The sequence below is a fragment of the Nocardiopsis suaedae genome (assembly GCF_027706745.1).
GTDB lineage: Bacteria > Actinomycetota > Actinomycetes > Streptosporangiales > Streptosporangiaceae > Nocardiopsis_A > Nocardiopsis_A suaedae.
The window spans coordinates 1-55,951 of record NZ_JAQFWP010000036.1 but is presented as its reverse complement, the minus strand read 5'-3'; the positions used below and the strand labels follow the sequence as shown (position 1 = coordinate 55,951).

The 55,951-nt window shown below is 74.3% G+C and carries 51 protein-coding genes, 1 tRNA gene and 2 pseudogenes (1 of these 54 cut by a window edge); 23 read left to right on the top strand and 31 right to left on the bottom strand.

The features are described from left to right. The 4 genes from O4U47_RS18665 to O4U47_RS18650 form a co-directional block, all read right to left on the bottom strand. Positions 1-727 carry the start of a serine hydrolase domain-containing protein gene (locus O4U47_RS18665; RefSeq protein WP_270679179.1) on the bottom strand. Its footprint begins 812 nt before the window's first position, so only the first 727 of its 1,539 coding nucleotides appear in the window; its start codon is at positions 725-727; its stop codon lies beyond the left edge, outside the window. Continuing rightward, on the bottom strand, positions 724-1,497 hold the full coding sequence (locus tag O4U47_RS18660) for an alpha/beta hydrolase (protein WP_270679178.1): 774 nt from the start codon (positions 1,495-1,497) through the stop codon (positions 724-726). The genes O4U47_RS18665 and O4U47_RS18660 overlap by 4 nt, the downstream gene beginning before the upstream one ends. 32 nt (positions 1,498-1,529) lie before the next feature. Next, positions 1,530-2,072, bottom strand: a complete 543-nt coding sequence (locus O4U47_RS18655; RefSeq protein WP_270679177.1) for a PadR family transcriptional regulator — start codon at positions 2,070-2,072, stop codon at positions 1,530-1,532. A gap of 189 nt (positions 2,073-2,261) precedes the next feature. Continuing rightward, on the bottom strand, positions 2,262-3,680 hold the full coding sequence (locus tag O4U47_RS18650) for an MFS transporter (protein WP_270679176.1): 1,419 nt from the start codon (positions 3,678-3,680) through the stop codon (positions 2,262-2,264). 118 nt (positions 3,681-3,798) lie between these two features. Between O4U47_RS18650 and O4U47_RS18645 the strand changes: the two genes are divergently transcribed. Further along, the gene (locus tag O4U47_RS18645) at positions 3,799-4,731 is read left to right on the top strand and encodes a helix-turn-helix transcriptional regulator (protein ID WP_270679175.1); all 933 of its coding nucleotides are present in this window, start codon (positions 3,799-3,801) and stop codon (positions 4,729-4,731) included. A 23-nt stretch (positions 4,732-4,754) separates the two neighbouring features. Here O4U47_RS18645 and O4U47_RS18640 read toward each other — a convergent pair whose 3' ends face one another. After that, positions 4,755-5,372: a class I SAM-dependent methyltransferase gene (locus tag O4U47_RS18640; RefSeq protein ID WP_270679174.1), complete on the bottom strand. Its 618-nt coding sequence runs from the start codon at positions 5,370-5,372 to the stop codon at positions 4,755-4,757. A gap of 45 nt (positions 5,373-5,417) precedes the next feature. On the opposite strand from O4U47_RS18640, the gene O4U47_RS18635 reads away from it, so the two are divergent. After that, entirely contained in the window at positions 5,418-5,846 is a 429-nt protein-coding gene (locus tag O4U47_RS18635) for a MerR family transcriptional regulator (RefSeq protein ID WP_270679173.1), read from the top strand. A gap of 74 nt (positions 5,847-5,920) precedes the next feature. Here O4U47_RS18635 and O4U47_RS18630 read toward each other — a convergent pair whose 3' ends face one another. After that, the gene (locus O4U47_RS18630; protein ID WP_270679189.1) at positions 5,921-6,880 is read right to left on the bottom strand and encodes a GlxA family transcriptional regulator; all 960 of its coding nucleotides are present in this window, start codon (positions 6,878-6,880) and stop codon (positions 5,921-5,923) included. Between the two features lie 200 nt (positions 6,881-7,080). Between O4U47_RS18630 and O4U47_RS18625 the strand changes: the two genes are divergently transcribed. Further along, entirely contained in the window at positions 7,081-7,671 is a 591-nt protein-coding gene (locus O4U47_RS18625) for a cysteine hydrolase family protein (protein WP_270679172.1), read from the top strand. 67 nt (positions 7,672-7,738) lie between these two features. Beyond that, positions 7,739-8,326 (top strand): histidine phosphatase family protein, encoded by a 588-nt coding sequence (locus tag O4U47_RS18620; RefSeq protein WP_270679171.1) that lies wholly within the window; start codon positions 7,739-7,741, stop codon positions 8,324-8,326. Positions 8,327-8,558: 232 nt separating this feature from the next. On the opposite strand, the pseudogene O4U47_RS31310 reads toward O4U47_RS18620, so the two are convergent. The 5 genes and pseudogenes from O4U47_RS31310 to O4U47_RS18600 all read right to left on the bottom strand — a co-directional run. Next, positions 8,559-8,909: pseudogene (locus O4U47_RS31310) on the bottom strand (GyrI-like domain-containing protein); the annotation flags it as partial. Between the two features lie 107 nt (positions 8,910-9,016). Further along, positions 9,017-10,669, bottom strand: a complete 1,653-nt coding sequence (locus O4U47_RS18615) for a PEP/pyruvate-binding domain-containing protein (protein WP_270679170.1) — start codon at positions 10,667-10,669, stop codon at positions 9,017-9,019. Beyond that, positions 10,666-11,319 (bottom strand): transcriptional regulator, encoded by a 654-nt coding sequence (locus O4U47_RS18610; protein ID WP_270679169.1) that lies wholly within the window; start codon positions 11,317-11,319, stop codon positions 10,666-10,668. Before O4U47_RS18610 ends, O4U47_RS18615 begins: the two co-directional genes overlap by 4 nt. Positions 11,320-11,618: 299 nt before the next feature. Then, positions 11,619-12,743, bottom strand: a complete 1,125-nt coding sequence (locus O4U47_RS18605) for a TetR/AcrR family transcriptional regulator (RefSeq protein ID WP_270679168.1) — start codon at positions 12,741-12,743, stop codon at positions 11,619-11,621. A gap of 189 nt (positions 12,744-12,932) precedes the next feature. Further along, positions 12,933-13,778 carry a helix-turn-helix domain-containing protein gene (locus O4U47_RS18600; RefSeq protein ID WP_270679167.1) on the bottom strand — a complete coding sequence of 282 codons (846 nt, stop codon included), beginning with the start codon at positions 13,776-13,778 and terminating at the stop codon, positions 12,933-12,935. A gap of 101 nt (positions 13,779-13,879) precedes the next feature. Here O4U47_RS18600 and O4U47_RS18595 point away from each other — a divergent pair, with 101 nt between their 5' ends. The 4 genes from O4U47_RS18595 to O4U47_RS18580 all read left to right on the top strand — a co-directional run bounded on the left by O4U47_RS18595 (position 13,880) and on the right by O4U47_RS18580 (position 18,878). Continuing rightward, positions 13,880-14,512, top strand: a complete 633-nt coding sequence (locus O4U47_RS18595; RefSeq protein WP_270679166.1) for an NADPH-dependent FMN reductase — start codon at positions 13,880-13,882, stop codon at positions 14,510-14,512. Between the two features lie 5 nt (positions 14,513-14,517). Further along, positions 14,518-15,513 (top strand): aldo/keto reductase, encoded by a 996-nt coding sequence (locus O4U47_RS18590; RefSeq protein WP_270679165.1) that lies wholly within the window; start codon positions 14,518-14,520, stop codon positions 15,511-15,513. A gap of 331 nt (positions 15,514-15,844) precedes the next feature. Next, positions 15,845-16,291: a helix-turn-helix domain-containing protein gene (locus O4U47_RS18585; protein ID WP_270679164.1), complete on the top strand. Its 447-nt coding sequence runs from the start codon at positions 15,845-15,847 to the stop codon at positions 16,289-16,291. A 196-nt stretch (positions 16,292-16,487) separates the two neighbouring features. Further along, entirely contained in the window at positions 16,488-18,878 is a 2,391-nt protein-coding gene (locus O4U47_RS18580) for an excinuclease ABC subunit UvrA (RefSeq protein WP_270679163.1), read from the top strand. Between the two features lie 87 nt (positions 18,879-18,965). Here O4U47_RS18580 and O4U47_RS18575 read toward each other — a convergent pair whose 3' ends face one another. The 4 genes from O4U47_RS18575 to O4U47_RS18560 form a co-directional block, all read right to left on the bottom strand. Further along, the gene (locus O4U47_RS18575; protein ID WP_270679162.1) at positions 18,966-19,757 is read right to left on the bottom strand and encodes an ABC transporter permease; all 792 of its coding nucleotides are present in this window, start codon (positions 19,755-19,757) and stop codon (positions 18,966-18,968) included. Continuing rightward, positions 19,754-20,755, bottom strand: a complete 1,002-nt coding sequence (locus O4U47_RS18570) for an ATP-binding cassette domain-containing protein (protein WP_270679161.1) — start codon at positions 20,753-20,755, stop codon at positions 19,754-19,756. Before O4U47_RS18570 ends, O4U47_RS18575 begins: the two co-directional genes overlap by 4 nt. Before the next feature lie 155 nt (positions 20,756-20,910). Next, a complete protein-coding gene (locus O4U47_RS18565) occupies positions 20,911-21,705 on the bottom strand; it encodes a DUF4097 family beta strand repeat-containing protein (protein ID WP_270679160.1) in 795 nt (264 codons plus the stop codon). Between the two features lie 100 nt (positions 21,706-21,805). Next, on the bottom strand, positions 21,806-22,357 hold the full coding sequence (locus O4U47_RS18560) for a histidine kinase (RefSeq protein WP_270679159.1): 552 nt from the start codon (positions 22,355-22,357) through the stop codon (positions 21,806-21,808). Positions 22,358-22,589: 232 nt separating this feature from the next. On the opposite strand from O4U47_RS18560, the gene O4U47_RS18555 reads away from it, so the two are divergent. Then, on the top strand, positions 22,590-23,384 hold the full coding sequence (locus tag O4U47_RS18555) for a VOC family protein (protein ID WP_270679158.1): 795 nt from the start codon (positions 22,590-22,592) through the stop codon (positions 23,382-23,384). Between the two features lie 189 nt (positions 23,385-23,573). Continuing rightward, the gene (locus tag O4U47_RS18550) at positions 23,574-24,170 is read left to right on the top strand and encodes a DUF1707 and DUF4870 domain-containing protein (RefSeq protein ID WP_270679157.1); all 597 of its coding nucleotides are present in this window, start codon (positions 23,574-23,576) and stop codon (positions 24,168-24,170) included. On the opposite strand, the gene O4U47_RS18545 is transcribed toward O4U47_RS18550, so the two are convergent. Further along, the gene (locus O4U47_RS18545; RefSeq protein ID WP_270679156.1) at positions 24,157-24,318 is read right to left on the bottom strand and encodes a hypothetical protein; all 162 of its coding nucleotides are present in this window, start codon (positions 24,316-24,318) and stop codon (positions 24,157-24,159) included. The genes O4U47_RS18550 and O4U47_RS18545 overlap by 14 nt on opposite strands. A gap of 145 nt (positions 24,319-24,463) precedes the next feature. On the opposite strand from O4U47_RS18545, the gene O4U47_RS18540 reads away from it, so the two are divergent. After that, a complete protein-coding gene (locus tag O4U47_RS18540; RefSeq protein ID WP_270679155.1) occupies positions 24,464-25,096 on the top strand; it encodes a TetR/AcrR family transcriptional regulator in 633 nt (210 codons plus the stop codon). On the opposite strand, the gene O4U47_RS18535 is transcribed toward O4U47_RS18540, so the two are convergent. Together O4U47_RS18535 and O4U47_RS18530 are read right to left on the bottom strand one after the other, a co-directional pair. Next, entirely contained in the window at positions 25,065-26,297 is a 1,233-nt protein-coding gene (locus O4U47_RS18535) for an MFS transporter (protein ID WP_270679154.1), read from the bottom strand. The genes O4U47_RS18540 and O4U47_RS18535 overlap by 32 nt on opposite strands. Positions 26,298-27,116: 819 nt before the next feature. Then, positions 27,117-27,677 (bottom strand): hypothetical protein, encoded by a 561-nt coding sequence (locus tag O4U47_RS18530; protein WP_270679153.1) that lies wholly within the window; start codon positions 27,675-27,677, stop codon positions 27,117-27,119. A 388-nt stretch (positions 27,678-28,065) separates the two neighbouring features. On the opposite strand from O4U47_RS18530, the gene O4U47_RS18525 reads away from it, so the two are divergent. Continuing rightward, on the top strand, positions 28,066-28,590 hold the full coding sequence (locus O4U47_RS18525) for a peptidylprolyl isomerase (protein WP_270679152.1): 525 nt from the start codon (positions 28,066-28,068) through the stop codon (positions 28,588-28,590). Positions 28,591-28,597: 7 nt separating this feature from the next. Then, the gene (locus tag O4U47_RS18520; RefSeq protein WP_270679151.1) at positions 28,598-29,512 is read left to right on the top strand and encodes a rhomboid family intramembrane serine protease; all 915 of its coding nucleotides are present in this window, start codon (positions 28,598-28,600) and stop codon (positions 29,510-29,512) included. Between the two features lie 178 nt (positions 29,513-29,690). Here O4U47_RS18520 and O4U47_RS18515 read toward each other — a convergent pair whose 3' ends face one another. The 8 genes from O4U47_RS18515 to O4U47_RS18480 all read right to left on the bottom strand — a co-directional run bounded on the left by O4U47_RS18515 (position 29,691) and on the right by O4U47_RS18480 (position 39,227). Next, positions 29,691-29,960 carry a cell division protein CrgA gene (locus O4U47_RS18515; protein ID WP_270679150.1) on the bottom strand — a complete coding sequence of 90 codons (270 nt, stop codon included), beginning with the start codon at positions 29,958-29,960 and terminating at the stop codon, positions 29,691-29,693. Between the two features lie 64 nt (positions 29,961-30,024). Next, positions 30,025-31,836 carry a Stk1 family PASTA domain-containing Ser/Thr kinase gene (gene pknB, locus O4U47_RS18510; protein WP_270679149.1) on the bottom strand — a complete coding sequence of 604 codons (1,812 nt, stop codon included), beginning with the start codon at positions 31,834-31,836 and terminating at the stop codon, positions 30,025-30,027. A gap of 71 nt (positions 31,837-31,907) precedes the next feature. Continuing rightward, the gene (locus tag O4U47_RS18505) at positions 31,908-33,398 is read right to left on the bottom strand and encodes a serine/threonine-protein kinase (protein WP_270679148.1); all 1,491 of its coding nucleotides are present in this window, start codon (positions 33,396-33,398) and stop codon (positions 31,908-31,910) included. After that, on the bottom strand, positions 33,395-34,834 hold the full coding sequence (locus O4U47_RS18500) for a peptidoglycan D,D-transpeptidase FtsI family protein (protein WP_270679147.1): 1,440 nt from the start codon (positions 34,832-34,834) through the stop codon (positions 33,395-33,397). The genes O4U47_RS18505 and O4U47_RS18500 overlap by 4 nt, the downstream gene beginning before the upstream one ends. Beyond that, complete coding sequence (locus tag O4U47_RS18495; protein ID WP_270679146.1) at positions 34,831-36,273, bottom strand: FtsW/RodA/SpoVE family cell cycle protein; 1,443 nt, start codon at positions 36,271-36,273, stop codon at positions 34,831-34,833. The genes O4U47_RS18500 and O4U47_RS18495 overlap by 4 nt, the downstream gene beginning before the upstream one ends. Then, complete coding sequence (locus tag O4U47_RS18490; protein WP_270679145.1) at positions 36,270-37,691, bottom strand: Stp1/IreP family PP2C-type Ser/Thr phosphatase; 1,422 nt, start codon at positions 37,689-37,691, stop codon at positions 36,270-36,272. The genes O4U47_RS18495 and O4U47_RS18490 overlap by 4 nt, the downstream gene beginning before the upstream one ends. Further along, the gene (locus O4U47_RS18485) at positions 37,688-38,185 is read right to left on the bottom strand and encodes an FHA domain-containing protein FhaB/FipA (protein ID WP_270679144.1); all 498 of its coding nucleotides are present in this window, start codon (positions 38,183-38,185) and stop codon (positions 37,688-37,690) included. The genes O4U47_RS18490 and O4U47_RS18485 overlap by 4 nt, the downstream gene beginning before the upstream one ends. A 280-nt stretch (positions 38,186-38,465) precedes the next feature. After that, a complete protein-coding gene (locus O4U47_RS18480) occupies positions 38,466-39,227 on the bottom strand; it encodes an FhaA domain-containing protein (protein ID WP_192826419.1) in 762 nt (253 codons plus the stop codon). Positions 39,228-39,486: 259 nt separating this feature from the next. On the opposite strand from O4U47_RS18480, the gene O4U47_RS18475 reads away from it, so the two are divergent. Continuing rightward, a tRNA-Leu gene (locus O4U47_RS18475) sits at positions 39,487-39,569 on the top strand. A 148-nt stretch (positions 39,570-39,717) separates the two neighbouring features. Here the strand turns inward: O4U47_RS18475 and O4U47_RS18470 are convergent. Beyond that, positions 39,718-40,191 carry an SSI family serine proteinase inhibitor gene (locus O4U47_RS18470; protein ID WP_270679143.1) on the bottom strand — a complete coding sequence of 158 codons (474 nt, stop codon included), beginning with the start codon at positions 40,189-40,191 and terminating at the stop codon, positions 39,718-39,720. A 96-nt stretch (positions 40,192-40,287) separates the two neighbouring features. On the opposite strand from O4U47_RS18470, the gene O4U47_RS18465 reads away from it, so the two are divergent. The 7 genes from O4U47_RS18465 (at position 40,288) to pheA (ending at position 46,086) form a co-directional block, all read left to right on the top strand. Continuing rightward, entirely contained in the window at positions 40,288-40,620 is a 333-nt protein-coding gene (locus O4U47_RS18465) for a rhodanese-like domain-containing protein (protein ID WP_270679142.1), read from the top strand. A gap of 40 nt (positions 40,621-40,660) precedes the next feature. Continuing rightward, positions 40,661-42,601, top strand: a complete 1,941-nt coding sequence (locus O4U47_RS18460; protein WP_270679141.1) for a PAS domain S-box protein — start codon at positions 40,661-40,663, stop codon at positions 42,599-42,601. A 113-nt stretch (positions 42,602-42,714) separates the two neighbouring features. Continuing rightward, positions 42,715-43,239: an ATP-binding protein gene (locus O4U47_RS18455; RefSeq protein ID WP_270679140.1), complete on the top strand. Its 525-nt coding sequence runs from the start codon at positions 42,715-42,717 to the stop codon at positions 43,237-43,239. 60 nt (positions 43,240-43,299) lie between these two features. Beyond that, a complete protein-coding gene (locus O4U47_RS18450; RefSeq protein ID WP_270679139.1) occupies positions 43,300-43,650 on the top strand; it encodes an STAS domain-containing protein in 351 nt (116 codons plus the stop codon). Between the two features lie 125 nt (positions 43,651-43,775). Next, positions 43,776-44,606, top strand: a complete 831-nt coding sequence (locus O4U47_RS18445; protein ID WP_270679138.1) for a glycosyltransferase family 2 protein — start codon at positions 43,776-43,778, stop codon at positions 44,604-44,606. 39 nt (positions 44,607-44,645) lie between these two features. Next, positions 44,646-45,134, top strand: coding sequence for a DUF4446 family protein (locus O4U47_RS18440; RefSeq protein ID WP_270679137.1), 489 nt, complete (start codon positions 44,646-44,648; stop codon positions 45,132-45,134). Positions 45,135-45,144: 10 nt separating this feature from the next. Continuing rightward, entirely contained in the window at positions 45,145-46,086 is a 942-nt protein-coding gene (gene pheA, locus O4U47_RS18435) for a prephenate dehydratase (RefSeq protein ID WP_270679136.1), read from the top strand. Between the two features lie 125 nt (positions 46,087-46,211). Here pheA and O4U47_RS18430 read toward each other — a convergent pair whose 3' ends face one another. After that, positions 46,212-46,394 (bottom strand): hypothetical protein, encoded by a 183-nt coding sequence (locus O4U47_RS18430; RefSeq protein ID WP_270679135.1) that lies wholly within the window; start codon positions 46,392-46,394, stop codon positions 46,212-46,214. A gap of 72 nt (positions 46,395-46,466) precedes the next feature. Further along, complete coding sequence (locus tag O4U47_RS18425; RefSeq protein ID WP_270679134.1) at positions 46,467-47,132, bottom strand: GNAT family N-acetyltransferase; 666 nt, start codon at positions 47,130-47,132, stop codon at positions 46,467-46,469. A gap of 58 nt (positions 47,133-47,190) precedes the next feature. Here O4U47_RS18425 and serS point away from each other — a divergent pair, with 58 nt between their 5' ends. Continuing rightward, entirely contained in the window at positions 47,191-48,456 is a 1,266-nt protein-coding gene (gene serS, locus O4U47_RS18420) for a serine--tRNA ligase (protein ID WP_270679133.1), read from the top strand. Between the two features lie 138 nt (positions 48,457-48,594). Here the strand turns inward: serS and O4U47_RS18415 are convergent, their stop codons facing one another. Together O4U47_RS18415 and O4U47_RS18410 are read right to left on the bottom strand one after the other, a co-directional pair. After that, positions 48,595-49,122 carry a bacterial proteasome activator family protein gene (locus tag O4U47_RS18415; protein WP_270679132.1) on the bottom strand — a complete coding sequence of 176 codons (528 nt, stop codon included), beginning with the start codon at positions 49,120-49,122 and terminating at the stop codon, positions 48,595-48,597. Between the two features lie 53 nt (positions 49,123-49,175). Then, positions 49,176-50,177, bottom strand: coding sequence for an NAD(P)H-quinone oxidoreductase (locus O4U47_RS18410; protein ID WP_270679131.1), 1,002 nt, complete (start codon positions 50,175-50,177; stop codon positions 49,176-49,178). 4,253 nt (positions 50,178-54,430) lie between these two features. Between O4U47_RS18410 and O4U47_RS18405 the strand changes: the two are divergent. Beyond that, positions 54,431-55,345, top strand: a pseudogene (locus tag O4U47_RS18405) (MinD/ParA family ATP-binding protein); the annotation flags it as partial. Positions 55,346-55,951 lie beyond the last annotated feature (606 nt).

Sequence of the window (55,951 nt, the reverse complement as noted above, 5' to 3'; positions counted from 1 at the left end):
CGTGTCCGCGCGTGAACGCCTCGGCGTCGTTGGTGGAGTGCACCGAGAACGTGTCGTCCATTCCGAGCGGAGCGAAGACCTCGTCCTCGAGGTACCGGTCGAACGGCGTGTCCGTCGCGGCCTCGACGACGCGCGCCAGGGTCCGGTAGTTGAGGTTGCTGTAGGCGTACGTCGTGCCCGGTGTGGAGGCCAGGTCCAGGTCGGCGATCTCGGCCACGCTCTCGGCATACGAGGACGCGGCGGGGATGATCATGGGATTCGGCAGGCCGGAGGTGTGCGACAGGAGCATCCGGACGGTGATCCCCCCGGCCCCCTCGCCGCCGATGGAGAACTCGGGCAGCACCGTCTGAACAGGGGTGTCGAGGCCGATGCGTCCCTCGTCGACGAGCTGGAGGACGGCGAAGGCCGTGAAGGCCTTCGAGACCGACGCGGCGGGCACCGGTGAATCGGGGCCGAGGCCGCCGACGCCCCCGCGGGCGGCGGCCTCGCCGTCTTGGAGCACCGCGTACGACAGGCCCGGCAGGCCCTGCCGATCCGCGTAGGCCGCGACGTACGCGTCCGCCGCGTCCTTCACCGAGCCCTCCGGCCCGCTCGGATCCGCCGCCGCCGGATGCGCCGGCGCCAGCAGGCCCAGCGACGCCGCGGCCGCCAGGAGCCCTCGCACGGCGGCGCCGGGTCCGCGCTGGAGCGCCCGTGTCCGGCCGGCCATGGGCCCGTTCACCGTCATCGGCCCTCCGGCGCGGAGGTCCGTCCTGGGGCGAGCTTCCCGATGACCCAGGCCATGGCCTCGGTGACCGCGCCGCGTGAAGCGTCGGAGTGGTCGAGCATGTCGAACCCGTGCCGCCCCTCGGGGACGTCGATGATGTCGAGAGCGACGTCGTGCTCCTCAGCGGCGGCGACGAAGGCTTCGACCCCGGTGGCGAACTCGGGCCGCTCACGCCCCACCCGGGTGAGCAGGACGGGAAGCCCGCTTGTAGCGGAGAGGGCCTCGATGGGGCGGAAGCGTGCCTCGAGTTCCCGGTCCGGTCCGGGCGCGAGGACCGGGTAGGTCGCGGCGATGCAGCGCAGCCACGGCGGAGGGGCGTCCAACCACTCCGCCGCCAGCAGCCCGGCGCCCGAGAAGAACCACAACGCGACGCGGTCAGGGTCCACTCCCGGGAGCCGACGCGCGGCGCCGACCGCTTCGGCGACGTCATCGGCCGCGTCGGCGCGCTGCTCGAGCGAGTGGAACCGGTGGTCGAACATCACCCCGACCGCGCCGCTCGCCGCCGCGAGCGAGCAGTAGCCGCCGAAGAGCGGTGAGTCCCGCGGGGTGGGGGAGGCGTTAGCCGGAAGGGGGCCGCCGTGGACGAACACGACGGCCGGCTTCGCGCTTCGGACTGCTGCTTCGGTCCCGGCCCCGGTCCCGGTCTCGGGAGCGGGCCGGTACACGTCCAGGACGCCGTGCCGCTCGCGGTCGGTGGGGACGACGGGGACGACGAATCGGTGAGTGGCCAATGGTCCTCCGTGAGCCTGGTCGGGGCGGCGGGTCAGGGCGTGGAGCGGTGGCGGCTCAGCTGGTCGATGGCCCAGAGCGCCCACTCCCGTACGGTCTGGTCGACGCGCACGCCGAACTCCGCCGCGATGTGGCCGAACCCCTCCGGGCCGGGCGGGACCGTGTCGCCGTACGGGGCCCGGGCACGGCGGAGCTCGGCCGCTTCGGTGTCGACGTGGTCGATGACGCGGCGCAGCACGGTGATCGCGTCGTCCGGGTCGAGCACGGACAGGAGGAACATCCTCAGCACCGGTTCGTTGCGCATCTTCGACGGGCCCACCGGATCGTCCATGAGCCACGACCGCAGTTCGCGGCGGCCCGCGTCGGTGATCGCGTAGGTGCGGCGCCCGCGTGGGCCTTCGCCGCGGTCCGCGATCAGCCCCTTCCCGAGGAGCCGGTTCAGCTCCGGATAGACGCTGGTGTGGCCGGCCTTCCAGGCGAACCGGCCGACTGGGCCCTCCGCGAGCTCCTTCGACAGCTCGTAGCCGCTGCGCGGTTCGGTGGCCAGGAGTCCCAGCAGGGCGTGCGGCAATGACATGCGGCCACTCTACGTGTCATTTTCGACATGTCAATCATGACAGCGGCGGACCGCCGGTCACCGGGGGCGGGAGGCCGGCCCCCTGAGGAGCGCGTGGTACCCGCCCCGGTCGGACGGCCGGGGCGGGTACCGGGCCGGGGCGTTGCGCCGGTCCGCGTATTCGCGCCGGGCGCACGCCCTGCCCGTCGGTCACTTCTCCCGGGGCGGGCGGAGGAAGGCGGCGACCAGGGCCGCCGTGGCCACCGCGACGGCGGCGTCGATCCCGATCGCGAGGCGCAGGCCCGGCAGTAGGGCGGCGCCCGCCCCGGTCGCGATCGCCGACATCACCGGGGTCCCCAGCGCGATGCCGACCTGCTGGCTCAACGTCACCAGGCCGGTCGCCAGGCCCTGCCGGTCGGCGGGGACCCCCGCGGTGGAGGCCACGGTGTAGCCGACGATCACGGCGAGGTTCGCGGCGCCGCCGATGAACGCGGCCACCAGCAGCGGGACCAGCCATGCGCGGTCGTCGGAGACGAACGCCAGCGGGAGGGTCGCGGCGGCCTGGACGACGAACCCGATCACGATCGTGGTCGCGGCGTTCGTCCGGCCGATGATCTTCGGGGCGGCGAGGCCGCCCAGGACCGTGCCGATGCCCAGCACCCCCAGGATCAGCCCGGCGGAGAAGGCGGTGAAGCCGAGGATCTCCTGCAGGTACAGGGTCAGCAGGAACACGAGCGACGTCTCGGTCGCGAAGGCGAGGAGCCCCGCCGTGTTGCCCCAGGCGATGGTGCGGCGCCTCAGCAGCGACGTCGCCACCAGCGGCTTGGCGACGCGGGACTCGATCGCGAGGAAGACCGCGAACAGCACGGCCGCCCCCGCGATCGGCCCCCAGGCGCCGGGGTGCGCCCAGCCGTCGTGGCCCGCCGTGTCGATGCCGAAGACGAGGGAGGTCAGGGCGAGCGTGATGGTCACCGCGCCGGGGACGTCGAGCCTGGGCCTGCGCCCGCGGGCCGGTTCGCGCAGGACGAGCGGGCCGACGATGATCACTGCGGCGGCGACGGCGACGTTGATGAAGAACGCCCACCGCCACGAGACGGCCCCGGTGAGCACCCCGCCGAGGACCGCGCCGGCCGTGAACCCGGCGGCCATGAGCGCGCCGTTGAGCCCGAGCGCCCGGGAGCGGGTCGGCCCCTCGGGGAACATCGTGGTCATCAGCGACAGCGCGGCCGGGGTGACCATGGCGGTCGCCACGCCCTGTCCCACGCGGGCGGCGATCAGCACGGCGGGCCCGGCGGCGAGCCCTCCGGCCAGGGAGGAGGCGCCCAGCAGGACGATGCCGGCGAGGAACAGCCGCTTGCGCCCGAACAGGTCGGCGACGCGGCCGAAGAAGAGCGTGAACCCGGCGGCGCACAGCGCGAACGAGGTGACGATCCACTGCAGCGCCGAGGTGGCGAGCCCGAGTTCGCCGCCGATGTGCGGCAGGGCGACGTTGAGGATCGAGAAGTCGACGGCCAGGGTGAAGTTCGCCGTCAGCAGGACCGCCATGGCGGTCTTCTGCGCCGCGGTGAACCGTTCGGAGGGCGGGTCGGCCCGTCGCGCCGACGGGGGCGGGTTTTCGGTCGTGGTCATGGCCCTCACCCTCAGCCGCCCGGAACCTGGCAGCCAGCCTCCCCGTTCGGGGAGTCTCGGGGTGCCTGGCACTGACAGGGGCAGGCTCGCCCGCGCCGGAGGGGGAACAATCGGCCGCATGGAACGACGGCCCCTCGACACGCACCCGTCCGCCCCGTCCTCCGCGGACGCCGACCGTCCCGTGACCGAGCTCGGCGAGTTCCTCCGTTCGCGCCGCGACCGCATCACCCCCGAGGACGTCGGCGTGCGCAGCTACGGCCGGCGCCGGGTGCCCGGCCTGCGGCGCGAGGAGCTGGCGCAGCTGGCGGGGGTGTCGATGACGTACCTGACCCGGCTGGAGCAGGGGCAGTCGCAGAACGCCTCCGACGCGGTCATCGACGCCCTGGCCCGTGCGCTGCGGCTCGACGCGGACGAGCGCGCCCACGTGTACGCGCTGGCGCGCCCGGCGCCGCCGAAGAGGCCCCGGGCGGCGAGGCCGGAGCGGGCGGATCCGGGCGCCGAGCGCCTGCTGCACGCGATGGGCGAGGTGCCCGCCGTGCTGATGGGGAGGTTCAACGACATCCTCGCCTGGAATCGCGCCGGGCACCGGCTCCTCGGCGGCCACCTCGATTTCGACGCGCCCGCGCACGCTGACGACCGGCCGAACCATATGAGGATGCTCTTCCTGGACGAGCACACCCGCGACCTGTACGTCGACCGGCACGACGAGGCCGCGCTCGCGGTCGCCTCGCTGCGGTACGTGGCGGCGCAGTTCGCCGACGACCGCCGCCTCGCGGAACTGGTCGGGGAGCTGAGCGTCAACAGCCCCGAGTTCGCCCGGCTGTGGGCCGGGCACGACGTGCGGCTGTGCACCGGCGGCACGAAGCGGTTCCGCCACCCCGAGGTCGGCGAACTCGAACTGGGCTACGAGGTGCTGCACCTGCCCGAGGGCAACGGTCAGCGCATCCTCACGCACACCGCCGACCCCGAGAGCGCGTCCGCCGCCGCATTGAGCCTGCTCGCGCCGCGGTACCCGTCCTCCTCGCGTGCGGCGCTCCGGTCGGAGGGCTGACCGCGGTGGCGGACGAAAGCGCGTCACTTCCTGGCGGCGAACACCGTGAACTCGGAGAGCTCACACCGCTCCACCGAGGTGAAGCGGTCGCGCATGGCGGCCCCGATCCGCCGCAGTACGTCCTCGGGCAGGACCAGGCCGCGCCCGATCAGGGAAGGGGCCGTTCCTCCGTGCCAGGAGACGAGGACCCGCCCGCCGTCCCCGGCCACCCGGTGCAGTTCCCGCATCCCGGCCTCCAGATCGGGCCACAGGGCCACGTTGTTCACCGATACGACGCAGTCGAACGCGGCATCGCGGAACCCGGTGTCCCCGGCCGTGCCCTGTCGGAGGTCGACGCGGCCCGCGCCGACGGAGGCCCGGTTGCGCTTCACCGCCTGCCGACGCATCTCGGGTGAGGGGTCGACTCCGCAGATCCGCTCCGCCCGAGTGCCGGTGAGGGCCCGGACCAGCGCACCGGGGCCGTAGCCGACCTCGAGCACCCGTTCGCCCGGCCGCACGTCCAACAGGTCGAGCAGATGCCGCTTCCCCGCGCGCTCGGTCCACAGCATGACGCGGCCGGCGATTCGGCCGGAGAGCCCGTACGGACGGGCGAACGGTGAGCGCACGGGCCGGTCGGCGGTCCATGGCGTGATCGGTTCCATGGAGGCAGACTCGCGCTTCAAGGCGGGTTGAAGTCAAATGGTGGAATGGACCTCGTACCGATCGGCGAAGCGGCGCGCCGGTTCGGCCTCCGTACCTCCGCGCTGCGCTACTACGAGCAGCGCGGACTGCTGGAACCCGCGACACGGCGGCAGGGCGTCCGGATGTACGGCCGACGGGAGCTGCGCCGCCTGGCGCTTCTCCAGATCGCCCAGAGGCTGGGCATCTCCCTGCAGGCCGTCGGCGCCGTCCTCGACGAGGACGGCGGGCGGTGGCGGGCTGCGGTGTCCGAGCAGATCACCGCCCTGGAGGAGTTGATCGCCCGGGCCGAGGCCGCCAAGTCCTTCCTCCTCCACGCCCGGATGTGCCCCGCGGAGCACCCGGTGGGCGAGTGCCCCCACATCATCCGGACGCTCGACCGCCTGGTGGACGGCGATTCCTTGGAAGAGATCGCACAGGAGCACACGGGCGGGTGAGCGGGTCGCGCGGAGCGCCGGGGGCCGGTCCGGCGTGCGGCCGACCCGCACACCGGTGAGGTGATCGCGCCGGTTCACGCGGGCCGGGTCCGGAAGCGCTGCCGGTAGGTGTGCGGGGTGGTGCCCAAGCGGCGGCGGAAGGACCGGACCAGGGTGTCGACGCTGCCGAAGCCGCAGCCGGAGGCGATGCGCTCCAGCGTGTCCTCGCTCGTCTCCAGCCGGATACGGGCCTGTTCGAGGCGGGCCGACTCGACGTAGGCGGCGGGGGTCGTCCCCAGCTCGGCCTTGAAGATGCGGGCCAGCTGGCGTTCCCCGACGTGCGCCACCTCGGCGAGGCGGGTGGCGCCCAGGTCCCCGTCCAGGTGGTGCTGGATGTAGAGGCGCAGCTCCTCGATCCGGCGCGTGGCGGAGACGGGTTCGAGCGGGACGCTGAACTGGCTCTGCCCGCCGGGCCGCTTGAGGTACATCACCAGCTGCCGGGCGACGCGCAGCGCCACCTGTTCCCCGAAGTCCTCGGTGACCAGCGCCAGCGCCAGGTCCAGGCCGGAACTGATCCCGGCCCCGGTCCACACGTCGCCGTCCCGGACGAAGATCGGGTCCGCGTCGACGTGGACCTCGGGGTGCTCCTCGGCGAGCTGGGGCGCGGTCGTCCAATGCGTGGTGGCGCGCCTGCCGTCGAGCAGACCGGCCGCCGCCAGCAGGTGCGCGCCGACGCAGACGGAGGCGGTCCGGCGGGCCCGCCCGGACAGCTCGCCCACCAGCTCCACGAGGTACGGGTCGGCCAGCGCGCGCAGCCGCCCCGTCGCGTCCGCCTCCACCGCTCCCGGAACCAGCAGGGTGTCGATGCGGCGCCCGGCGAGCGCGTCGAAGGAGATGTCGGGCAGCAGTCGTACCCCGGCCATGGTCACCACCGGGTCCAGGGACCGCGCCGCGAGCAGGACGTCGTACCCCAGCCTTTCGGAGGTCTCGCGCCGCACCAGGGCGAACACCTCGGACGGGCCGGTGACGTCGAGCAGGTCGACGCCCTCGAACATGACGATGACGACGAGGGGGCGGTCGGCGGGGGCGGTGTCCACAAGGCCTCCTGGGGCGACTGGCGGCGATGTCCGGATCTGCGTATCAGGCGTCATTGCTGACACTCGGCGCCCACACTAGCGTCGTCGTGTGCCCTGGAGGGGGCCCGATTCCGACTGGTCCCTCCCTTTTCCGGTCATCGACAACGAGGTGCCCTGCCATGCCTTCGACCACCCTGCGCGCCGTGAACGGACTGGACGCGACCCCCGCCGCCCTCGCCGACGCGGTCCTGGTCCTGATCGACTACCAGAACACCTACACGACCGGCGTCATGGAGCTGGAGGGCTGGCGCCCCGCGCTCGGCGCCGCCGCCGGGCTGCTCGCCCGCGCCCGGCAGGCCGGGACCCCGGTCGTCCACGTCCAGCACGACGGCGGCGAGGGGAGCGCCTACGACGTCCGGGCGGAGATCGGCGCCGTCCACCCGGGCGTCGCCCCGGCGGAGGGCGAGCCGGTCGTGGTGAAGAACGCCCCGAACTCCTTCGTCGGCACCGACCTGGAGGAGCGGGTGCGGGCCACCGGGCGGCGGAACCTCATCGTCATCGGGTTCATGTCGCACATGTGCGTGACCTACACGTCCGAGGGCGCCTTCCTGCGCGGCTTCACCCCCACCGTCGTCGCCGAGGCCTGTGCCACCCGTGCGCTGCCGTCCGTCGCGGGCGAGGTCGGCGCCGCTCAGCTGCACGCCTCCGCCATGGCCGGGATCGCCGACCTGTACGGGGTCGTCGTCGCGAGCGCCGACGACGTGGAGTGAGCGGCCGCCGCCCCCTTCACGGATGTCGCTATCATTGCGATGATGGCATCATCTGAAAGGAGCGGGGATGGCGGTGCGGCACGTGTACGCGGTGCGACACGGTGAGGCGGACCCGTTCGGGGAGGTGACCGATACGGGCCTGCGGCAGATGCGGCTCCTCGCCGAACGGCTCGCGGCGCTTCCCGTCGACGCGGTCTGGCACTCTCCCTTGCCCCGGGCGGTGCGTTCGGCTGCGGTCATCGGTGAGCGCCTGCCGGGCGTCCCGGTCCAGGAGGCGGAGGAGCTGATCGACCACGTTCCGCACGTGCCCGATGAGCCGCCGCCGGGGTGGGCAGGGTTCTTCGACGGATTCGACCCCGTGGAGGCGGCCGAAGGCGCGCGCCTGGCGGGCGCCCTCCTCGACCGGTTCGCCCGGCCCGCAGGGACGGAGACGCACGAGGTGCTGGTCACCCACGGCTACCAGGTGGCCTGGCTGGTGCGGCACGCGTTGGGCGCACCGCTGGACCGGTGGCTGGGGCTGTCGTGCGGCAACGCGTCCCTGACCGCGATCGGCCACTACGGCGCGGGGCCGCCGTCGCTGCTGCTGTACAACGACATGGGCCACCTTCCGCCCGACCTGCGCTGGACCGGATTCGGCCCGGGGACACGCCCGTGAGCCGCACTGCGGCAGCGGTGCGCCCGACGTGCGAGGGAAGGTCAGCGGCGGTCGTCCGCAGCGTGCGTGAGATGAACGCCCAAGGTCGCGCCGCGCGCGGCTGCGCACGGCGGGCGTGTCCTCGGGCGCCGCGGTCGGGCTCGGTCTGCGGGCCGGTGAGGAACTGCTCGGTGCGCGCCCGCCAGCGGATCCCGTCCGCCCGCTCCTCGATCGCCGGCTCCACCCCCTGCACGGCGGCCCACCGCCACATCTCGCCGTGCACCTCCCGCAGGGCGCCCGGACCGCCTTCCGGGCGCGCGATCAGGAAGCGGCCGGCGGGGACGGCGCCGGTCTCGAAGCCCTCGCCGATCTCGATGCGCGCGGCCACCGGAACCGACACGGTCACGTCCATCGGATCGGCCGCGGTCCGCATCCGGTGGTACGGGTAGACCGGGCCGCCCTCGGGAACCCCGCCCGCCGCCGCGAGCGCGTCATGGATCCGTGGAACGTGCGCGTTCACGCGATCCCAGTGGGCGGGTTCGCCGGTCGTGGACACGCCCGCCCAGGGGCGCTCGGCGCGCTCTTCGATGGTGGATTCGGTCATCGGCCGTCCCCTGGTCGCCACCCGACTCTCGGATGGGCCGGACCCGATCAGACGGTCTTCCCCGAGGGCAGAGTCAACCCTCTTCCACGTCGGCGGCGTCCGACCGCTCAGGCCCGGGTTCGGCGGACGGCCGTCTGCGCGGCCCGCAGGCGGGACTCCTCGTCGCCGTCGGGCCGCGCGCCCGTGACGCCGTCCGCCCAGGCGAGCAGCGTCCCCAGGTGGGCGTCGGCGGTGTCCGTCGCCGTCGGCGGGTCGCCGAGCACCAGCTCGCCCCCGCTGCCGTCGACCGCCACCAGGTCGCCCTGCGCCAAGGTCCTCCCGCCCGCGCGGACCGTGGCGGACGCGGCGTCGACCACCAGCCCGGCGATGCCGACGGCCGCGGGCTTGCCCATCGACCGGGCCACGACCGCCGCGTGGCCGGCGGGGCCGCCCCGCGCCGTGGCGATCCCCGCCGCCGCGGCCAGCCCCCGCACGTCGTCGGGCGAGGTCTCAGGGCGCACGAGGACGACGGGGCCCTCGGCCGCCATGCGCACCGCCGCCTCGCTCGTCGTGGCGAGTCGGCCGACGGCCACCCCCGGGCACGCGCCCACGCCCCGCGCGACCACGTCGGGCTGCGCCTGCGCGGTGATGCGCGGTGTCCGAACGTTCCGGAGGCCCTGCGGTGGGACGCGGAGAAGCGCGTCCTCCCGGGTGATCACCCCCGCCCCGGCCAGATCGACCGCCACGCGCACGCCCGCGGCCCCCGTGAAGCGGCCGGGGCGGACCTGAAGCAGCCACAGCCCGCCCGACTCGAAGGTGAACTCCACGTAGCAGGCGTCGCGGAAGTGCCCCTCGGCGCGGGCCAGGGCGTCGGCGAGGGCGTCGGCGACCGCGGGCTCCCGGGCGCCGAGCCCGCTCAGCGGCAGGGTCGGCTCCCGGCCGGACACCACGTCGTCGCCTTGGCGGGCGAACAGGACGTCGCCGGAAGGGGTGTTCTCGCCGGTGCCGGGGTCGCGGCTGAACGCGACCCCCGTGCCGCTGTGCGCGTCGCGGTTGCCGAACACCATCGCCTGCACGACGACGGCGGTGCCCAGGTCGTGCGGGATGCCGTTCAGCTCGCGGTAGGTCCGGGCGCGCGGCGCGTCCCAGGAGGAGAAGACGGCCTCCACGGCCGTCTCCAGCTGCCCGGCCGCGTCGTCCGGGAAGGGGCGGCCGAGCAGCCGTCCGATCCGCCGCTCGGCCGCGGCGATCGCGGCGCGCAGCCGGCCGGTGTCCCCGCCGCCGTCTCCCTCGCCGTCTCCGCCGCCGCTCGTGTCGCCGCTCCCCTCGGCGGGGGCGTCCGCGGGGGCGCCCGGCAGTGCGGATGCGAAGGTGGTCAGCGACCGCAGCCGGGATTCGAGCGCGAACCGCGCGTCCCCGGTCTCGGCGGCCAGGGCCTCGGCGGCACCGGCGGTCAGCCCCAGGTCGAGGACGGTGCTCATCATCCCGGGCATCGACACCCCCGCCCCCGAGCGGACCGAGACGGCCAGGGGCGCCCGCGTGCCGCCGAACCGCCGCCCGGTCGCGGCCTCCAGGCCGCGCACGGCGGCGGCCAGCTCGCCGCGGAGCCCGTCGGGCAGGCGGCCCACCTCCCGGAAGCGCCGGCAGGCCGCGGTGGTCACCACGAACCCGGGCGGGACCGGCAGGCCGAGCCGGTGGAGGGCCACCAGGCCGTGCGCTTTGGCGCCCACGGTGTCGGCCCCCTCGCCGAGGTCCGCGGACAGCGGGCGGACCCACCTCACCGCGGGATCCCGAGGGTGGCGAGGAGGTCCTCGTGGAGTTCGGCCCACACGGTGTGGAACGAGGCGGTGTGGTCGGCGACGTACTCCCCCGCCCCGGCGCGGGCATGGTCGAGGGCGTCGGTGAGGCGGACCCGGTAGCGGTCGAAGCGGGGCAGCGCCGCGGCCAGGTCGGCGCAGACGGGGAGGGCGCGCCGGTGCAGGTCGGCGAAGCGGTCCAGGACGCGGGCGTCGTAGGCCGGGTCGCTGTGGTCGTTGATGGCCGGCACCCCGTCGACGGGCCTGAGCTGCCAGGCGGTGCACAGGTCGAGCAGTTCGGGGTTGAGGGCGGCGAAACGCTCGAACGCCGCCGCCACCGCGTCGCGGACGCCGGACTCCTCCAGCTCGCGGGCGGTCCGCTCGGCGTGGGCGGCGCGCCCGGCGTCCGTCAGCCCCCAGCCGGGGAAGGGGGCGGGGTGGCGGGTGACCAGTCCGGCGGCCGCGAGGTCGATCAGGGCGGACTCGGCCTCGTCGGCGGTGATCCCGGCGGCCGCGGCGACGCGGCCGGTGTCGGCGTGCCCGCCGCAGCGCAGCGTGTGGAGCACCGCCGGGCCGGGGTCGGCGCCGGGGCCGGGGTCGGCGCCGGGGCCGGGGGCGAGCGGAGGCGGGGTCATGCGTCCTTACCCTTCTTCCGGGGATGCGTTCCGGACCGGCAGTGCCCGTGTCGGTCTCGGGGAGGCCGGACGGTCGGAACGGCCGCCGTGTGCGGTGTGGGCCCGGGGGACGGGCGCACACCGGCGCAGCCCCGCACATGGCCCGTCGTCGTTCGGCCGGGCGACGACCTGCGACGCCCTCCGCGCCGGATTCGCCGACAGGGGCACTGGAGCGGCGTCCCCCTGGCGTCCCCAGCGGGCCGGCGCGGGTTCGGAGCCTTGACCGGCGCCGCGCTCTCCTCCGCCGTGGTCCGGCGGCGTCATCGAGGATCGTCTCCGCCGGAGGAGGCCGTGCGCTCGGCGGTGTCGGCGGCTCCGGCGGTCGCTGCGGCGTGGGCGGCCCCCCGGCCCTGGGACCGGGCGGTGATCCGCCCCCGACCGACCCGGACGGCGGCCTCGGTCTCGTCGTCGGCCCCGGACAGGCCGAGCGCCTCGGCCACCGCTCCGGTGTCGTCGATGACCAGCCGCAGGCCGTCCCAGGTCCGCGCCGGGAACACCCGCCGCAGGCACGCGACCAGGTCGGCGACGCGCAACCGGACGAGGGCCCCGGTCTCGGCCGGGTCCCCGGTGACGACGGCGACGGTGACCCGGTCTCCCGGACGCGCCGCGCGCACGGCCTCCTCGGCGGCGGCGAGGCGGCGGGCGCCCAGGACGGCGACCACGCCGTCGGCACCGAGGTCGGCCGGTGCGCCGCCGATCGCGTCCGCCGGGCCGGCGGGCGGGGACCAGGGGTCCCGGGCGGGCGCGGCGGGCGGGACGTAGGGCAGGTGCGCGGGCGCCCAGGTGTCGGCGAGGTCGAGGTCCGCGAGGTGTTCGCAGGCGCGGATCCGGTCGAAGGGGTCGCCGAAGCCGGGGGCGGACTCGGCGAGCGCCCCGCAGCCGCCCAGCAGCGTCAGAGCGATCTCGGCGAGCCGGACGCGGCGTCCGGCGCGCGGCTCGCAGGACTCCAGCCCGATGGCCAGAAGGAGGGCCTCCAGGTGGGCGGCCTGGGCGAGCACGGCCCGGTCGCTGTCGCGGTCGGCGGCGCCGGACAGGGAGCGCAGCCGCAGGCGGCCCCCGGCGGCGGGGTCGTCGGCGAGGGGGATGCGCTCCAGCCAGGCGCGGGCGAGGGCGCCGAGCGCCGCGCCCGCCGTTCCGGGAGGGCCCGGTGCCGCGGGGGCGCCGCCGGGGCCCTCGGATTCGACCAGGTCGACCAGCACCGACAGGTACAGGGCCCGCTTGCTCGGGAAGTTGGAGTAGACGGCGCCGCGGGTCAGCTCCGCCCGCTCGGCGATCCGGTCGACCTTGGCCGGGGCGTAGCCGTGCTCGGTGAACTCCGCCCTGGCCGCCGCCAGCACCGTGGCGCGCGTGCGGGCCTGCTGCTGGACCCGTGTCAGTCGGACCATCGCCGATCCCTCCCGTGTTCCGCCGTCCGGGGATCAGGATACACACACAATCCGAATGATGGCGACATCTGAATGGTGAGAGTCGTCGAAGCCCTGTCCTGGGAGCGGTGGAGGCGCACTCGCCCACGCCGGGGCGGGCCCGGCGTCGAACGGCGAAAGCGGGCCCGGCCGTCGGAGAGCTCCCGGCGGTCAGTCCCCCACGGCGCGCAGGGCCCCCGGGCGCAGGCCGGTGAGTCGGTCCAAGGCGGCGGCGGTGGCCGCGTCCTCGGGGAGATAGGCCAGCAGGTACTGGCCGTCGTAGTCGGGCAGGTCCAGGCACTCGAACGCCAGGCGCAGCTCCCCTGCTTCGGGGTGAACCCAGCGGTGCACGCCCCTGCGCGGCGGGAGGGACGCCGCGTTCCGCCAGCGCGAGGCGAACTCGGGGATCTCCGACAGCTCCTCGACCATCGGGAACATGTGGCCGTCGCCCCAGGCCGACTGGGAACGCAGCCGGGCGGTCTGCGCGTCGGCCACCAGCTCCCAGTCGGGCAGAGCGGAGCGCGCGCGGGAGTCGGTGAAGACGAACCGGGTGAGATTGGGCTCCGGCCCGTCCAGGAGGCCGGACGGTTCGACCAGCCTGGCGAAGCCGTCGGTGTGGACCAGCACGTCGTCCAAGCGGTTGAACACCGCCGCGGGCGACGGCTCCAAGCGTTCGACCAGGGCCCGGACCGTCGGCCGCACCGTGCGCCGGGGCGGCTCGCCCCCCTGGCACTCGCGTCCGCCGATCGACTTGGCGAGGCGGTGCAGGTGCACGTACGCGTCGGGCGTGAGCATGAGGGCTTCGGCGAGCGCCGACAGCACTTCCGTGGACGGGTGCCGGTCGCGGCCCTGCTCCAGGCGTGTGAGGTACTCGACGCTCACCCCGGCGAGCGTGGCGACCTCGGCACGGCGCAGGCCGGGTGCCCGGCGGCGCGGCCCCTCGGGCAGGCCGACCTGGGCCGGGGCGAGGGCATCGCGGCAGGAGCGCAGGAACGTCCCGAGTTCGTTGTCGCCCATGCGGGCAGTCTAGGGACATTCGGCGCGATGAGGGTGGCCCCCGTGGGGCCACCCCCGACGCGGCCTGTTCCGGCCCACGGCGCGGCGCGAGGCTGAGGGCCATGGACACGCACAACGAGACGCCATTGAAGGTCGCCGTCGTCATCGGATCCACGCGCCCGGACCGGCGCGGCGACGAGGTCGGGATCGAGCGCAAGGGCGCCGCGGTCGGCCGGTGGGCGCACGAGCGGGCGCAGGCCCGGGGCGGCGCCGATTACACGCTGGTCGACCTCGCCGACATCGCACTCCCCCTGTTCGACGAGCCGCTGCCGCCGTCCCTGGGCCACTACACCGGGGAGCACACCCGGGCGTGGGCGCGGACGGTCGACGGGTTCGACGCCTTCGTCTTCGTCACCCCCGAGTACAACCGGTCCGTCCCGGCCGCGCTGAAGAACGCCGTGGACTACCTGTACGCGGAGTGGCACGACAAGGCGGCCGGTTTCGTGGGCTACGGCGCCGTGGGCGCGGCCCACGCGGTCGACCACCTGCGGGGCGTCCTCTCCGAGGTCCGCGTGGCCCATGTCCAGGCGCAGGTGTCGCTCGGCCTGTACACCGACTTCGAGGACCTGCAGCACTTCGCCCCCGCCGACCACCAGGAGGGCGCACTGGGCACGATGCTCGACCAGCTCCTGCCCTGGGCGCAGGCGATGCGTTCGGTCCGGGAGAAGGCGGCCCGCATCCCGGCGGGAGTGTGAGCGGCATGCGGCACTTTCTGTTCGGCCGCACCGGGCTGCGGGTGTCGGAGCTCTTCCTCGGCGGCACGCCGTTCTTCGCGCGCGGCGACGGCGGGGCACAGCGGAACCACCGCCACCTGCTGGACACGTACGCCGAGGCCGGAGGGAACACCATCGACACCGCCTCGGCCTACGGCGACTCCGAGGAGGTCCTGGGCGGACTCCTGCACGGGGAGCGGGACCGGTGGGTCCTGGCGACGAAGTTCGGGCTGACCCGGGATCCGGACGACGCCAACGCCGGGGGCACCCACCGCAGAAACCTCGCCCTGTCCCTTGACCGGAGCCTGCGGCGGCTGCGCACCGACCGCGTCGACGTGCTGTGGGTGCACCTGTGGGACCGGAACACGCCGATCGAGGAGACCATGCGGGCCCTCGATGACGCGGTCCGGGCCGGAAAGGTGCTGTACACCGGCATCTCCGACTCACCGGCGTGGGTGGCGGCGCGGGCGGACGCGCTCGCCGAATGGCGCGACTGGACCCCGTTCGCGGGCATCCAGGTGCCCTACAACGTCGCGGCGCGCGGGGTGGAGCGGGACCAGTTGCCCATGGTCGGCCACCTGGGGCTTTCGGCGGCGGTGTGGCGCCCCACCGCCCGCGGGGCGCTGGCCGGGGCGGGAGGCGGGGCTCCGTCGGAGCACGAGCGGTGGGCCGTCCGGGCCGTGGCCGAGGTGGCCGCCGAGACGGGGGCCACGCCCGCCCAGGTGGCGATCGCCTGGACCCGGGCGCGGCGGAGGTGGGTACACCCGATCGTCGCCGCCTCGGCCCCGGAAGTACTCAAGGAGAACCTCGGCGCCGCCGGCCTGGAGCTGGACGCGGGGGCGGTGGCGCGTCTGGACGCCGCCGCGGAACCGGAACCCGGCTACCTGGAGGCGTTCACCGCGGAGGCCGAGACCTCTCCCGGGGTCGCCGGCCGTGTCGAGGTCGTGCCGCGTGCCGGAGACCGTCGGCGCGGGGCGGTATGAGTCCCGGATGAACCGACGCCGCCGTCCTGGTGGGCGGACCCGCCCACCAGGACGGCGGCGGGCCGGTCGGCGGGAGGCCATGCCCTCATGGGACTGGGGAAGACCGCCGTCGTGGTCGGCGAAGAGGACCTGAGGACCATCGGAGAGGCCGCCGCCCGGGAAGGGCGTCCCGTGCCGGAATGCTTCCAAGGGGCCGTCCGCATCGCCGTGCCACGCGCCCGACGGCGGCCCGAGGGAGGGGACACGCCGGAGCCCGCCCTCGGCGCTCCGACGGCCGGTGGCCGGAACCGGTTCTGTTCCGGCTCTGGGGCCCTGTGTCAGAATTCCAGCTGTGAGCAGCATCGACGCCGATGAACAGCGCTTCCGGGAACTCATCCTGCTCCGGCGGGTCCGGGACCGGATCGACCGGGAGTACGCCCGCCCGCTGGACGTCGAGGCCCTGGCCCGGGGCGTGCACATGTCGGCGGGGCACCTGAGCCGCCGGTTCCGGCAGGCCTACGGCGAATCCCCCTACGCCTACCTCATGACGCGCCGCATCGAGCGGGCCATGGCGCTTTTGCGCCGCGGCGACATGAGCGTCACCGACGTCTGCTTCGAAGTCGGCTGCTCTTCGCTGGGGACCTTCAGCACCCGCTTCACCGAGCTCGTCGGGATGCCGCCCAGCGTCTACCGGCGCGAGGCCGCCGGGACCGAGGGCATCCCCTCCTGTGTTTCCAAACAGGTGACCAGACCGGTCAGGAATCGAGAAGCCCCGCCCACCCCTCCTCGCCTAGCGTGACCTGCATGGGCACGACGATGCGGGCGATCCTTCCGCCGCATGCCGCCCCGGGCGCACCGGCCCCCGGCGGCACGGGGGGCCGCTGAGCGGTCCCGCGGCCGTGCCCGCCGCCCGGCTGTCAGTGCGCTGTCAGTGCCGGGCGGCACCATGGGGCCCACACGGCCGCCCTGCCTGAAGGACGACGGATGGAGAGACGATGACCACGCCCTCGAGGACGGACGAGCGGTCGCCCGCGCTGCACGCCGCCGACAGCCACGACATGATCCGCGTGCACGGCGCCCGCGAGAACAACCTCAAAGACGTCGGCATCGAGATCCCGAAGCGCCGCCTGACCGTGTTCACCGGCGTGTCCGGATCCGGCAAGAGCTCCCTGGTGTTCGACACGGTCGCCGCCGAGTCGCAGCGGCTCATCAACGAGACCTACAGCACCTTCGTCCAGGGCTTCATGCCGAACCTGCCCCGTCCCGAGGTCGACCTCCTCGACGGGCTCACCACCGCGATCATCATCGACCAGCAGCCCATGGGCAGCGACCCGCGCTCCACGGTCGGCACCGCCACCGACGCCAACGCGATGCTGCGCATCCTCTTCAGCCGCCTCGGGCAGCCCTACGTCGGGCCGCCCAACGCGTTCTCCTTCAACGTCGCCACCGTCCGGGCGAGCGGCGCCATCACCGTCGACAAGGGCTCCAAGAGCAAGGCCGAGAAGGCCACCTTCACCCGCGTCGGCGGCATGTGCCCCGAGTGCGAGGGGCGGGGCCAGGTCACCGACTTCGACCTGACCCAGCTCTACGACGACGCCAAGTCCCTGGCCGAAGGGGCGCTCACCATCCCCGGCTACACCATGGAGGGCTGGTACGGCCGCATCTTCATGGGGTCGGGCTTCCTCGACCCGGACAAGCCCATCCGGGACTACACCGGCGAGGAGCTGGACGCCCTCCTGCACAAGGAGGCCACCCGGGTCAAGGTCGACGGCGTGAACGTCACCTACGAGGGCCTCATCCCCCGGATCCGCAAGTCGTTCCTGTCCAAGGACCGCGAGGCGATGCAGCCGCACATCCGCGCGTTCGTGGACCGGGCGATCACCTTCACCGACTGCCCCGCCTGCGGCGGCACCCGGCTCAGCGAGGCGGCCCGCTCCTCGAAGATCGGCGGGGTGGGCATCGCCGACGCCTGCGCGATGCAGATCAGCGACCTGGCCGCGTGGGTGCGCGGCCTGGACGAGCCGTCGGTGGCGCCGCTGGTGGCCAACCTGGCCGACACGCTCGACTCGTTCGTCGAGATCGGGCTGGGCTACCTGTCGCTGAACCGCCCCTCGGGCACCCTCTCCGGCGGCGAGGCGCAGCGCATCAAGATGATCCGGCACCTGGGGTCGTCCCTGACCGACGTCACCTACGTCTTCGACGAGCCCACCATCGGACTGCACCCGCACGACATCCAGCGGATGAACGACCTGCTGCTGCGGCTGCGCGACAAGGGCAACACGGTCCTGGTCGTGGAGCACAAGCCCGAGCTGATCGCCATCGCCGACCACGTCGTCGACCTGGGCCCCGGCGCCGGGTCGGACGGGGGCACCGTCTGCTTCGAGGGCACCGTCGGCGGGCTGCGCGCCTCCGCCACCACGACCGGCCGCCACCTGGACGACCGGGTCGGGCTCAAGGAGGAGGTGCGCACCCCCTCCGGCGCGCTGGAGGTGCGCGGCGCCGACGCCCACAACCTGCGCGGCGTCGACGTCGACGTGCCACTGGGCGTGCTGGTGGCGGTGACCGGCGTGGCGGGCTCGGGCAAGAGCTCGCTGATCCACGGGTCGGTGGCCGGGCGGGACGGCGTGGTCGCGGTCGACCAGAGCGCCATCCGCGGGTCGCGGCGCAGCAACCCGGCGACCTACAGCGGCCTGCTGGAGCCGGTCCGCAAGGCCTTCGCCAAGGCCAACGGGGTCAAGCCGGCCCTGTTCAGCGCCAACTCCGAGGGCGCCTGCCCCGAGTGCAAGGGCGCCGGGGTGGTCTACACCGAGCTGGGGGTGATGGCCAGCGTCGCCGTCACCTGCGAGGAGTGCGAGGGCCGGCGGTTCCAGGCGGCGGTGCTGGAGTACCGGCTCGGCGGGCGCGACATCAGCGAGGTGCTGGAGATGTCGGTGTCCGAGGCCGAGGCGTTCTTCGGCTCCGGGGAGGCGCGCACCCCGGCCGCGCACCGGATCCTGCGGCGCCTCGACGACGTGGGGCTGGGCTACCTGCACCTGGGCCAGCCGCTCACCACGCTGTCCGGCGGCGAGCGGCAGCGCCTGAAGCTCGCCACCCGGATGGGGGAGAAGGGCGGGGTCTACATCCTCGACGAGCCCACCACCGGGCTGCACCTGGCCGACGTCGAACAGCTCCTCGGGCTGCTGGACCGGCTCGTCGACGCGGGCAAGTCGGTGATCGTCATCGAGCACCACCAGGCGGTCATGGCGCACGCCGACTGGATCATCGACCTGGGCCCCGGGGCCGGGCACGACGGCGGCCGGGTCGTCTTCGAGGGCGCCCCGGCCGGCCTCGTCGCCGCCCGCTCCACGCTGACCGGCGAGCACCTGGCGGACTACGTCAAGGGCTGACCCGCGGTCCGTACCCGTGGGCACGCGGCGGCGGCCGCCCCGCCCCGGAAGGGGGGAGCGGCCGCCGCCGTCGCTGTGCGGGACCGGCTACACCGAGGGGTCGCGGTTGTACAGCTTCTTCGCCCACAGGTAGGAGGCCACGGAGACGGCCGCGCACCAGCCGAGCGCCAGCGGGGCGCTGTCGGCGGCCCCCGTCCCCATCAGCAGCCCTCGAAGGGTCTCGATGATCGGGGTGAAGGGCTGGTACTCGGCGAACCACCGCAGCCCGGCCGGGAGCGTGTCGGTCGGTACGAACCCGCTGCCCAGGAAGGGCAGGAACATCAGCGGCATGGGCACGTTGCTGGCGTTCTCCACACTCCCCGACGCGATGCCGAGCGCCACCGTCAGCCAAGTCAGCGCGAAGGAGACCACGAGCACCAGCCCGGCGGCGGCGAGCCACTCCACCGGACCGGCGGACGGGCGGAACCCGAGCAGCAGCGCCACCCCGGTGACGACCGCGACGCTGAACAGCGCCTGGAAGAGGCTTCCGACGACGTGGCCGGTCAGCACGGACACCCGGGCGATGGCCATGGTCCGGAAGCGGGCGACGATGCCCTCGGACATGTCCATGGCCACCGAGATGGCGGTGCCCTGCGCGGTGGACGCCATCGTCATCAGCAGGATGCCGGGGACGATGTAGTCGAGGTAGGCGGCCCGGCCGCCGGAGGCGCCGCCGAGCCCGGCCCCCATGGCGTCGCCGAAGACGTACACGAACAGCAGCAGCATCAGGATCGGCATCCCGACGAGCATCAGCGTCACGGACGGGTACCGCCACATGTGCTTGACCTGGCGGCGGACCATCGTCGCCGAGTCGCCGAGGGCGTGGGTGAGCGTGGTCACGGCTGGGCCGCCTTTCGCTGGGCGTGGACGGGGGGGTTCTGCGCGTGGGCACCGGCGTCGGCGCCGGTGCCGTGCCCGGTGAGGGCGAGGAAGACGTCGTCGAGGTCGGGCGTGTGCACCGACAGCTCCTCGACCGCGATGCCCGCGTCGTCGAGGCGGGTCAGCAGCGACCGGAGCCCGGCGACCCCGGTGTCGCCGGGGACCTGCAGGGCCAGCGCCTCGTCGTCGCGGCGGCCGCCGAGGAGGCGCTCGGCGGCGCCGAGCCCGGCCGCCGTGTCGAAGCGCAGCCGCACGTGGCCCCCGGCGACGCGCCGCTTGAGCCCGTCGGCGGTGCCCTCGGCGGCGATGGTGCCGCGGTCGAGCACCGCGATCCGGTCGGCGAGCCGGTCGGCCTCCTCCAGGTACTGGGTGGTGAGGAAGACGGTGACGCCGTCGGCGACCAGGCCGCGGATGATGTCCCACAGGCCGCGGCGGCTGCGCGGGTCCAGGCCGGTGGTGGGCTCGTCGAGGAAGAGCAGGCGCGGGCCGCCGACCAGGCTCATCGCCAGGTCGAGGCGGCGGCGCATGCCCCCGGAGTAGGCGGAGGCCGGTTTGCGGGCGGCGTCGGCGAGGTCGAACCGCTCCAGCAGTTCGGCGGTGCGCGCGCGCCCGGCGCGGCGGCCCAGCCGGTGCAGGTCGGCCATCAGGCGCAGGTTCTCCTCCCCGGTCAGCAGGCCGTCGACCGCCGAGTACTGGCCGGTGACGCCGATCTGTGCGCGCACCGCGTCGGGCTCGCGCACCGGGTCGTGGCCGAGGATGCGCATCCGGCCGCCGTCGGCGCCGATGAGCGTGGTGAGGATCTTGACCATGGTGGTCTTTCCGGCGCCGTTGGGGCCCAGCAGCGAGAACACGGTCCCGGCGGGGATCTCCAGGTCGATGCCGCCGAGCACGGTCTGGTCGCCGTAGGACTTGCGGAGCCCGGCGGCCGCGACGGCGGTGCGGGCGGGGGGTGGTGCCATGTCGGCCTCTCTTCCGTGCACGGGGCACGATTGATCCGATGATCCGATATGTGTCGTGGTGGTGGGGCCGTGGGCCCCGGTGCGGGAGGTGGGAAGGCGGCGAGTGCTCCGGGGGCCGGCCGTCCCGGCGATGCGGGGCGGTCGGGGCGCCGGAGTCAGGCGCGGCGGACGACCACGTCGCCGTACGACGTGCGGGCGTAGACCTCGACCGTCTCCTCCGCGGCCTCCGGCCCCTCGGAGGCGTTCAGCGAGGTGTGCACGGTGCCGTGCTCGGAGTCGGCGTCCAGCCAGGCGGCGGTGCCCTCGCGGATGCCGATCTCCACCTCTCCGTAGTTGGACTGGAGGTTGACGCTGCCGCGCACGACCTCGCCGATCCGGATGACGCCGTAGGGCGTGCGGGCTTCGACCGAGTCCAGTGCGCGCTCGGCGCTGAGGTCGCCGTGGGAGGTGGCCATGCGGAGCGGTCCGGTGACCGTCCCGAGGGTGATCGAGCCGTTGGTGTTCTTGACCGTCGCCGAGCCGTCGATCGTGTTGGCGCGGACCCAGCCGTTCGCGGTGGTGAGCTCGGCGTTCCCGCTCGCCCGGTCGACGGTGATGTTGCTGGCGGAGGTCGTGATCCTCGTGGTGCCCACACGCCCCTCGCACCGGATGCTCCCGTACCCGGTCGTGGCGCGGACGTGCGACTCGGCGGGCAGTTCGACGGTCACCTCGACCATGCCCTTCTGGAGCATGCGGCCGACGGCCGAGGACTTCTGCGAGGCGACCGTGAGGCGGCCGTTGCCGAAGTCCACCTGGACGCGCTCGGCGGCGCGGACGTCGGCGTCCTTGCCCGGGTCGCGGGGGCGGACCTCGACGACGGTGTCGGTGCGGTCGGTGGCGTTGAGCAGGACGCCTCCGGCGACCACGTCGATGTCGGCGGTGATCGGCTCGGGTGTGGCGAATTCGGGCATGACAGGCTCCCCGTCTGGCGGTGGTGGGCGCCTTCGCCGGTCGAAGGCGTGCGGTCGGTTCGGTCGTCGGTGCCCGGCGGCGCCGGGCGGGGCGTCCGGGTCAGCGGACCCAGCCGGTGTAGCCGCGGCCCACCCGGCGGCCGGTGTTCCGGTCGGCGGTCCGGTCCCCCGGGTCGAGGGCCGCGCCGACGGCGCGGACCAGCCAGGCGTTGACCGACAGCCCTTCGAGGCGGGCGGCCTCCTCGACCCGCGGCTTGAGGCGGTCGGGCAGGCGCAGGGTGATCCGCGAGGTGCCGCCGTCGTCGGCCTCGTGCGGCAGCGGAGGAGCGGGCGCCGGGGACTCCGGAGTGACGTCACCATGGTGTCGCGGCGCCGCCGGAGCGGCGTCGTCCGCGGCGCCGGAGTGCCCCGGGGGCGGCGTCACGATGAAGTCGGCCTGCCCGCCGCGCAGCCGGACCTCGACCGAGCCGGGGGCGACTTCGCGGGTGATCTCGTCGGCGGCCGAGGACAGGGCGTCCAGCAGCGCCAGGCGTGCGGCCGGGTCCAGGGCCGCGGTCAGGCGCTCGGCGATCACCCGGGTGTCCTCGCCCCCGGCCTCGGCGGCCGTCAGCAGCTGGCGGCGGAGGTCGTCGACATACGGCGTCAAATCCATGACGTCACTATGGCGTCAGAAGTGACGTCATGTCAAGGGGGCGGGTGGTGTCATGGGGAGCGGGGGAGGGACACGCCCGGCCGCGAAAGCGCGGACGGCCCACCGTGCAGGGGGTTCAGCGCTCCGGTGCCGGTCTTTGCCGTCCGTAGAGCGAGATTGTCGGTGCCGGAGGCCACACTCGAAGTCAGTCCGGGTTTCCCGGTCACCGATCCGACGGCGAAGGAAAAGCGCCATGATCACCACCGACTTCCTGTCCGGCTCCCCGTGCTGGGTCGACCTCGGAGCGCCCGATACCGGTGCCGCCGCCGACTTCTACCGGTCCGTCCTCGGCTGGGAGACCGAGTCCGCCGGCCCCGACGCCGGCGGCTACACCTTCTTCAAGGCCGCCGGCCGGACCGTCGGCGCGGTCGGCCCGCTCGGCGAGGACGACGGCCGCCCCGCCTGGACGGTCTACTACTCCGTGCCCGACGCCGAGGCCACCGCGGCGGCCGTCGAGAAGGCGGGCGGCACGGTCCGGGCCGCCCCCGTGGACGTCATGGGCTTCGGGGCGATGGCGCAGTTCAGCGACCCCCAGGGCGGCATGTTCGCGGTGTGGCAGCCCAAGTCCTTCCCGGGCTTCGAGACCGCCGACACCCACGGCGCCCTCAACTGGGTCGAGCTGTGGACCACCGACGCGGCCGGTGCGCGGGCCTTCTACACCGGGGTCTTCGGCTGGTCCTTCGAGGCCACCGAGCTGCCCGGCGGCGGGGGCACCTACACGCTGCTCACCCCGGCCGGGGCGCCGCCGGAGCGGATGCACGGCGGCATGATGGAGATGTCCGCGGAGAACCTGCCGCTGACCGGCGGCGACGCCGACTGGCACCCGGTGTTCCAGGTCGACGACTGCGCCGCGGCGACCTCGGCGGTCGAGCCCGCCGGGGGCAGTGTGCTGATGGGGCCCGACGACGCCCCGGGTGTCGGGCGCCTGTCCGTGTGCACCGACCCGGCCGGGGCCGACTTCGTCCTGCTGGAGCCCGCGCCGCAGTGAGGGGCCCCGGCGATGGCGGGGGGCGGCGTCCGCGGATACGCTGAGACCCGGGGACCGCCCCCCGTTCCCCGCTGGGGGCCGGCGATCCCGCTGCCTCAGGGTCGTGTCAGGGCCATCCCCGATGCGGCCCGCGGCCCGGCGCGGGCACGATGGAAGGGCAGGGGCGGTCCGGCGAGCGGAGGAGTGAACGTGGCCGTGCATGATCCGATCCCGCGTCCGGGCCAGGTCCCGCAGATCCGGCTCACCCACGCCGACCGGGACCAGGCCGCCGAGCGGCTGCAGGAGGCCTACGCCGACGGCCGCCTGGACGAGGAGGAGCTCGACGAGCGCCTCGCCGTGGCGATGAAGGCCAAGTTCCCCGCCGAGCTGGAGCCGCTCTTCAGCGACCTGGCCGTGCCCGGGTCCTCCGCCGCGGCGGCGCCGCACATGCCGCAGGCGCCCGCGGCCCCCGAGGCCCCGCCCTCCGGGGAGGACAAGGTCTGGGCGGGGGCGGCGCACGTGTCGGGGTACATGATGCTGCCCGTCGGGCCGCTGCTGGTCCTGCTGCTGCGCGGGAACACCTCGCCCTTCGTGCGCCGCCACGCGATGGAGGCGCTGAACTACCAGCTCACCGTGGTCGTGGGGTCGATCATCGGCTTCGGGCTGTTCTTCCTGGTGCTGCCCGCGCTCGCGGCGACGCTGATGCTGATGGGGTGGCTCTTCCTCCCGGCCGTCGCCGGGCTGGTGGCGCTGATGGGCGGCCGGTGGAGGTATCCGCTCACCTGGCGCCCCGTCAAGGACGGCTGACCCGGGCGGCCGCGGATCCCGGGGTGCGGTGCGCCGCGGGCGGCGGTGCGCCGGAGGAGTGCATGAGCGCCAGGCCGCGGTCGAGGTCGCGGTGGAACCGGGCGAGTGCGGCGGCCAGGCGGCGGAGGGGTCGGGCGGATGGGTCCATCGCGGTCTCCCGTGTGGTCGGTGCGCGTCGGAATGAGACAGACCTGTCTGTACTGTGAATGATGGAGAGACGGTTCTGTACGGTCAAGGGGCGGCCCCGTATCGGTGGCGGGTGGGCCGGACGAGGACGGATGAGGGGAAGGCCGATGGGCGCGCACGGAGCGGCGGAGGCGGCGCGGGAGGCCGCGGCCGATGAGCGGCGGACGCAGAGCCCGGCGGCGCAGAGGGTCCTGGACACGGCCTCCGTACTGTTCTACGAGCACGGGATCGGCGCCACCGGCGTCGACACCGTCATCGCCCGGTCGGGCGTGGCGAAGATGACCCTCTACAAGCACTACGGCTCCAAGGACGAACTCGTCGCGGCCTACCTGCGCGGGCGCGACCGCCGGTGGCGGGAGCGCCTCGTCGCGGCGGTCGCGGCCCGTACCGGGCCCGAGGCGCGCATCGCGGCCGTCCTCGACACCCTCGACGCCTGGCTGGAGGGGGAGGTCGAGGAGTTCCGCGGGTGCGCCTTCGTCAACGCCGCCGCCGAGCTGCCCGACCCCGGCCACCCCGGGCGGCGCGTCGTCGCCGACCACAAGCGGTGGATGCGGTCCTACCTGGGTGAACTCTCGGCCGACCTCGGTGTGCGCGACGCCGAGGCCCTCGCCGAACAGCTCTTCACCGTGTTCGAGGGGGCGACCGTGGCCGCCGTGGTGGACGGCCGCGCCCGGGCGATGGGGGCGGCGCGCGGCGCGGCGGAGGCGCTCATCGCCGCGCACCGGCCCGCGGACGGATGAGGGAGCCGAGCAGGGCGGCGACGGCCGCGAGCACGAACGCCGCGGTGAGCGACCACGTGTCGGCGGCGAGCCCGGCCAGCGGTGCCCCGGCGGTCTGACCGGCGGCGATCATCAGGAAGGCCGCCCCCACCCCGAACGAGGGGGCGTCCGGGTACAGGCGGATGCCCCACAGGAGCAGCAGTCCGGTGAGCGCGGTGTAGACGGCGCCGAACAGGGCGGCCGCGGCGAACGCGGCCGGGGCGGCCGCCCCGGGGGCGAAGACGGGGGCCAGCGCCGGTACGGCGGTGGAGGCGGCGAGGGCGGCCATGGCCACCGACCAGGCCCGCCGGAGGCCCACACGGGCGGCGAGCTCCCCGGTGAACGCGCCGAGGGTCCCGGCCGCGCCGAGGACGATCCACATGCTGACGGAGGCGGTGGGTCCGAGCCCCGCCTCGGCGACGGCGAGGTCGCGCCCGAAGGTCCACACGGCCGAGGCGGCCGCCCCCATGGCGGCAGCGGCGGTGAGCATGCGCCCGGCCCCCGGGCGGAGGAGGGGCGCGGGAAGCAGTCCCGCGAGGGCCGACCGCGCTCCTCCGCCGCCCGCCGGCCGCCCGTCCCTCGTCGCCCCCGGTGGAACCGTCCGGGCGGCCCAGAGGGTGGCGGCGAGGGCCAGCAGGGCGAAGGCGAGCCAGGCCGGGCGCCAGTGGGCCCCGGCGGCCAGGGCGACGGGGCCCGACACCGCCACGCCGACCCCGGTCCCGGCGTTGACGACGTTCTGTACGCGGTCCCGGCGGGCGGGGGCGACGCGGTGCGCGACGGCCTCGGCCAGGGGCGGTGAGGCCAGACCGGTGCTGGCGCCCCCGATGAGGATGCCGAGGGCGAGGACGGAGGGCGACGGGGCGGCGGCGACCAGGGCGGTGCCCGCGGTGGCCAGGGCTCCGGCGGCCACGGCGACCCGGCGGGGGGCGAGGCGGCCGGACAGGAGCATGGAGGCGGCGATCGCGGCGCAGTAGGCGGCGTAGCTCCCGGAGGCGATGAGCCCGGCGGCCGCCGCGCCGAGCCCGAACTCCTCGCGGAAGGCGGGCACGAAGAGGCCGTAGGCGAAGCGGGCGATGCCGTAGGTGACGGCGATGAGCGCCATCCCGGACGCGGCGAGCCGGAGGGACCCCATGGGCGGAGCCCCGCTCGCGGCGGACGGGGCGGTGGTGGGCGTGGTCGTCATGGGAGGAGTATAGACAGACAGGTCTGTCTATTGGGAAGAGCGCCGAATGAGTCCCGAATCACACCGACGGTGTGCAGCAGGACGAGGCCGGTCCCCGCCCCGGCGCCGCCGGGCGGCCGGTCACCGGGGCGCCGGGTGAGGGGTGGTGACGGCGCAACCGGCGTGGCTCCCCGGCCCTGCGCGTATCAGCATGTGGGATAGTTCGCCGAGGTGGGCCTCGTTGTTGGTATTCCGGCGTGGATTCCAACAACGAGGCGGATCTCGGCGGGGACCGGACTCCAGGCCGGGCTTCCCGCGTGGCAGCGCGTCCGGGATGTCCGGTTTCCAAGGGGGCGGCGGTGGAACGCGTTCTGGTTCTCGCCGAGTTACGTCTGGTGGCCGGTATCCGGGTCTGAATACCGGCCACCAGACGTAACTCGGCGATCGGTCCCACATGACGAGACGCGCAGGGGGTCCAGGGCGCGGGCGGCGCAGGCTCCCGGCGGCCGACCGGGGCGTCGGCCCAGCTTCACCCGTGTCGTCGCCGCCCTCCTCCCCGGCGCCCCGGTGGCTCGGCGCCCGGCTGGGGCCCTTGAGCGGGGTACCTGCCGAGCCGCCGCTCACCCGGACCGCGAGGAGCCAGGCGGACGGCAGGCAGCGCCGGGGAACCGCTGGGCTTCTGCCGTCGCTGCCCATCACGGTGACCACGTACACGCCGTGCGGCCGACAACGTCGCAGGTAGGGTCGCCGACCTGCGCTTCGTCGCCGCCCGCCTGAAGCCACGGGGGCCGCCGCACCTTCCGTGCGGCGGCCCCCGTCGTACCGGGCCCACGGCCGGTGCTACTTCTTCGCGGCGCCGTCGGCCTCCGGGCCGGCGCCGACGCCCGCGACCTCCTCGGTCTTGGCCTTGGCGGTCTCCTTGGCCTCACGGGCCTTGGACTGGAGCTGGTCACGGGTCTCGCGGACCTGTTCGCGGGCCTGGTCCAGGTTCTCCTGCCACTCGGCGTCCTGGGCGGCCTTGCGCAGCCGGATGGCGCCGTACACGGCGGCGGCGCCGAGCGCGGCCACCCCCACGAACACCACGGCCTTGGGCACGCGGCGGCCGCTGTGGCGGGCCGCGATCAGTCCGCGGCGCGTCCGGTTCGGCTCCACCCGCTGGGCGGCGGTGGCGAGCAGGTCGGCCACGCGCGGAGCGACGGTGTCCTCGACCCGGAGCGCGGCGGTCTCCAGGCGCGGCGCGGTCCAGCCGCGGGCGCGCAGCAGACCGCGTTCGGCGCCCGCCCTCGCCTGGTCGGCGTAGGGGCCCAGACGCTCCCTCTGCTCGCGGGCGAGATCCTGAAGACGCGCCATGGCCGCCTCCGCGTCTACTTCGGCCTTGCGACGCTTCATCTGGATGGCCACGGTGAACTCCTTTGCTCTGAAGGATATGGACAACCCCCTGCCCGCTCGCGCCGGTTCCCATGCGCCGGGGCGGGGTCATGACGCTCACACCGGCGGTCGCCCCTGCGCCGGAGTGGGGCCTGAACGGGCGTTATACGCGCGTTATATCAACATAGGTGTCCCAAGGCGGACACCGGGCGTTCAACACGCATTCCGCTCCCTCCGCTCTTCCCTCTGACGTCGCAGGTGGCCCGGGCGTTCCGGGCCGGGGCGCGGGGCACGGCCGCTCCGGAGGCCTCCGGAGCGGCCGGAAGCCGCCGGAGGCCGCCCGAAGGGCGAAGGCTTCGGGCCGCCCGCCCTGGGCCCGGTACGGTGGGGGCGTAAGCAACGGCAATGGAAAGGGACGCGGGTGACCGACGTCAACGGCCGGCCCAAGGCGCGGCTGAACACCAACAAGGGGACGATCGTCGTCACGCTCTTCGCGGACAAGACCCCGGAGACGGTCGAGAACTTCATCGGGCTCGCCGAGGGCACCAAGCAGTGGGTCGACCCCACCACCGGCAAGCCGAGCGACGGCAAGCTCTACGACGGCACGGTCTTCCACCGGGTCATCGAGAACTTCATGGTCCAGGGCGGCGACCCGCTGGGCAACGGCCGCGGCGGCCCCGGCTACAAGTTCAAGGACGAGTTCCGCGACGACCTGAAGTTCGACCGCCCCTACCTGCTGGCGATGGCCAACGCCGGGCCGAACACCAACGGCTCGCAGTTCTTCATCACCGTGGGCACCCCGGACTGGCTGAACAACCGGCACACCATCTTCGGCGAGGTCGCCGAGGGGGCCGAGATCGTCCAGGCCATCTCCGAGGTCGCCACCAACCCGCAGGACCGCCCGCTCGAGGACGTCACGATCGAGTCCGTCGAGATCGAGCGCTAGGCCCGCGATGGCCGCACACCCCACCCCTCCCTCCGGGCCGGGCGCGGCTCCGGTGTGCTACCGGCACCCGGACCGCCCGGCCCGCATCACCTGTGCCCGCTGCGAGCGGCGCATCTGCCCCGACTGCATGAACGACGCCTCGGTGGGCCACCAGTGCCCCGAGTGCGTGGCCGAGGCGAACCGCAGGGTGCGCGCCCCGCGCACGGTCTTCGGCGGCCGCCCGACCGCGGCCCCGTACGCCACCTGGACCTTCATCGGCCTGATGGTGGCCGGGTACCTCCTGCAGTCGGTGAACTGGGACCTCACCGCCGCGTTCGGGATGAACGCGCTCGCCGCGGTCTTCAGCGGCGAGTGGTACCGGATGATCACCGCCGCCTTCCTGCACGGCGGGCTCATGCACCTGGCCTTCAACGCGTTCGCCCTGTTCGTGGTGGGCCGACAGCTGGAAGCCTGGCTGGGGCACGTGCGGTACGTGGCGCTGTGGGTGCTCAGCGCCCTGGGCGGCTCGGCGGTCACCGTGCTGGTGGCCGCGGTGACGGTGCTGGCGACCGGCACCGTCGAGCCGCAGCTGTCGGTGGGCGCCTCGGGCGCGGTGTTCGGCCTCTTCGGCGCGGTGCTGGTGCTGGGCCGACGGCTCGGCCTGGACACCCGGTTCGTCCTGCTGCTGCTGGCGGTGAACCTGGTGATCACGTTCCTGCCGGGGCTGAACATCGCCTGGACCGCGCACGTGGGCGGCCTGCTGACCGGCCTCGCGCTGGGCGCCGGGTTCGGCTACCTGCCCCGGGGCGACCGCGGGCGCCCGGGCGCCGGGTCCGGCTCGGGGACGGTCCACCTGCTGGTCGCCGCCGGATGGGCGCTGTTCATCGCGGCCGTGGTGGTCGCGAGCACGGTGGCGCTGTTCGGCGCGGTCGGGGCCGGCTGAGCGGTGCCGGTCGCCGAGGGGCGGGACTCCGGTCCCGCCCCTTCGCCGTGTCCGGGCGGGCGGGGCACGGCCGCGAGTCGAACACATCTACCCACAGCCTGTGGACAACCATGTGGACAGAACCGTGCCGGGTTGTGGACAAACGTCCGATTCCCCCCACTGAGCAGGGGAAACGGGGTCAATGCCAGCGTGTGGACAAGATGACGCAGATGATGATCCCGCCGAAGCCGATCGCCAGGTTCCAGTTGCCCAGTTCCGCCATGAACGGGATCTTCCCGTCCACGCCGGCGATGTAGTACGTGGCGATCCACAGCACGCCGACGATGCCGAACGTGAGCATGGCGGGCGCCAGCCAGCGCGGGCTGATCTTGGGCTTGACCGCCTCCACCGGAGGCGTGTAGACGGCCTTCTTGGCCTTATTCTTGCGATCGTTGCGGGACTTGGGCACGGTCGCTGCTCCAATTACCAATCGGCCGGAACGGGCGCGTTGCGGGGTCCAGTGTACGCCCGGGTCAGTCCCGGCGGCCCCACGACGGAACCTCCCAGCCGGTCTCGTCCCCGTCGCCGCCGTTGCCGCCGCCCTGGTCGCCGTCGCCGCCGTCACCGCCGTCGCCCTCGCCGGGGGGCGGGCTCTGCGGCTCACGCGCGATCGTGACGGTCACCAGGGTCCCCGGGTCGACCTCCTGGCCGGCCGCCGGGTCCTGGGCGATGACCCGCCCCGGCTCGGCCTCGTCGCTGTCGGCCTGCTGGAACGAGCTGTTCAGCCCCTCGTCGGCGAGGAGCTGGGCGGCCTCCTCCTGGGTGCGCCCGCTCAGGTCGGGCACCTGCACCTGCCCGGCGCCCTCGGACACCACCAGGTCGACCGCGCTCCCCGGCGCGGCGGACTCGCCCGAGCCCGGCGAGGAACGGACGACCAGGCCCTCGTCGTACTGGTCGGACTCCTCCCGGGTGACCTGGCCGACGGTGAAGCCGCGGTCCTGCAGGGTCTGCCGGGCGTCGTCCTCGCTCATCCCCTCCAGGGACGGCACCTGCACCGCCTCGGGCCCCGAGGACACGTAGACCGTGATGCCGGCGTCCGCGTCGGCCTCCTCGCCCGCCTCCGGGTCCGTCCGGGTGACCTGGTCCTCGTCGTAGTCCTCGCTGGGCTCGGACTCCTGTGAGATGTCGCCGGTGAAGCCCTCGTCCCGGAGCGCCTGCTCGGCGTCGGCGAACGACTCCCCCGCGACGTCGGGGACGCTCAGCCGCGTCGGCTCATCGCCGCCGCCCCCGCCGTCGTCCCCCTGGCTCATGAAGACCAGGAAGCCCACCAGGGCCCCCGCAGCCAGCAGCGCGAGCACCAGCAGCACCCACAGGGCCGCCTTGCCGCCCTTGCCGTCCCGGTCGTAGTCGTCGTCATAGCGGTCGTAGCCGCGGTCCTCCTCCACCGGCGGCAGCGCCGTGGTGGACCCGGCCGCGCCCATGGCCATGGTGCTGGGCGCGGGCTGCATGCCCTGGAGGCCCCGCTCCAGGTCCTGGCGCATCTCCTCGGCGCTCTGGTAGCGCTCGTCCCGGTCCTTGGCCATGGAGCGCAGCACGACGGCGTCCAGCCACTCCGGGATCTCCGGGTCGACGTCGGCCGGGGGCACCGGGTCCTCGCGCACGTGCTGGTAGGCGATGGAGACCGGGGAGTCGCCGGTGAACGGCGGGCCGCCGGTGAGCAGCTCGTAGAGCACGCACCCGGTGGAGTAGATGTCGCTGCGGGCGTCCACCCGCTCACCGCGGGCCTGCTCCGGCGACAGGTACTGGGCCGTCCCGATGACCTGCGAGGCCTGGGTCATGGTGGCCTGGTCGTCGTTCATCGCCCGGGCGATGCCGAAGTCCATCACCTTGACCTCGGCCTGCCGGGTGAGCATCACGTTCGCGGGCTTGATGTCCCGGTGCACGATGCCGTTGCGGTGGCTGTACTCCAGCGCCCGCAGGATGCCCTCGGTGATCTCGGCGCACCGCTCCGGAAGCAGCTTCCGGCCGTCGTCGAGGATCTCCTTGAGGGTGCGCCCGTCGACGTACTCCATCACGATGAACGGCAGCGGGACGCCGTCCACCATGTCCTCGCCGGTGTCGTAGACCGCGATGATCGACGGGTGGTTCAGCGACGCCGCCGACTGGGCCTCGCGCCGGAAGCGCTCCTGGAACGTGTGGTCGCGCGCCAGGTCGGCGCGGAGCGTCTTCACCGCCACCAGCCGGTCCAGGCGCAGGTCGCGCGCGCGGTGGACCTCCGCCATGCCGCCGCGCCCGATGAGGGCGTCGAGCTCGTAGCGTCCGCCGAAGAGCCGTGGCTGTGACATGTGCTGAACAGTTCCTTATGTCGTCGCGGTGGCCGGGCGCCCCGTCGGTGCCTTCTCGGGTGGTCGTCGGATCAGGGGGTCTCGCCGGTGTCCCCGCCGTCGCCGCCGGGATCGGTGCCCCCGCCGGGCTCCTCGTCACCGCCGCCGCCGGGGTCGGTGCCGTCGTCGGGCGGCGGCGTCTCGCCCCCGTGCCCGGGATCGGTCCCGTCGTCGGGCGGCGGTGTGCTCCCCCCGTCCCCGGGGTCGGTCCCGTCCCCGGGGACGCCGCTGGGCGTCGGATCCTCGGTGACCGGAGCCTGTCCGCCGGTGTCGGGCGGTTCGTAGCCGCCGGTCCCGTCCCCGCCGGTCCCGGTCGCGTCGTCCTGTGCGTCCTGCTGTTCCTGCTCCGTGGGCTGCTGCGGCCCCGACGGCGTCGCCGACGGCGAGGTGCCGCGGCTGTTGCCGACGTTGCGGCCCTCCTGGCCGTCCCCGTTCCACAGGGCCCCGGCGAAGGCCACCCCGACCACCACCGCCACCGCCGCGACCACGGCCGCGATCACCAGCGGGAGCCGGCTGCGCGGTCGGTCGGATCCGCGGGCCAGCCTATCCGAGGAGGCCTCCCGGTCCGCGGACCAGGAGCCCGTGGCGGTGCGCCGGGCGGACGGGTCGGCCACCACGGTGCGGGTGGGGTCGGTCAGGTCCATCGCGGTGGTGGCGCCCAGGTCCGGCGCCCCGTGGCGGAGCGCCTGCGCGGCGCGGGCCACCTCGCCCGCCGACTCCGGCCGCGCGTCCGGGTCCTTGGCCAGCAGCGCCTCCACCAGGTCGGTGAGGGGGCCGGGCAGGTGCTCGGGCAGCGGCGGGGGCGGTTCGCGGGTGTGCGCCAGAGCCAGCGCGAGCGGGCTGTCCGCGGTGAACGGCGGCTGCCCGGCCAGGCACTCGTAGGCGACCACGCCCAGCGCGTACACGTCCGAGGCGTGCGTGGCCGGGCGGCCGGAGGCCTGCTCGGGGGAGATGTACTGGGCGGTGCCCATGACCATGCCGGTCTGGGTGAGCGTCACCGACTGGTCGCCGCGGGCGATGCCGAAGTCGGTGAGCTTGACCGTGCCGTCGTCGGTGACCAGCAGGTTGCCGGGCTTGATGTCGCGGTGCACCACGCCGCGGGCGTGCGCGGCGGCCAGCGCCGCCGCCGATTGGGAGAGGATGTCCAGGGTGACCCCGGGCTCCAGCCCCTCGTTGCGCTTGAGGATGGAGGAGAGCGGCTCCCCGGGCACCAGCTCCATGATCAGGAACGCCCGGTCGTCCTGTTCGCCGTAGTCGTAGACCTGGGCGATGCCCGGGTGCGACAGGCCGGCGGTGATCCGCCCCTCGGTGCGGAACCGCTCCCGGGAGGTGGGTTCGGCCATCTGCGCCGGGTGCAGGAGCTTGACCGCGACGGGGCGGTTCAGCAGCGTGTCGGTGGCCCGCCAGACCGTGCCCATGCCGCCGGAGCCGATCTGCTCATCGAGCTGGTAGCGGCCGCTGAGAACGGTCCCCGACAGTCCCGTGGGGTCGTCGGAGGCGCCGCCGGGGTCGTTGTCGCTCACTCGTCGATCACAGCTTCCATGATGCCCTTGGCGATGGGGGCCGCGGCGGTTCCGCCGCTCATGCCGCCGTGCTCGACGACGACGGCGACCGCCACCTGGGGGTCGTCTGCGGGCGCGAAGGAGATGAACCAGTTGTGCGTGGGGCCGCTGCCGGTCTCGGCGGTACCGGTCTTGCCGGCGACCTGCATGCCGGGGATGGCGCCCTGGGAACCGGAGGCGTCCGGCCCCTCGGTCACCAGCACCATCATGTCCTTGAGCTGGTCGGCGGTCTGTCCGCTGACCGCGGTGGCGTACGTCTCGGGGGAGTGGCCCTCGATCGTGGACAGGTCCGAGTCCTTGACCGATTCCACCATGTAGGGCTGCATGATGTCGCCCTTGTTGGCGATGCCCGAGGCGACCATCGCCATCTGCAGCGGCGTCGCCTCGACGTTGCCCTGCCCGATCCCGGAGCGGCCGAGGAGGTTCCGGTCGCCGGAGGGGTTGGGGTACAGGCTCTCCAGGGCCGGCACCGGGGTCTCCAGCCCGCCCTGGTTGAAGCCGAACTTCTCGGCCTGCTCGGTCATCTTGGCGTCGCCGAGCTCGAGGGCCCAGTTGGCCATGGAGGTGTTGCAGGACTGCTCGATGGAGTGGGCCAGGCTGTCCGGCTCGCCGCCGTTGCACGGCCCGCCCCAGGCGTTGGGCAGCGGCGCCCCGAGGTTGATGCTGGCCGGGGCGTCCATGGTCGAGTCGGGGCTGGCCCCGTTCTCCAGGGCGGCCGCCGCGGTGACCACCTTGAAGGTGGAGCCCGGCGGGTAGCGCTCCTTCAGGGCGCGGTTGAGCAGCGGCTTCCGCTCGTCCTCGGTGAGCTCGGTCCACGCGGCCTGAGCGTCGTTGGGATTGGCGACGTCGCTCACGGGGTTGGGGTCGAACGTCGGGTTGGAGTACAGCGCCAGGATCGCGCCGGTCGACGGGTCGAGCGCGACCGCCGCCCCGTTCTTGCCCAGCGCCTCCAGGCCGTCCATGGCCGCCTGCTGCGCGGCGGGGTCGATGGTCATCTCGACGCTGGCGCCCTGGTGCTCGGCGCCGGTGATGGTGTCCATGAAGTTCCGCACCGCGAGGCGCTCGTCGGTGCCGTCCAGCAGGGAGTTCTCCGACTTCTCGACCCCGTCCCCGCGGATCGGGAAAGTGCCCACGGCGTGCGCGTAGAGCCCGCCGGCGGTGTATTCGCGCTGGTAGGCCTCGCTGTCGCCGCCGACCGGCTCGGACATGGCCACCTCGTCGCCGCCGATGACGATCGGCCCGCGCGGCAGGTTCAGGACCTCGGCGTACTGCCGGGCGTTGAAGGGGTGTTCGCGCAGCGACTCGGCCTGGAACGCCTGGATCCAGGTGACGTTGAGCAGCAGGACGCCGAACAGCGCCATGCAGAAGAACGCGAGTCGGCGGATGGGCGTGTTCATCGTTGGATCACCTGGGTGGCGCCCTCGTCCTGGATGGCCTGGGGGGCGGGCTTGCGGGCGTTGTTGCTCATGCGCATCAGCAGGGCCAGCATGATCCAACTGGACAGCAGCGCTGATCCGCCCTTGGCGACGAAGGGGATGGTCGCACCGGTCATCGGGATGACCCGGGTGACGCCGCCGATGACGACGAAGGTCTGGAAGCCGATCAGGAAGGAGATGCCCGAGGCGAACATCTTGATGAACAGCTCCTTGGAGGCCAGCGCGATGCGCATCCCCCGCTCCACCATCAGCACGAGGGCCAGCAGCATGACCATGATGCCGGTCAGCCCCAGCTCCTCGGCGAACGCGGCGAAGATGAAGTCGTTCTGCACCTCGATGATGTAGCCGACGTCGCCGCCGCCGAAGCCGCGGCCGGTGACGCCGCCCTCGGCCAGCGCGAAGATGCCGCGGACGAGCTGCTGGCTGTTGCCGTTGCCGAGGATGTTGCACCAGGCGTCCGGCTGGTTGTTGATGACGTCGTCGGTGCAGTACACCTCGGGGGCGAACGCGTCCAGCCAGGTCACCATGCGGACCTTGAAGTGGGACACGAACGGGTACAGGGCGAGGCAGGCGCCGAAGAAGGCGGTCAGCCCGATGACGATCCACGACGACCGGTGCGTGGCGACGTAGATCATCGCCAGGAAGGTGCCGAACAGCAGCAGCGAGGTGCCCAGGTCGTTCATCAGGATGACCAGGACGATGATGCAGAAGCCCCACATGGCGGCCATCGGCGCCATGTCGCGCATGCGCGGCAGGTCCAGGATCTTGAACCGGCCGACCTTCACCTGCTTGCTGGCGAGCGAGAGCACGTCGCGCTTGCTCACCATGTACCCGGACAGGAAGATCACCAGGGCGATCTTGGCGAACTCGGAGGGCTGCAGGGTCGTGAAGCCCAGGTTCACCCACTGCCGGGCGCCGTTGACCGTCATGCCGATGCCGGGGATGAGCGGCATCAGCAGCAGGATGACGGCGCCGAGCCCGATCATGTAGGGGTAGCGCTGAAGGGTCCGGGGCTCCTTCAGGAAGAAGATGATGCCGGCGAAGACCGCCATGCTGACGGCGGTCAGGATGAGCTGGCTCATCGGGCCGGCCCGGTCGATGCCCCCCTGGTCCAGGCGCCACAGCATCGCGATGCCCAGGCCGTTGAGCAGGGTGGCCAGCGGCAGCAGCAGCGGGTCGGACCACGGCGCGAAGAACCGGATGAACACGTGCGACAGGATGGCCAGCCCGCCGAACACCCCGCCGTAGAGGAAGAGCTGGGGCGGCATCTCGCCGTTGCGGGTGAGGCCGATCTCGATCAGGGCGAACATGGTCGCCCCGATGGCCGCCAGGGTCATCGCCAGCTCGGCGTTGCGCCGTTTGACCGGCGGCAGCGCCTGGCTGTTGGTGGCGGTGCTCATCGCGGCTCCCCGGAGGGGCCCTGCTCGGCGCCGCCGGTACCGGCGCCGGACCCGGCGCCCTGCTCCGCCTCCGCGCCCGCGCCGGCCTCCGTGCCGGTGTCCGACCCGGCGCCGGTGTCCGACCCGGCCCCGGCGTCGGCCTCGGCGCCCTGATCGGCCCCGGCCTCCTCGTCGGCGGCGGCGCGCAGGTCCTCCAGGCGCCCGTCGGCCTCGGCCCGGTCGGTGAACTCGATGGTGCGCTCGACGGCGCCCCGCTCGGTGTCGGGCAGCGCGTCCAGCGCGATGCCGGTGTCCTCGACCTCCTCGGCCAGGCTGTATCCGGCGATGTCGGTGTTGATGCCCTGGTACAGCGCGACGGTGCCGCCCTGCTGGGACTCGCCGATGAAGTAGCGGCCGTTCACGTAGGAGGTGCCGAAGTACCACCCGGCGCCCGCGACCAGGGCGGCCACGACCACGAACACGGCGATCATGGGCCACCAGCGCTTGGTGCGCGGGGCGCCCTCGTCATCGTCGTCGCGCCCGGGGCCGGCGGCGGCCATCCCCGGGGGGCGCGACATCTCGGCGGTGTCGCCCGCCGACCGGTTGAGCCCCTGGGCGCGGCCCGCGGGGGTGTCCGGGGTCATGGCCGGCTCGCGGCGCTGGTCGGCGGCGCCGACCACGGACGGGGCCTGGGTGGGCCCGAGCGGGTCGGTGGCGCTGTCGATCACGTCGGCGACCACGGTGGTGATGTTGTCCGGTCCGCCGCCCCGGTTGGCCAGGTCGATCAGGCGGCGGGCGGCCGCGTCCGGGCTCCGCTCGGCCTGCAGGGTCTCCTTTATCGTGGCGGCGCTGACCACGCCGGACAGCCCGTCGGAGCACAGCAGGTAGCGGTCGCCGGGCCGGGCCTCGCTGATCGCGATGTCCGGGTCGACCTGGGAGCGCCCGTCCAGGGCGCGCAGCAGCAGCGAGCGCTGCGGGTGGGTGGCGACCTCCTCCTCGGTGATCTTGCCCTCGTCGACGAGGGTCTGCACCAGGGTGTGGTCGTGGGTGATCTGCCCGAACTCGCCGTCGCGCAGCAGGTAGGCGCGCGAGTCGCCGATGTGGATCATGGCCACCCGGGCGCCCGACCACAGCATCGCGGTCAGCGTGGTGCCCATGTTCTCCAGCCGCGGCTCCTCCCGCACCCGCTGGGCCAGCGTGGTGTTGGCGGCCTCGACGGCGCGCTGGAGCGCGTCCGTCATGTGCTCGGTGGAGGGGACGTCGTCGTCGAGCGGCATCAGAGCCGAGATCGCGATGGCGCTGGCGATCTCGCCTCCGGCGTGCCCGCCCATCCCGTCGGCGACGGCGAGGAGGTAGGGGCCGGCGTAGGCGGAGTCCTCGTTGCCTTCGCGGAGGCATCCCACGTCGGAGTACGCCGCGTATCGGAGAGCGATTGTCATTTGCGCAGTTCCAGGACCGTTTTGCCGATGCGGATGGGTTGCCCCACCGAGATGGGCTGCGGGCGGGTCAGCCTCTGCTGGCCCATGTAGGTGCCGTTCGTCGATCCCAGGTCCTCGACGAACCAGCGGCCGTTCTCGGAGTAGATCCGCGCGTGCCGGCCCGAGGCGTAGTCGTCGTTGATGACGAGCGTGGCGTCGTTGGCGCGGCCGATGAGGATCGGATGGGGGCCGAGGGGGAGGGAGTTCCCGGCCAGTGGGCCCTTGGTGACCACGAGGGTGCGCGGCTCGTTGCGCCGCCCGCGCGGGGCCTTGGGGGCGGCGGGGCGCTTGGGCGCGCCGCCGTCCTGACCGGAGGGGGAGGGGCGGGGGCGCCGTTTGGACTTCGCGGGGGATCCGATGAGGTCGGTGCGGATGACGCCGACGGCGAAGATGACGAACAGCCAAAGCACCGCCAGGTAGGCGATCTTGATCAGCATGAGGGTCAAGTCGGACATCGAACTGCTCTTCAGCCCCTGTCGTGCTCTGGCGGGCGGCGCAGGCGCCGCCGCGTTCTCTCGGCCCGAACCCTAGGAGATCGTGTCGGAAAAACCCAACGGACCCGGAAGCTCCTGGTCGGTTCCCTCTCTTCTGCTCTCCGCGGTGTCGGCCGCCCGGGCCGTCCCCGGCGGGCTCCGCCCCCTTACAGACGCAGCGGGGGCGCGTTCGGTTCGCCCTTTCTTCCGGCCGACCGCGCGGCGCCCCTCAGGCGCGCCGCGGGCGGCCGCGGGCCCGGGGTCAGTCGCGGCGGAAGGTCATGGTGGTGCGCCCGAGGCTGATGCGGGTCCCGTCGACCAGCCCGACTCGGCGCACCTGCTGTCCGTTGACGAAGGTGCCGTTGGTGGAGCCGAGGTCGACCAGCACGGCCTCGTCGTCCTCCAAGCGGATCTCCGCGTGGTGCCGGGAGACGCCGTTGTCCACCAGCCGCAGGTCGCAGTCGGTCCCCCGGCCCAGGAGGGTGACCGGAGTGGTGAGCTCGAAGGACTGCTGCATCCCCTGCCCGGCGGTGGTCCCCTCGGTGGCGGCGCCGCCGGGGGAGATGAGCAGCCGGGGCTTGCCCGGGGCGGACTCGGCGCCGCGCGGCGGGTCGCCCACCGGGCGCCGGATCTCGCCGCTCTCCACGGTGGAGCCGCGCACCACGCCCGAGCGGATGCGGAAGCGGCCCGTCTGCAGTTCGGCGTCGGAGGTGAAGTGCACGCGCACCGGGCCGACGAAGGAGTAGCCCTGCTCGGTGGCGTAGTCCCGGGCCAGCTTGGCGAGCTCTTGGCCGATGCTGTCGGCCATGGCGTCCATCTGCTCGCTGTCGCCCGCGGACAGCTCGACGATGAAGTCGTTGGGGACCAGGGTGCGCCCCTGGGCGACGATGGCCGCCCGCTCGTCCATCTCCCGCTGTACGGCGCTGGCGATCTCGACGGGCTCGAGCTTGGACTTGAAGGCCCGCGCGAAGGTGCCTTCGATCATGCCCTCAAGGCGCCGCTCGAAGCGTTGGAGCACTCCCACGAGGTACCTCCCTTACTCCACTCCGGTCTAGAACGATCGTAACCGGGTAACCGCGTCCACTGTTTCACGTGCGTCGGCCGCACCGCCCCGGAGGGGGCCGCGCGCTCCGGGCGGCGTGCGGGCCGCACGGAAAAACGTGTGCGGAGCGGTCCCCGGGCCGTGCTAGTCTTTTTCCTGTCGCCAAGCGGACGGCACCGGGGAGGACCGGAAAGGTCCGGGTACCGAACGCACGGGGACACACCCCATGTATATGTCACTCGGGCGGGTGGCGGAACGGTAGACGCGCACGGTTCAGGTCCGTGTGTCCGAAAGGACGTGAGGGTTCAAATCCCTCCTCGCCCACAGGAGAGGGCCCCGTTTCCGGAGAGATCCGGAAGCGGGGCCCTCGTTCGTGTGCGGTCGGTGTGGTCCGGGCGGGCGCCCGGGGCGCCTGCGGCCGCATGATGGGGGTGCGGCCGGAAGCGGCCCCGGGGCGGCCCTTGCGGCCGGGTCAGGGGGCCAGCACGGCGCCCATCTTCTCGTAGCGGTCGATCTCGCAACCGCCGGACTTGTTGAACTCGGTGGACACGTCGGTCTCGCCCACGTGGCCCTCCACCCGGGCGACCTCGGGGCCGCCCATCTCGTAGGTGCAGGCCTGGTCCTCGGGGACCTCCTCGAAGCCCTCGGCGCCGACCTCTTCCAGGTCGGCGCAGGCCGCCTCGGGGTCGGGGTGGTCGCCGCCGGCGGGGCCGCAGGTGAGGGTCCAGTCCGTGGGCTCGGTGTCGCCCTCGGCGGGCGGGTCGTCGGCGTAGGTGATTTGGATGGTCAGCTCGGTCGTCGGGGCCGCTCCGGAGCCGGAGCCCCCGGAGCCGGAGTCGTCGTCCGGTGTGGTGACCGTGGTCCCCCCGCACGCGGCGGCCGTGGCGACCACGGCCGCGAGCGCGCCTGGGAGGACCACTGCGGTCGCAAGGCTATGCGTGCGCATACCCTTTTGACGCGGGGCGCCCGCGGGCGGTTCCCACCGCCGTGCGTTCCCCCGGCGGCCCCGGCCAACCGACGTCGTGATGAGGGGTAGACCCTGGTGTTCGAGCAGAGCGTTCCCGTGGTCGAGGTCGGCACGGTGCCCGAGGACGGGTACCTGCTGGACGTGCGGGAGCAGGACGAGTGGCAGGCGGGCCGTGCGCCGCAGGCGGTGCACATCCCGCTGAGCGAGCTCGCCGCGCGCGCGGGGGAGGTGCCCCGGGACCGCCAGGTGTACGTGGTCTGCCGGGTCGGGGGCCGCTCGGCCCAGGCGGTGCAGGCGCTCAACGAGGCCGGGTGGCGGGCGGCCAACGTGGCCGGGGGCATGCAGGCCTGGGCGCTGGCGGGCCGCCCGATGGAGGCCGACGGCGGCGCCGACCCCCAGGTGGTCTGACCCGCGTGATCCGCGGGCCGCGCGGTGGCACTATGGCCGGGTGATCCCCGATGGCCCGGACGTGAGCGCCGACGCGGTCCTGGCGTCCTGTCCGGACGCGATCGTCGCCGTCGACGCGCGGATGCGCGTGGCGGTGTGGAACGCGGCGGCCGAGCGGCTGTTCGGCTGGTCGGCCGCCGAGACGCTGGGCCGCCCCGCCCCGATCGTCCCCGGCGAGCTGCTCGCCGAGGAGCACGCGGTGCTGGAGCGGACGCGCGCCGGTGAGCCGGTCTCCGTGCTCACCCGGCGGCTGCGCCGCGACGGCACCGCGGTGGACGTGCGGGTGGACACCGGCCCGCTGCGCACCGCCGACGGCGCCCCCGCCGGGTGGCTGCAGGTGTTCCGCCGGGACGCCGACCACGGGGAGCTGCGCTCGCACGCGGCCGAGCGGGCCCGGCTGGTGCGGCGGCTGACCGACGTGGCCGCCGACATCAACGCCGACCTGGACCTGGGCGCGGTGCTGGACCGGATCGCCCGCAGCCTCACCGAGCTGACCGGCGCCGACGCCGGGGGGTTCGCGCTGATCGAGGGGGACCGGCTGCGCCTGGTCAGCCTGAGCGGGCTGTCGGAGCACCTCAAGGGCTACACCGCGCCCCTGGAGTCGAGCCTGTTCGGGGAGCTGCTGCGCAGCGGCCGCTCCGTGCTGCTCGCCACCGACGACACCCGCAGCCTCGACGACCTCATCTGGGCCGACCTGGACGGCCTGCACACCATCGCGCTGGGGGTCTCCTCGGTGCAGGGGCGGCCCTACGGCGCCCTGTACGCCCTGTACAGCGGGCGCAGGGTCGGCCACGTCGAGCTGGAGCTGCTGGAGCTGCTCGCCGCGCACGCCGGGGTGGCCCTGGGCAACGCCATGGCCTACCAGGAGATGGTGCGCCGCCGCGCCAAGGAGCACGCGGTGGTCGAGTCCAGTGCCGACGGCATCGCGGTGCTCGACGGCGAGGGCCGGGTGCGCAAGTGGAACCGGGCCGCCGCCGAGCTGACCGGCGTCCCCGCGGCGCGGGCGGCCGGGCGCCCGCCGCCCTTCCCGCTGCCCGAGGGGGAGGGCGCCTCGGTGCGGCACCGGCTTCCGGGGGGTCGCTGGCTGGAGATCCTGGTGACCGGAATCAGCGGCACCGAGGAGCGCGTGGTCGACTTCCGGGACGTCACCCAGGCCAAGGAGCTGGAGGAGGAGAAGGACCTCTTCATGGCCACGGCCGGGCACGAGCTGCGCACCCCGGTCACCGTGGTGCAGGGGTTCGCCGGGACGCTGGTGCGGCGCTGGGAGCAGCTCGACGACGCGGCCCGCAAGGACGCGGTGCGCACCATCGCCGAGCGCTCCTCGGTGCTGGCCCGGCTGGTGGAGAACCTGCTGCTGGGGTCGGCCGCCGGGGGCGACCTGCGGGTCGGGGCCGAGGCGTTCGACCTGCGGCGGCTGCTGGAGGAGGCGGCCGGGGCGTTCTCCTCCTTCTCCCCGCGGCACACCCTGTGCCTGGAGGCGTCCGAGCCGCTGCCCGCCGCGCTGGGCGACCCGGTGGCCACCGACGTCATCCTGGGCCAGTTGCTGGAGAACGCGTTCAAGTACTCGCCCGACGGCGGGCGGGTCCGGCTGCGTGCCGGGGTGGACGGCGGCCGGCTGGTGGTGGACGTCGAGGACGAGGGGGTGGGCATCGCCCCCGGGGACGAGGAGCGCATCTTCGGCCGGTTCGTCCAGGGCGAGGCGGGGGACCGGCGCCGGTTCGGCGGGATCGGGCTGGGCCTGTACATCGTGCGCCGCCTGGCCCGCGCCCAGGGCGGGGACGTGACCGCCTCCGCGCGCGCCCTTGGGACGCGGATGAGACTGACATTACATTCGGCGCCCCCCGTCGGTGGTCCGGAGGCCGGGGGCGCCGGGGAGGGCGGGGTTTCGGTCCCGGGGGGCCTCCGGCCGGAGCCGGACGAAGGCCCGGACCAGGGGTGCTGAGGTGTTTCCCCACCCCGTGAACGGGGCATTTCGGCCCTGGCGGGCGTCAAAGCCGATGCTTTGCCGATAACCGGCGAAAGACGGACCGAGTTTTTCGGGAGACGGGGCGCGAGATGGACGGCTGCTGTTCCGCCGGTGTGCGGGGCGAGGTACGGGAGGACGACATGGCGAGGACGGTACTCGTGCCGTACGCGCCGTCGAGTGTCACCAGCGCGCGGCAGCGGCTCTGCACCGAGCTCGAAGAGGGCGGTCTGGACGCCCCGCGCGTCAACGACGCCGCGCTGGTGCTGAGCGAGCTCCTGAGCAACGCCCTGCGGCACGCCTCCCCGCTGCCCCCGCCCTTCCCGCCCGACTCGGTCCAGGTGGCCTGGGACGTGGAGACCGCCGCCTCGGGCCGGGTCCGCCTGGAGATCCGGGTCCGCGACGGGGGCGCGTCCACGCTGCCGCGCATCGCCCGCCCCTCCCCGTCCGCGCTCGGCGGCCGGGGCCTGGGCATCGTCGAGCACCTCGCCCGCCGCTGGGGCACCGAGGTGGACGGCTCGGTCACCACCGTGTGGGCGGTCCTGGAGCTGGGCGACGGGGAGGACGGCGCGGTCCCGGCGTTCGTATCCTCCCGAACGCGCGTGATGTCCGGGTGATGAGGCGAAACACCGGTCACCAGGTGGCCAGCTCCGCGCCGTGCCGCTACAGTCACGACTGTGGAGTTGAAGATATCGAGTCAGTCTCACGCGGATCACGCGGTGGTAACCGTTCGCGGTGAGGTCGACCTGTACACGGCACCGCAATTGCACAGCGCCCTCGTCGACGCGCTCGACGACGGGGCACGCCGCCTGGTGGTGGAGATGTCCGGGGTGGAGTTCTGCGACTCCACGGGCATGAACGTGCTGCTGTCGGCCATGAAGCGCTCCCGCGAGCAGGGCGGCGACCTCGTCCTCGCCGCGCCGCGCCCCGCGGTCACCAAGATCCTGGAGGTCACCGGCCTCGACGGGGTCTTCACCGTCGCCGACTCCACCGACCTCCCGGACCAGGCCTCCACCACCGCGCCCTAGATCCGGCCCAGATCCCCGTTGATCTCGGGAAAATCGACGCTATGACCGTGCGTGTAGCGTCGTTTCCCCCGAGATCAGCGCCGGTCCAGATTCGTGGAAGTCCCGCCAGCCTTCCGGAGGCGCCGATGGGCAGTGCCGAGCACCGGCCGGGAGTCGCGGCCGTGATCCCCGCCAAGGACGAGGCCGAGCGGATCGGCGCCACCGTGCACGCGGTGCGCTCCCTGCCCGGTGTGGACCTGGTCGTCGTCGTGGACGACGGCTCCTCCGACGGCACCGCCGAGGCCGCCCTGGCGGCCGGGGCGCGGGTGCTGCGCCACGCCCGCAACCGCGGCAAGGGCGCCGCCATGGAGAGCGGCGCCGAAGGGGTGCGGCTGATCGAGGCCGGCGCCTCCGGCGGCGGCCCGCCCCGCCACCGCCACCTGCTCTTCCTCGACGCCGACCTGGGCGCCTCCGCCGCCGGTGCCGCCCCGCTGATCGGCCCCGTCGAGCGCGGCGACGCCGACATGGCCGTCGCCCTGTTCCCCGCCACCCGCATGCGCCTGGGCGGCCACGGCTTCGTGGTCCGCCTGGCCCGCGACGGCATCCGCCGCGCCACCGGGTGGGAGCCCGAGCAGCCGCTGAACGGGCAGCGCTGCCTGACCCGCGCCGCCTTCGAGGCCGCGCTGCCGCTGGCGCACGGGTTCGGGGTGGAGACCGGCCTGACCATCGACGTGCTGCACGCGGGACTGCGCGTGGTGGAGGTGGAGGTGCCGCTGGAGCACCGCGCCACCGGGACCGACCTGCGCGCCCAGGTGCACCGGGCGCGCCAGTTCACCGACGTGGGGCGGGCGCTGGCCGCGCGGGAGCTGGGCCCGGCGCTGGCCCGGAGGGCGCGCCGGACCGGACGGGACGCCGCGGCGGCCGTTAGGTCCGTTTCGCGAAAAATCCAGCAAAGTCGCCGTAGAGATTACCGCTAGTCACCTTACGGGGGCCGCGCGTAGCGGTACGCTCGCACCGTGTTGACTTCGATCCTCGCCGCGGTCGGCGTTCTGGCGGGCCTGGCCGGCCTGGCGGTCGGCGGGTACGCGCTCTGGCGCACCCGCAGGGCCGCCGACGACTGCCGCGCCCTGGTGCACCGGCTTCTCCCCGAAGGCAGCGGCGTCGACGTCCGGGCCGTCCGGGACGTCGGCGTGGTCCGCTACGACGCGCTGGAGGAGATGTCCGGCGCCCGCTCGTTCTCCCTGGCCCTGCTCAACGCCGCCGGCGACGGCATCGTCGTCACCTCCATCAACGGGCGCACCGAGTCGCGCACCTACGCCAAGGCGGTGCAGGGCGGCCGCGCCGCCGAGGAGCTCTCGCCCGAGGAGTACCGGGCGATCCGCGCCGCCCGCATGGGGCAGCAGACCGAGTCCGCCGGGTCCTTCCCGGCCCCCGAGGAGGCCGGCGCCGTCCGGCCCGTGGTGCCCGGCGCGCGCGCCGCGGGCGCACCCCCGTCCCGGGGGTAACCTGCGACATATGCCGAACCGCTATGCCTACCTCGGCCCCGAGGGCACCTTCACCGAAGCCGCCCTGCGCGCGCTGCGGCCCGAGGCCGCCGACGCCCAGCTGCTGCCCTGCGCCGGGGTGGACGCCGTGTTCGGCGCCGTGCGCCGCGGCGAGGCCGACGCCGGGGTGGTGCCGCTGGAGAACTCGGTGGAGGGCGGGGTCCCCACCACCATGGCCGAGCTGATCAACGGCGACCCGCTGCTGATCACCGCCGAGGCCGCGGTCCCGGTGGAGTTCACCCTGTTCGCCCGGGACGGCGCGGCCGTCGGCGACGTCAAGCGGGTCGCCACCCACCCGCACGCGCTCGCCCAGTGCCGCCGCTGGCTGTCCCGGCACCTGCCCGACGCCGAGATGCACACCGTCTCCTCCACCGCCGCCGCGGCCCAGTCCGTCGCCGAGCCCGGCTCGCCGTACGACGCCGCGATCTGCGCCCGCATCGCCGGGGAGCGCTACGGGCTGACCGCGCTCGCCTCGGGCATCGGCGACCGCGCCGAGGCGGCCACCCGGTTCGTGCAGCTCTCCCGGCCCGGCCCACCGCCCCCGCCCACCGGCGCCGACCGCACCTCCCTGGTGGCGTTCCTGTCCGCCGACCACCCCGGCGCGCTGGCCGAGCTGCTCGACCAGTTCGCGGTGCGCGGGGTCAACCTCACCCGCCTGGAGTCCCGCCCCACCGGGGACGGGCTCGGCCGGTACTGCTTCTGCGTCGACGCCGACGGGCACGTCGCCGACGCCGCGGTCGGCGAGGCCCTCATGGGGCTGCGCCGCATCTGCACGGACGTGCGCTTCCTCGGCAGCTACCCGCGCGCCGACGAGACCGCCGACCTGACCCCGTTCCTGCCCGCGCGCACCACCGAGGCCGACTTCCAGGAGGCCGCCCGGTGGCTGGAGGACATCCGCGCGGGCCGGGTCTGAGAGACGGCGCCCCGGCCCGCGCGGGCATGGGTGCGCGGCCGCGGGGGTCCCCGCCCCCTTCGGCGGCCGACCGCGCCCCCCCTGCGCACAGCCGGCCCGGGGACCCCCGGCGCCCGCGCCCGCGATCAGGCCTGGAGCCCGACCGCGTGCTCGGTGCGCTCGGTGTTCATCGCGCGCATCAGCTCGGCGCGCACGGCGGCCTCCAGGGCCTCGTCCTCGGGCGCCACCGCGTCGAGCTGCTCCAGCGCGGCCAGGAGCTCGGCCGCCGTCATGGCGCCGAGGGGCTTCATCGGCCAGGTCAGGGTCATCGGGTCCGTCCTCCTCGACTGGCGCGGCGGTCCGGGCCCGCCGTCACCTGTAGAGACCCCGCGGCCCCGGAGCTATGACGCGGTTCCGCGGATCTTTTCCGCGCCGAACATCGCGGCGCACGGATCGACCCCCTCGACCTGCACCCCCATCGTGCGGTGGCGCTCCCAACCGTCCCGGCCCAGCACGAACCGGTGGTCGGTGCGGAGTTCCCCGCGCACGGCGACGCGCACGGTCCCGTCGGGGCGGTAGCCGAGCCTCTCGGTGACCTTCCGGGACGCGGTGCTGCCGTCCAGCACGGAGGTGCGCGCCGACTCGGCGCCCAGTTCGGCGAAGGCCAGGTGCAGCACGGCCGAGCGCATCTCCTTGCCCAGCCCCCGGCCCTGGTGGGCCAGGCCCAGCCAGGAGCCGGTGGACACCTCGCGCGTCACCGCGAAGTCCGTGGAGGCCACCTCCTGGATGCCGATGGGCGCGCCGTCGAGGAAGACGGTGAGCTGCAGGGCCCAGGAGTCGGGGCGCCACTCGGACAGCGTCTTCCAGAAGTGGGTGAGAACGCTGCGGGCGCGTTCGCCGGGCGGGGCGTCGGTCCACGGCTTGACGAAGGGGGTCCGGGCCGGGTCGTGCACCCCCGCCGCGGCGACCGAGCCGAGCGCGTCCAACTCCTTCAGGTCCGGCAGCCGCAGCTCCAACCGGGGTGTGGTGAGCCGCAGCCCGTACAGGGGCCAGTGGTCGAGGTCCATCCGGTGATTGTCCCGCCGCGCGCGGACGGCGCGCCCGCCGGGGCGGTACCCTGCACACGTGATCGACCTCCGTGCTCTCCGAGACGACCCTGACCGCCTCCGCGCCTCGCAGCGGGCCCGCGGGGAAGACGACGCCGTCGTCGACCGCGTGCTGGAGCTGGACTCCGCCCACCGCTCGGCGCTGTCCCGCTTCGAGTCCCTGCGGGCCGAGCAGAAGAGCGTCGGCAAGTCCGTCTCCAAAGCCTCCCCCGAGGAGCGCGAAGGGCTGCTCGCCAAGGCCAAGGGCCTGGCCGCGGACGTCAAGGAGGCCGAGGCCGAGGCCGGGCGGCTCTCCGACGAGCTGGAGCGCGCGCTGGCCGGTGTCCCCAACATCGTGGAGGAGGGCGCGCCCGCGGGCGGCGTCGACGACTTCGTGGTGATGGAGGAGGCCGGGACGCCGCGCGCGTTCGACTTCACCCCGCGCGACCACCTGGAGCTGGGCGAGATGCTCGGCGCCATCGACACCGAGCGGGGCGCCAAGGTCTCCGGCGCCCGCTTCTACTTCCTCACCGGACCGGGCGCCCGGCTGGAGCTGGGGCTGCTCAACATGGCCCTGCAGCAGGCCGTCGCCAACGGGTTCACCCCCATGGTGCCGCCGGTGCTGGTCAAGCCCGAGACCATGGAGGGCACCGGGTTCCTGGGGGCGCACGCCGACGAGGTGTACCGGCTGGCCGAGGACGACCAGTACCTGGTGGGCACCTCGGAGGTGCCGCTGGCCGGGTACCACGCCGGGGAGATCCTGGAGGCGGGGTCCTTCCCGCTGCGCTACGCCGGGTGGTCGTCCTGCTTCCGCCGCGAGGCCGGGTCCTACGGCAAGGACACCCGCGGCATCATCCGGGTGCACCAGTTCAACAAGGTCGAGATGTTCGTCTACGCCCGGCCCGAGGACGCCCACGAGGAGCACCTGCGGCTGCTCGCCTGGGAGCGGGAGATGCTCGACAAGCTGGAGCTGCCCTACCGGGTCGTGGACATCGCCGGGGCCGACCTGGGCGCGAGCGCGGCCCGCAAGTACGACTGCGAGGCGTGGATCCCCACCCAGGGGCGGTACCGGGAGCTGACCTCCACCTCCAACTGCACCGAGTTCCAGGCGCGGCGGCTCGACATCCGCTACCGGGACGCCGACGGCAAGCCGCGGTTCGCCGCGACCCTCAACGGGACGCTGGCGACCACCCGGTGGATCGTCGCGATCCTGGAGAACCACCAGCGCGCCGACGGGTCGGTCGTGGTGCCCGAGGCGCTGCGCCCCTACGTCGGCCTGGACGTGCTGGAGCCCGTCAAGGCCTGAGGCGTCCACGAGGGCGGCCGGGGCGGCCGCCCCGGCACGCGCGAAAAAGGGGGGCCGGTCCTGGGACCGGCCCCCCTTCACCGTTCTCGGCGGCGCCCCGCCGCGTCGTGGGCGCGCGGACGGCGCCCGACCGTACCGCTACAGGTACGGGCCCGACCCCGGGCCGGGGTGGCCCTGCTGGGGGTCCTGGCCCTGCGGCAGCGCCTTGCGCATGTTCTCCAGCTGGGCGCGGGCCGCCATCTGCTGGGCGAACAGCGTGGTCTGGATGCCGTGGAACAGGCCCTCCAGCCAGCCCACGAGCTGGGCCTGGGCGATGCGCAGCTCCGGCTCGCTGGGCGTGTTGCCGTCGGTGAAGGGCAGCGTCAGCCGCTCCAGCTCCTCCACCAGCTCCGGCGCGAGGCCGTCCTCCAGCTCCTTCACCGAGTTCGCGTGGATCTCCCGCAGGCGCGCGCGGCTGGCCTCGTCCAGCGGGGCGGCCTTCACCTCTTCCAGGAGCTGGCGGATCATGCTGCCGATCCGCATGACCTTGGCCGGCTGCTCCACCATCTCGCTGAGCGGCCGCTGCCCCTCGCCCTCCTCGGACTCCCCGCCGTCGGCGCCGTCCTGGCCCCCGGGGCCGACGATGAGCACCTGCGGCTGCTCCTCTTCGCTGAATCCGTTGTTCATAGCAACCCTCACTCGCGGATGGTCGTACGGGGGCTCCGCCCGCCGGGCGGTCCTCAGGACCCGTCCCGCCGGCCGGCGGTGAGCACGATCTTGCCGACATGGGCGCCGGACTCCATGGCCCGGTGCGCCTCGGCGGCCTGCGCGAGCGGCAGCGTCCGGTCCACGACCGGGCGGACCTCGCCCCGCTCCACCAGCGGCCACACGTGCTCGGCCACGCCCGCGACGATACCCGCCTTCTCCTCCACGGGGCGGGAGCGCAGCGTGGTCGCGTGCACCGACTGGCGCTTCACCAGCATCCGGCCCAGGTCCAGCTCGGCCTTGCGGCCGCCCATCAGGCCGATCACCACGAGCCGCCCGCCCACGTTGAGCGAACGCAGGTTCGGGTCGAGGTAGGAGGCGCCCATGATGTCCAGCACCACGTCGGCGCCGGCCCCGCCGGTCTCCTCCTTGACGCGGGACGGGAAGTCCTCGGACCGGTAGTCGATGACGGCGTCGGCGCCCAGCTTCCGGCAGCGCTCCGCCTTCTCCGGCCCCCCGGCGGTGACGAGCACGCGGGCGCCGCGGGCGCGGGCGAGCTGGATCGCGAAGGTGCCGATGCCGCTGGCGCCGCCGTGCACCAGCAGGGTCTGCCCGGCGGCGAGGCCGCCCACCATGAAGACGTTGGACCAGACGGTGGCCGCGGCCTCGGGGAGCGCGGCCGCCTCGACCAGGCCGAGCCCGGCGGGGACGGGCAGCAGCTGTCCGACGGGGACCGCGACGCGCTCGGCGTAGCCGCCCCCGGCGAGCAGGGCGCACACCGGGTCGCCGACCGACCACCCCGCCCCCTCGGTGCCGGGGCCCAGGGCGGCGATGTGCCCGGAGCACTCCAGGCCCGGGTAGACGGACGCGCCGGGGGGCGGCGGGTAGCTGCCCTGGCGCTGGTTGACGTCGGCCCGGTTGACCGCGGTCGCCGCGACGTCGACGAGGACCTCCCCCGGACCCGGAACGGGGTCGGGGACCTCGTTCCAGGAGAGGACGTCCGGGTCGCCCGGCTCAAGGATCTCGATCGCGTGCATGCCATGAAAGCTACCCAGAGCGGAGGTGCGGGCGACACCGTGGGACGGCGTGATCTTCCGGCCACTTCGGGCGGGCGCCCCGCCGGGAGCCGGGGCCGACGCGGACGCGTCCGAGGGAGAGGAGGCGCACAGGAAGGCCGCACAGGAAGGCGCACAGGAAGGCGCACAAGGGTGTCGCGCCGAGCGGGAACCGGGAGGCGGACGGGACGGACTCCCGCGGGCGGTGCACGACGGGCGCGAGGGGACACGGGGTGACCGGTGTGATAGGGGGCAGAGGCGTCAGAGGCGTCGGGAATGAACGGTGTGAGTCCTGGTGGGCAGGGTGCGCGGCGGCAGGAGCCCGAGGTCGGCGGGAGGGCGGGCAAGGGTTCGCCGCGGGCCGCACCCGGCCGGGAGGAAGATGGCGGACCGAGCGAACCATGGGCGCCGGAAGCCCTGTCACACAGGGGAAGACGAGTGCGGCTCGGGCCGCGCGTCACGCCTTGGGCGCTGGGTTTTATCTTTGTTGACTGAGGTGAGAAAACCGACGACGCTGGGTGCCCGAACCCCCTGCTCCCCCTGACCCCCTGCGGGTCTGGGCCCCGGCTTGCACGATCACGCCCCTGATTCGCTTCTTGAGGAGAACCTCCGTGGCACAGAGAGATCACGACGGTCCGGAGCCCCACACTCCGCGTCCGCCGGAGGACGGGCGTGACCATGGGGCGGCCGCCGTGCCGGGGGACGACGTCGACGGCCACGGCTGGTCGGCCGCCGAGGGGCCGGACCAGTGGTTCGGCGACGGGGGCATGCTGCCGCCCCCGCCGTACGCCCTGGACGGGGGTGCGCCGCCGCCCCCGCCGTACGCGGTGCAGGACGCGGGCGGGATGCAGGCGCCCCAGCCGGTGTTCCCCGCTTACACCGACGGGCAGGCGCAGGCGGGCGCCGACCCCTCGGTTCCGGAGGCGCCGGAGGCGTTCGGGACCCCGCAGGTCCCGGAGGAGCCGCAGGCGCCGGAGCCGGAGGCCGCGCAGGCACCATGGGCACCAGAGGTACCGCAGGAGGCGTTCGCTGAAGGGGGGCCCATCGGCGGCGAGCCGCAGCCCCACGCGGCCGGTCCGGAGCCCGCTGTTCCGGAGGCGCCGTACGCCGAATCTCCCGCCCCGTCGTACGACCACGCGGACCAGGGCGTCCCCGCCGGTGCCGAGCAGCAGCCGCTGGATCCGCAGCCGCAGCCGCAGCCGCAGGACCTGCCGGAGGAGACCGTCGCGCTTTCCGAAGGGCCGCAGGCCGCGGGAGAGCCGGACGCCGCACCTTCGGCTCCCCAGGGGGCCGCTGACCCGTCTCCCCTGGGGGCGGGTGGGCCCGCCGTCCCGGAGGCACCGTACGCGGAGCCTCCGGCGCCGCAGCCCGGTCCGAACGCCGCTCCCGCCGACCGTGCCGCGTTCAACGGCGGCGCGCGCGGGGGCGTGCACGGTCAGGAGCAGACGCCGCCGCCCCCGCCTCCGCATGCGCGGCCCACTCCGCCGAACGCACCGCACAACGCGCCGCCGAACGCCCAGCCGAACGCCCAGCCGAACGTGCAGTCGAACCCCCAGCAGCAGGGCCCCGCGGTCCCTCCCGGGCCGCCGCAGGGTCCGCCGCCGCACGGTCCGGGGCCGCAGGGTCCGGGGCCGGGTCCCCGGCAGGGCCCGCCCCCGCAGGCACCGAACCCGAACGCTCCGCACCCGAACGCTCCGCACCCGAACGCTCCGCACCCCGGCCCCCGCCAGGGGCCTCCCGGACCTCCGCCCCAGGGGCAGCAGCCGCCCAGGCCTCCCCAGGGGCCGCACGGCAGACCGCCGCAGGGCCACCCGGCCGGCCCTCACGGGGATCCCCAGGGGCCCCAGGGCGGTCGTCCGCCGCAAGGCCCGCCTGGACCGCAGGGGCCCCAGGGGCCGCCTGGGCAGCAGCGCCCGCAGTACGGGCCTCCGCAGGGGCCGCAGCAGGGTGCTCCGGCGCAGCAGGGGCGTCCGCACGCGCCCATGCCCCCGCAGCCCGACGGCCCCCATGGACAGCAGGGCCCGCAGGGCCCGCAAAGGCAGCAGGGGCAGCCGGGCCCGCAGGGCCAGCAGGGCCAGCCGGGTCAGTACGGTCCTCAGGGTCCTCAGGGGCCGCAGCCTCAGCAGGGCGGCCCCGCGCAGCAGGGAGCGCAGGGGCGGCCGCCGATGCCCCCGGGGCCGCAGCCCGGCCCGGGGGGTCCGCAGGCGCCGCCACCGCAAGAGCCGCAGCCGCAAGAGCCGCAGCCCCAGGCACCGCACCAGGCAGCGCACCAGGCGCAGGCCGCCCCGGTGGCACCGCCTGTGCCCCCTGGGCCCTCTGAGCCCACCGCGCCTTCGGCGGAGTCGGCACCGCCCGCCGACACCGCGCCGCCCGCGCCCGAGCCCGACGGCGCCGCGGAGTCCGCAGGCGTGCCCGTGGGTGAGCGGCGCGGCGGTGACGACGTACCCGAACCCGAGCAGCTCCCTCCCCTGTCCTCGGCCGCCCCCCATTCGGCCGAAGAGCAGGAGAGGCCCACACCCGAGGGTGCTGAGCAGCACGAGGCGTCGTACGAAGGCGGCGGCCCCGAGGCCCAGGATGCCGAGGGCACGCACACGGAAGGCACGGTCGCGGAGGCCGCGGTCGCGGACGGCGGGGAAGCGCCGCTTCCCGACGCCGCGCCGCTGCCGGACGACGACGCGGGTGAGCCCGAGGCCACGATGCGTCTGGCCCCGGACACCGGAGCCGCGTCGGCGCCGCCCGCGGCGGACGATTGGAGCGGCTTCCCGTCCGCCGCCCAGCCCGGGCCGGGCGCGTTCGCGCCTCAGGAGGCGGCTCCGGCGGACGGGGGATACGGGGAACCCGGCACCGGGTCGGACACCGGCGGGCAGCCCGTGTACCGGCTGCCCGAGCCGCAGGCCCCGCAGGACGCGCCGGGAGAGCCGGAGGACTGGGCGTGGACCGAGGCCGAGGAGCCGGACGGCGCCGCCCGGTCCGGGCCGGGGCAGGCGGAGCAGGCCTCCGCCGGGCCGGGTGCCGAGCCGGTCGCCGGACCCGGCGCCGGGCAGGTGTTCGCCGACGGCGATGGGCAGGACGCGGCGGCTGAGCGGGGGCTCTACGGAGAGCCTCCGCAGCCTCCCTATGTTCAGGAGCCGGACGGGGCGGCGGCCTCCGTTCCCGGGAGCGGGGGCGAGCACTCGGGTCAGGCCGAGCCGCAGACGATGGCTTTCGGCACCGGCCCCCAGGCGCCGGTGCAGGAGGCCGACCCGTATCAGGGGCAGCCTGGCCAGTGGGATGGGCGGCAGGCGGACCCGTACGCCTCTGCGGAGCAGGGGCAGCCGCCTGCGGGTGCCTACGGCACCGGCCCGCAGCCCGCGGTGCAGGGCGAGCCTGCCGAATTCTTCGCTGACGAGGCCTACCAACAGGCCGCGGCATACCAGGGTCGGCCTGCCGACGGCGGCGCCTACGAGGGGGACCACCCGTACGCCCCTGCGGAGCAGGTGCAGCCCCCCGCAGGCGCTTATGGCACCGGCCCGCAGCCGGTGGTGTACGGGGAGGGGGCTCACGCCTCTCCTGGCGAGGGCTCCTCCCACGCCGACCCGTATCAGGGGCAGCCTGGCCAGTGGGATGGGCGGCAGGCGGACCCGTACGCCCCTGCGGAGCAGGGGCAGCCGCCCGCCGGCGCCTACGGAACCGGCCCACAGGCCGCTGTTCAAGGGGGATCGCCGTATGCCCCCGGTTATGAGGGGGTCCAGGACCAGGGCGGGCAGCCGCAGCAGTGGGCGTACGACCAGGCACACCCGCCCGTCGACCCCTCCACCCCGGTGCAGGAGCAGTACCCCGACGGGGCCTACACCCAGGCCGACCCGTATCAGAGTGGGGCCGGTCAGTGGGATGCGCAGCAGTACGGCGCGTATGCCCCTGCGGAGCAGGGGCAGCCCCCAGCGGGTGCCTACGGCACCGGGCCCCAGCCTGTGCAGGACCCGGCACAGCAGGGCCAGTGGGGGGATCCTGCACACCAGGGGGGCCAGTGGGGCGACCCCACGCAGCAAGGGCAGTGGGGCGACCCCTCTCAGGCGCAGTGGGGTGCGCCGGTTCAGCAGCCGCCGCAGCCCGAGAGCCCGTACGGTCCCGCCACCGGAGCCCAGCAGCCTTACCAGCAGCCTTACCAGCAGCCCTACCAGCAGCCGCAGCCTGGCTACGCCGCCTACCCCGAGGTGGTCGGCCAGCAGCAGTCCACGAGTGCCGAGGAGCTCGACGCGGAGTCGCTGGTGCGCGGCGGCCCCCGCAGGCGCAAGCCCGGCGGCGGGTGGCGGCGCGCCGTGCACGCCGCCTCGTTCGGGCTGGTCAACCCCGGTGAGTCGGCGGACGAGAAGCGCCGGAACGAGCTGGTGGCGCGCTCCCGCACGCACGTGGCCGGAGGGCACCACCGGGTGGCGGTGCTCAGCCTCAAGGGCGGCGTCGGGAAGACCACCACGACGGTGGCCCTGGGATCGATGCTGGCCTCCCTGCGCGGGGACCGCATCCTCGCGGTCGACGCCAACCCGGACCGGGGCACGCTCTCGGACAAGGTGCGGCTGGAGACGGCGGCCACCATCAGGGATCTGCTCAACGAGCGGCACACCATCACCCGGTACGCCGACATCCGCGGGTTCACCTCGCAGGCGCTGAGCCGGCTGGAGATCCTGGCGTCGGACCGGGACCCGGCCGTCTCCGAGGCGTTCAGCGAGAACGACTACCGCGAGGTGTCGCGGCTGCTGGAGCACTACTACTCCATCTGCATCACCGACTGCGGCACCGGCCTGCTGCACTCGGCGATGCGGGGTGTGCTGGGCATGGCCGACCAGGTGGTCCTGGTCAGCTCCCCGTCGGTGGACGGGGCGCGCAGTGCCAGCGCCACCCTGGACTGGCTGGAGGCGCACGAGTACGGGTACCTGGTGCGCGGCGCCGTAGTCGTGCTGTCGATGGTGCGCACGAGCGGCAAGAGCAGCGTCGACCTCGACAAGCTGGAGCAGCACTTCGCCAGCCGGTGCCGGGCTGTGATCCGGGTCCCGTGGGACCCCCACCTGGAGGAGGGGGCCGAGGTCGACCTGGACCGCCTGGCCCCGGGGACCCGCGACTCCTACCTGCAGCTCGGTGCGACCGTCGGCGAGGCCTTCGCCTGGCCGCGCTGACCCCGACCCACCACCGCGCACCGTCTGGGCCACCCGAGAGGGGCCCAGACGGTGCGCGGTGGTGCGCATTCACTCGTAGGGGAGTCACGCGGTCGCCGTGCCCGGCGGCGAGGGCCGGGCCCGTGCCCCGCTCCGGACGCTGGCCGGGCGGCAGGCCGCCGGGGGTGTGGGGTGGATGGCGACGACGAAGGGCGGCGGCTCTACCTGTTGTTCTGTCGGCTGGCGGGTGGGTGCGTGGTCGGGGTGTTCGGCGGCGACGGCGTGAGCGGGGTGGTTCCCGGGCTTGCTTGCCGGGCGGCGGGTTCCTCGCGGTCCGGGTGGGCGGCTCGGGTGGTTCCCAGCTGACGGACCCCGGCCGGGCGCCGGGCTGCCGGGGTGCGAGGGAGGTGGCGGCGACGACGAAGGTCAACGGCCCTACCTGCTGTTCTGTCGGCCGCCGGGCGTGTGCGTGGTCACCGTTCTTGGCGGCGACAGCGTGAGCGGGGCGGTTCCCTGGGCCTGCTTGCCGGGTGCCGGGCTGCTCGCGGTGCAGGTGGGCGGCTCGGCCGGTGCCCCGCTGACGGGCCCCGGCCGTCCGCCGGGCCGCCGGATGCCCTTCTCGCGATG

Excerpts from the sequence above, each read along its gene's own strand:
- O4U47_RS18655 (WP_270679177.1), bottom strand. The coding sequence starts at position 2,072 with ATGTCATTGCCGCACGCCCTGCTGGGACTCCTGGCCACCGAACCGCGC.
- O4U47_RS18650 (WP_270679176.1), bottom strand. The coding sequence starts at position 3,680 with ATGACCACGACCGAAAACCCGCCCCCGTCGGCGCGACGGGCCGACCCG.
- O4U47_RS18645 (WP_270679175.1), top strand. The coding sequence starts at position 3,799 with ATGGAACGACGGCCCCTCGACACGCACCCGTCCGCCCCGTCCTCCGCG.
- O4U47_RS18640 (WP_270679174.1), bottom strand. The coding sequence starts at position 5,372 with ATGGAACCGATCACGCCATGGACCGCCGACCGGCCCGTGCGCTCACCG.
- O4U47_RS18635 (WP_270679173.1), top strand. The coding sequence starts at position 5,418 with ATGGACCTCGTACCGATCGGCGAAGCGGCGCGCCGGTTCGGCCTCCGT.
- O4U47_RS18630 (WP_270679189.1), bottom strand. The coding sequence starts at position 6,880 with ATGTTCGAGGGCGTCGACCTGCTCGACGTCACCGGCCCGTCCGAGGTG.
- O4U47_RS18625 (WP_270679172.1), top strand. The coding sequence starts at position 7,081 with ATGCCTTCGACCACCCTGCGCGCCGTGAACGGACTGGACGCGACCCCC.
- O4U47_RS18620 (WP_270679171.1), top strand. The coding sequence starts at position 7,739 with ATGGCGGTGCGGCACGTGTACGCGGTGCGACACGGTGAGGCGGACCCG.
- O4U47_RS18610 (WP_270679169.1), bottom strand. The coding sequence starts at position 11,319 with ATGACCCCGCCTCCGCTCGCCCCCGGCCCCGGCGCCGACCCCGGCCCC.
- O4U47_RS18605 (WP_270679168.1), bottom strand. The coding sequence starts at position 12,743 with ATGGTCCGACTGACACGGGTCCAGCAGCAGGCCCGCACGCGCGCCACG.
- O4U47_RS18600 (WP_270679167.1), bottom strand. The coding sequence starts at position 13,778 with ATGGGCGACAACGAACTCGGGACGTTCCTGCGCTCCTGCCGCGATGCC.
- O4U47_RS18595 (WP_270679166.1), top strand. The coding sequence starts at position 13,880 with ATGGACACGCACAACGAGACGCCATTGAAGGTCGCCGTCGTCATCGGA.
- O4U47_RS18590 (WP_270679165.1), top strand. The coding sequence starts at position 14,518 with ATGCGGCACTTTCTGTTCGGCCGCACCGGGCTGCGGGTGTCGGAGCTC.
- O4U47_RS18580 (WP_270679163.1), top strand. The coding sequence starts at position 16,488 with ATGACCACGCCCTCGAGGACGGACGAGCGGTCGCCCGCGCTGCACGCC.
- O4U47_RS18570 (WP_270679161.1), bottom strand. The coding sequence starts at position 20,755 with ATGGCACCACCCCCCGCCCGCACCGCCGTCGCGGCCGCCGGGCTCCGC.
- O4U47_RS18565 (WP_270679160.1), bottom strand. The coding sequence starts at position 21,705 with ATGCCCGAATTCGCCACACCCGAGCCGATCACCGCCGACATCGACGTG.
- O4U47_RS18560 (WP_270679159.1), bottom strand. The coding sequence starts at position 22,357 with ATGGATTTGACGCCGTATGTCGACGACCTCCGCCGCCAGCTGCTGACG.
- O4U47_RS18555 (WP_270679158.1), top strand. The coding sequence starts at position 22,590 with ATGATCACCACCGACTTCCTGTCCGGCTCCCCGTGCTGGGTCGACCTC.
- O4U47_RS18545 (WP_270679156.1), bottom strand. The coding sequence starts at position 24,318 with ATGGACCCATCCGCCCGACCCCTCCGCCGCCTGGCCGCCGCACTCGCC.
- O4U47_RS18540 (WP_270679155.1), top strand. The coding sequence starts at position 24,464 with ATGGGCGCGCACGGAGCGGCGGAGGCGGCGCGGGAGGCCGCGGCCGAT.
- O4U47_RS18535 (WP_270679154.1), bottom strand. The coding sequence starts at position 26,297 with ATGACGACCACGCCCACCACCGCCCCGTCCGCCGCGAGCGGGGCTCCG.
- O4U47_RS18520 (WP_270679151.1), top strand. The coding sequence starts at position 28,598 with ATGGCCGCACACCCCACCCCTCCCTCCGGGCCGGGCGCGGCTCCGGTG.
- pknB (WP_270679149.1), bottom strand. The coding sequence starts at position 31,836 with ATGTCACAGCCACGGCTCTTCGGCGGACGCTACGAGCTCGACGCCCTC.
- O4U47_RS18500 (WP_270679147.1), bottom strand. The coding sequence starts at position 34,834 with ATGAACACGCCCATCCGCCGACTCGCGTTCTTCTGCATGGCGCTGTTC.
- O4U47_RS18495 (WP_270679146.1), bottom strand. The coding sequence starts at position 36,273 with ATGAGCACCGCCACCAACAGCCAGGCGCTGCCGCCGGTCAAACGGCGC.
- O4U47_RS18490 (WP_270679145.1), bottom strand. The coding sequence starts at position 37,691 with ATGACAATCGCTCTCCGATACGCGGCGTACTCCGACGTGGGATGCCTC.
- O4U47_RS18485 (WP_270679144.1), bottom strand. The coding sequence starts at position 38,185 with ATGTCCGACTTGACCCTCATGCTGATCAAGATCGCCTACCTGGCGGTG.
- O4U47_RS18470 (WP_270679143.1), bottom strand. The coding sequence starts at position 40,191 with ATGCGCACGCATAGCCTTGCGACCGCAGTGGTCCTCCCAGGCGCGCTC.
- O4U47_RS18455 (WP_270679140.1), top strand. The coding sequence starts at position 42,715 with ATGGACGGCTGCTGTTCCGCCGGTGTGCGGGGCGAGGTACGGGAGGAC.
- O4U47_RS18445 (WP_270679138.1), top strand. The coding sequence starts at position 43,776 with ATGGGCAGTGCCGAGCACCGGCCGGGAGTCGCGGCCGTGATCCCCGCC.
- pheA (WP_270679136.1), top strand. The coding sequence starts at position 45,145 with ATGCCGAACCGCTATGCCTACCTCGGCCCCGAGGGCACCTTCACCGAA.
- O4U47_RS18430 (WP_270679135.1), bottom strand. The coding sequence starts at position 46,394 with ATGACCCTGACCTGGCCGATGAAGCCCCTCGGCGCCATGACGGCGGCC.
- O4U47_RS18425 (WP_270679134.1), bottom strand. The coding sequence starts at position 47,132 with ATGGACCTCGACCACTGGCCCCTGTACGGGCTGCGGCTCACCACACCC.
- O4U47_RS18415 (WP_270679132.1), bottom strand. The coding sequence starts at position 49,122 with ATGAACAACGGATTCAGCGAAGAGGAGCAGCCGCAGGTGCTCATCGTC.
- O4U47_RS18410 (WP_270679131.1), bottom strand. The coding sequence starts at position 50,177 with ATGCACGCGATCGAGATCCTTGAGCCGGGCGACCCGGACGTCCTCTCC.